Annotated in this window: 57 protein-coding genes and 1 pseudogene; 25 read left to right on the top strand and 33 right to left on the bottom strand. The window is 69.3% G+C overall.

The genetic code is table 11. The features are described 5' to 3' along the window. Window positions 1–343 precede the first annotated feature (343 nt). The 24 genes from QC385_RS16245 to QC385_RS16130 all read left to right on the top strand — a co-directional run bounded on the left by QC385_RS16245 (window position 344) and on the right by QC385_RS16130 (window position 26,010). Entirely contained in the window at window positions 344–1,276 is a 933-nt protein-coding gene (locus tag QC385_RS16245; RefSeq protein WP_279542015.1) for a conjugal transfer protein, read from the top strand. Continuing rightward, window positions 1,273–1,605 (top strand): hypothetical protein, encoded by a 333-nt coding sequence (locus QC385_RS16240; protein ID WP_279542014.1) that lies wholly within the window; start codon window positions 1,273–1,275, stop codon window positions 1,603–1,605. The genes QC385_RS16245 and QC385_RS16240 overlap by 4 nt, the downstream gene beginning before the upstream one ends. Before the next feature lie 32 nt (window positions 1,606–1,637). After that, the gene (locus QC385_RS16235) at window positions 1,638–2,174 is read left to right on the top strand and encodes a hypothetical protein (RefSeq protein ID WP_279542079.1); all 537 of its coding nucleotides are present in this window, start codon (window positions 1,638–1,640) and stop codon (window positions 2,172–2,174) included. Beyond that, on the top strand, window positions 2,171–4,849 hold the full coding sequence (locus QC385_RS16230) for an ATP-binding protein (protein WP_279542013.1): 2,679 nt from the start codon (window positions 2,171–2,173) through the stop codon (window positions 4,847–4,849). Before QC385_RS16235 ends, QC385_RS16230 begins: the two co-directional genes overlap by 4 nt. Then, complete coding sequence (locus QC385_RS16225) at window positions 4,846–5,229, top strand: hypothetical protein (protein ID WP_279542012.1); 384 nt, start codon at window positions 4,846–4,848, stop codon at window positions 5,227–5,229. The genes QC385_RS16230 and QC385_RS16225 overlap by 4 nt, the downstream gene beginning before the upstream one ends. Next, window positions 5,230–8,043, top strand: a complete 2,814-nt coding sequence (locus tag QC385_RS16220) for a hypothetical protein (RefSeq protein WP_279542011.1) — start codon at window positions 5,230–5,232, stop codon at window positions 8,041–8,043. Window positions 8,044–8,126: 83 nt separating this feature from the next. Next, window positions 8,127–9,194, top strand: a complete 1,068-nt coding sequence (locus tag QC385_RS16215) for a C40 family peptidase (RefSeq protein ID WP_279542010.1) — start codon at window positions 8,127–8,129, stop codon at window positions 9,192–9,194. Next, complete coding sequence (locus tag QC385_RS16210; RefSeq protein ID WP_279542009.1) at window positions 9,191–9,808, top strand: hypothetical protein; 618 nt, start codon at window positions 9,191–9,193, stop codon at window positions 9,806–9,808. Before QC385_RS16215 ends, QC385_RS16210 begins: the two co-directional genes overlap by 4 nt. Next, window positions 9,784–12,414, top strand: coding sequence for an ATP/GTP-binding protein (locus QC385_RS16205; RefSeq protein ID WP_279542008.1), 2,631 nt, complete (start codon window positions 9,784–9,786; stop codon window positions 12,412–12,414). The genes QC385_RS16210 and QC385_RS16205 overlap by 25 nt, the downstream gene beginning before the upstream one ends. 350 nt (window positions 12,415–12,764) lie before the next feature. Next, entirely contained in the window at window positions 12,765–12,995 is a 231-nt protein-coding gene (locus QC385_RS16200; RefSeq protein WP_279542007.1) for a hypothetical protein, read from the top strand. Window positions 12,996–13,269: 274 nt separating this feature from the next. Further along, window positions 13,270–13,662, top strand: a complete 393-nt coding sequence (locus tag QC385_RS16195; protein WP_279542006.1) for a hypothetical protein — start codon at window positions 13,270–13,272, stop codon at window positions 13,660–13,662. An 11-nt stretch (window positions 13,663–13,673) separates the two neighbouring features. Beyond that, window positions 13,674–14,279, top strand: a complete 606-nt coding sequence (locus tag QC385_RS16190) for an OmpA family protein (RefSeq protein WP_279542005.1) — start codon at window positions 13,674–13,676, stop codon at window positions 14,277–14,279. 499 nt (window positions 14,280–14,778) lie between these two features. Further along, the gene (locus QC385_RS16185; RefSeq protein ID WP_279542004.1) at window positions 14,779–15,144 is read left to right on the top strand and encodes a secreted protein/lipoprotein; all 366 of its coding nucleotides are present in this window, start codon (window positions 14,779–14,781) and stop codon (window positions 15,142–15,144) included. Further along, window positions 15,138–16,016, top strand: a complete 879-nt coding sequence (locus tag QC385_RS16180) for an ATP/GTP-binding protein (RefSeq protein ID WP_279542003.1) — start codon at window positions 15,138–15,140, stop codon at window positions 16,014–16,016. The genes QC385_RS16185 and QC385_RS16180 overlap by 7 nt, the downstream gene beginning before the upstream one ends. 21 nt (window positions 16,017–16,037) lie before the next feature. Beyond that, window positions 16,038–16,745 carry an SAF domain-containing protein gene (locus QC385_RS16175; protein ID WP_279542002.1) on the top strand — a complete coding sequence of 236 codons (708 nt, stop codon included), beginning with the start codon at window positions 16,038–16,040 and terminating at the stop codon, window positions 16,743–16,745. Beyond that, window positions 16,745–17,572 carry a hypothetical protein gene (locus tag QC385_RS16170; protein ID WP_279542001.1) on the top strand — a complete coding sequence of 276 codons (828 nt, stop codon included), beginning with the start codon at window positions 16,745–16,747 and terminating at the stop codon, window positions 17,570–17,572. The genes QC385_RS16175 and QC385_RS16170 overlap by 1 nt, the downstream gene beginning before the upstream one ends. Continuing rightward, a complete protein-coding gene (locus tag QC385_RS16165; RefSeq protein WP_279542000.1) occupies window positions 17,562–19,049 on the top strand; it encodes a CpaF family protein in 1,488 nt (495 codons plus the stop codon). Before QC385_RS16170 ends, QC385_RS16165 begins: the two co-directional genes overlap by 11 nt. After that, window positions 19,046–19,993, top strand: coding sequence for a type II secretion system F family protein (locus tag QC385_RS16160; protein ID WP_279541999.1), 948 nt, complete (start codon window positions 19,046–19,048; stop codon window positions 19,991–19,993). The genes QC385_RS16165 and QC385_RS16160 overlap by 4 nt, the downstream gene beginning before the upstream one ends. After that, complete coding sequence (locus tag QC385_RS16155; RefSeq protein WP_279541998.1) at window positions 19,993–20,877, top strand: type II secretion system F family protein; 885 nt, start codon at window positions 19,993–19,995, stop codon at window positions 20,875–20,877. Before QC385_RS16160 ends, QC385_RS16155 begins: the two co-directional genes overlap by 1 nt. Before the next feature lie 39 nt (window positions 20,878–20,916). Continuing rightward, window positions 20,917–21,237 carry a hypothetical protein gene (locus QC385_RS16150; RefSeq protein ID WP_279542084.1) on the top strand — a complete coding sequence of 107 codons (321 nt, stop codon included), beginning with the start codon at window positions 20,917–20,919 and terminating at the stop codon, window positions 21,235–21,237. Next, window positions 21,237–21,662: a TadE/TadG family type IV pilus assembly protein gene (locus tag QC385_RS16145; RefSeq protein WP_336621297.1), complete on the top strand. Its 426-nt coding sequence runs from the start codon at window positions 21,237–21,239 to the stop codon at window positions 21,660–21,662. The genes QC385_RS16150 and QC385_RS16145 overlap by 1 nt, the downstream gene beginning before the upstream one ends. Beyond that, the gene (locus QC385_RS16140) at window positions 21,659–22,117 is read left to right on the top strand and encodes a TadE family protein (RefSeq protein ID WP_279541996.1); all 459 of its coding nucleotides are present in this window, start codon (window positions 21,659–21,661) and stop codon (window positions 22,115–22,117) included. The genes QC385_RS16145 and QC385_RS16140 overlap by 4 nt, the downstream gene beginning before the upstream one ends. A 3-nt stretch (window positions 22,118–22,120) precedes the next feature. Next, complete coding sequence (locus QC385_RS16135) at window positions 22,121–22,573, top strand: TadE/TadG family type IV pilus assembly protein (protein WP_279541995.1); 453 nt, start codon at window positions 22,121–22,123, stop codon at window positions 22,571–22,573. Beyond that, window positions 22,573–26,010: a LysM peptidoglycan-binding domain-containing protein gene (locus QC385_RS16130; RefSeq protein WP_279541994.1), complete on the top strand. Its 3,438-nt coding sequence runs from the start codon at window positions 22,573–22,575 to the stop codon at window positions 26,008–26,010. The genes QC385_RS16135 and QC385_RS16130 overlap by 1 nt, the downstream gene beginning before the upstream one ends. 27 nt (window positions 26,011–26,037) lie before the next feature. Here QC385_RS16130 and QC385_RS16125 read toward each other — a convergent pair whose 3' ends face one another. The 7 genes and pseudogenes from QC385_RS16125 to QC385_RS16095 all read right to left on the bottom strand — a co-directional run bounded on the left by QC385_RS16125 (window position 26,038) and on the right by QC385_RS16095 (window position 33,454). Further along, window positions 26,038–26,262: a hypothetical protein gene (locus QC385_RS16125; RefSeq protein ID WP_279541993.1), complete on the bottom strand. Its 225-nt coding sequence runs from the start codon at window positions 26,260–26,262 to the stop codon at window positions 26,038–26,040. Further along, window positions 26,259–26,477, bottom strand: coding sequence for a hypothetical protein (locus tag QC385_RS16120; RefSeq protein ID WP_279541992.1), 219 nt, complete (start codon window positions 26,475–26,477; stop codon window positions 26,259–26,261). Before QC385_RS16120 ends, QC385_RS16125 begins: the two co-directional genes overlap by 4 nt. A gap of 1,362 nt (window positions 26,478–27,839) precedes the next feature. Then, window positions 27,840–28,523, bottom strand: a pseudogene (locus QC385_RS44040) (DUF2637 domain-containing protein); the annotation flags it as partial. Window positions 28,524–28,788: 265 nt separating this feature from the next. Beyond that, window positions 28,789–29,694 (bottom strand): ParA family protein, encoded by a 906-nt coding sequence (locus QC385_RS16110; protein WP_279541990.1) that lies wholly within the window; start codon window positions 29,692–29,694, stop codon window positions 28,789–28,791. A 95-nt stretch (window positions 29,695–29,789) separates the two neighbouring features. Next, the gene (locus QC385_RS16105; protein WP_279541989.1) at window positions 29,790–31,178 is read right to left on the bottom strand and encodes a ParB/RepB/Spo0J family partition protein; all 1,389 of its coding nucleotides are present in this window, start codon (window positions 31,176–31,178) and stop codon (window positions 29,790–29,792) included. Window positions 31,179–31,962: 784 nt separating this feature from the next. Beyond that, window positions 31,963–32,907: a DUF1643 domain-containing protein gene (locus QC385_RS16100; protein WP_279541988.1), complete on the bottom strand. Its 945-nt coding sequence runs from the start codon at window positions 32,905–32,907 to the stop codon at window positions 31,963–31,965. 352 nt (window positions 32,908–33,259) lie between these two features. Further along, a complete protein-coding gene (locus QC385_RS16095) occupies window positions 33,260–33,454 on the bottom strand; it encodes a hypothetical protein (RefSeq protein WP_279541987.1) in 195 nt (64 codons plus the stop codon). 616 nt (window positions 33,455–34,070) lie between these two features. Between QC385_RS16095 and QC385_RS16090 the strand changes: the two genes are divergently transcribed. Next, the gene (locus tag QC385_RS16090) at window positions 34,071–35,816 is read left to right on the top strand and encodes a hypothetical protein (RefSeq protein WP_279541986.1); all 1,746 of its coding nucleotides are present in this window, start codon (window positions 34,071–34,073) and stop codon (window positions 35,814–35,816) included. Here QC385_RS16090 and QC385_RS16085 read toward each other — a convergent pair. The 26 genes from QC385_RS16085 to QC385_RS15960 all read right to left on the bottom strand — a co-directional run bounded on the left by QC385_RS16085 (window position 35,760) and on the right by QC385_RS15960 (window position 55,811). Beyond that, window positions 35,760–35,921 (bottom strand): hypothetical protein, encoded by a 162-nt coding sequence (locus tag QC385_RS16085; protein ID WP_279541985.1) that lies wholly within the window; start codon window positions 35,919–35,921, stop codon window positions 35,760–35,762. The genes QC385_RS16090 and QC385_RS16085 overlap by 57 nt on opposite strands. 116 nt (window positions 35,922–36,037) lie before the next feature. After that, on the bottom strand, window positions 36,038–36,385 hold the full coding sequence (locus tag QC385_RS16080) for a hypothetical protein (RefSeq protein WP_279541984.1): 348 nt from the start codon (window positions 36,383–36,385) through the stop codon (window positions 36,038–36,040). Between the two features lie 73 nt (window positions 36,386–36,458). After that, window positions 36,459–36,854, bottom strand: coding sequence for a hypothetical protein (locus QC385_RS16075; RefSeq protein WP_279541983.1), 396 nt, complete (start codon window positions 36,852–36,854; stop codon window positions 36,459–36,461). After that, on the bottom strand, window positions 36,851–37,003 hold the full coding sequence (locus tag QC385_RS16070; RefSeq protein ID WP_279541982.1) for a hypothetical protein: 153 nt from the start codon (window positions 37,001–37,003) through the stop codon (window positions 36,851–36,853). Before QC385_RS16070 ends, QC385_RS16075 begins: the two co-directional genes overlap by 4 nt. After that, entirely contained in the window at window positions 37,000–37,500 is a 501-nt protein-coding gene (locus tag QC385_RS16065; RefSeq protein WP_279541981.1) for a hypothetical protein, read from the bottom strand. Before QC385_RS16065 ends, QC385_RS16070 begins: the two co-directional genes overlap by 4 nt. Beyond that, window positions 37,497–38,135 carry a GGDEF domain-containing protein gene (locus QC385_RS16060; protein WP_279541980.1) on the bottom strand — a complete coding sequence of 213 codons (639 nt, stop codon included), beginning with the start codon at window positions 38,133–38,135 and terminating at the stop codon, window positions 37,497–37,499. The genes QC385_RS16065 and QC385_RS16060 overlap by 4 nt, the downstream gene beginning before the upstream one ends. 651 nt (window positions 38,136–38,786) lie before the next feature. Next, complete coding sequence (locus QC385_RS16055) at window positions 38,787–39,299, bottom strand: hypothetical protein (RefSeq protein WP_279541979.1); 513 nt, start codon at window positions 39,297–39,299, stop codon at window positions 38,787–38,789. After that, window positions 39,194–39,631, bottom strand: coding sequence for an AAA family ATPase (locus QC385_RS44240; RefSeq protein WP_443032922.1), 438 nt, complete (start codon window positions 39,629–39,631; stop codon window positions 39,194–39,196). Before QC385_RS44240 ends, QC385_RS16055 begins: the two co-directional genes overlap by 106 nt. Window positions 39,632–39,846: 215 nt before the next feature. After that, window positions 39,847–40,449, bottom strand: coding sequence for a hypothetical protein (locus tag QC385_RS16050; protein ID WP_279541978.1), 603 nt, complete (start codon window positions 40,447–40,449; stop codon window positions 39,847–39,849). Beyond that, window positions 40,449–41,042 (bottom strand): hypothetical protein, encoded by a 594-nt coding sequence (locus QC385_RS16045; RefSeq protein WP_279541977.1) that lies wholly within the window; start codon window positions 41,040–41,042, stop codon window positions 40,449–40,451. The genes QC385_RS16050 and QC385_RS16045 overlap by 1 nt, the downstream gene beginning before the upstream one ends. A 339-nt stretch (window positions 41,043–41,381) precedes the next feature. After that, window positions 41,382–42,020, bottom strand: coding sequence for a hypothetical protein (locus QC385_RS16040; protein WP_279541976.1), 639 nt, complete (start codon window positions 42,018–42,020; stop codon window positions 41,382–41,384). Between the two features lie 405 nt (window positions 42,021–42,425). Next, complete coding sequence (locus QC385_RS16035) at window positions 42,426–45,023, bottom strand: DNA translocase FtsK 4TM domain-containing protein (RefSeq protein ID WP_443032921.1); 2,598 nt, start codon at window positions 45,021–45,023, stop codon at window positions 42,426–42,428. A gap of 75 nt (window positions 45,024–45,098) precedes the next feature. Beyond that, on the bottom strand, window positions 45,099–45,593 hold the full coding sequence (locus QC385_RS16025; RefSeq protein ID WP_279541973.1) for a Pycsar system effector family protein: 495 nt from the start codon (window positions 45,591–45,593) through the stop codon (window positions 45,099–45,101). Continuing rightward, the gene (locus tag QC385_RS16020; protein ID WP_279541972.1) at window positions 45,590–45,820 is read right to left on the bottom strand and encodes a hypothetical protein; all 231 of its coding nucleotides are present in this window, start codon (window positions 45,818–45,820) and stop codon (window positions 45,590–45,592) included. The genes QC385_RS16025 and QC385_RS16020 overlap by 4 nt, the downstream gene beginning before the upstream one ends. A gap of 162 nt (window positions 45,821–45,982) precedes the next feature. Then, window positions 45,983–47,053: a DUF5131 family protein gene (locus QC385_RS16015; RefSeq protein ID WP_279541971.1), complete on the bottom strand. Its 1,071-nt coding sequence runs from the start codon at window positions 47,051–47,053 to the stop codon at window positions 45,983–45,985. 164 nt (window positions 47,054–47,217) lie between these two features. Further along, complete coding sequence (locus tag QC385_RS16010) at window positions 47,218–47,832, bottom strand: hypothetical protein (protein ID WP_279541970.1); 615 nt, start codon at window positions 47,830–47,832, stop codon at window positions 47,218–47,220. Window positions 47,833–47,876: 44 nt separating this feature from the next. Beyond that, a complete protein-coding gene (locus QC385_RS16005; RefSeq protein WP_279541969.1) occupies window positions 47,877–48,230 on the bottom strand; it encodes a hypothetical protein in 354 nt (117 codons plus the stop codon). Then, entirely contained in the window at window positions 48,227–48,577 is a 351-nt protein-coding gene (locus QC385_RS16000; protein WP_279541968.1) for a hypothetical protein, read from the bottom strand. Before QC385_RS16000 ends, QC385_RS16005 begins: the two co-directional genes overlap by 4 nt. A gap of 46 nt (window positions 48,578–48,623) precedes the next feature. Beyond that, window positions 48,624–48,872, bottom strand: coding sequence for a hypothetical protein (locus QC385_RS15995; protein ID WP_279541967.1), 249 nt, complete (start codon window positions 48,870–48,872; stop codon window positions 48,624–48,626). A 149-nt stretch (window positions 48,873–49,021) separates the two neighbouring features. Beyond that, the gene (locus QC385_RS15990; protein ID WP_279541966.1) at window positions 49,022–49,702 is read right to left on the bottom strand and encodes a hypothetical protein; all 681 of its coding nucleotides are present in this window, start codon (window positions 49,700–49,702) and stop codon (window positions 49,022–49,024) included. 210 nt (window positions 49,703–49,912) lie between these two features. Continuing rightward, a complete protein-coding gene (locus QC385_RS15985; RefSeq protein WP_279541965.1) occupies window positions 49,913–50,434 on the bottom strand; it encodes a hypothetical protein in 522 nt (173 codons plus the stop codon). 93 nt (window positions 50,435–50,527) lie between these two features. Then, window positions 50,528–50,761, bottom strand: a complete 234-nt coding sequence (locus tag QC385_RS15980; protein WP_279541964.1) for a hypothetical protein — start codon at window positions 50,759–50,761, stop codon at window positions 50,528–50,530. Between the two features lie 41 nt (window positions 50,762–50,802). Continuing rightward, complete coding sequence (locus QC385_RS15975; RefSeq protein WP_279541963.1) at window positions 50,803–53,361, bottom strand: hypothetical protein; 2,559 nt, start codon at window positions 53,359–53,361, stop codon at window positions 50,803–50,805. A gap of 82 nt (window positions 53,362–53,443) precedes the next feature. Then, the gene (locus tag QC385_RS15970; protein WP_279541962.1) at window positions 53,444–53,836 is read right to left on the bottom strand and encodes a hypothetical protein; all 393 of its coding nucleotides are present in this window, start codon (window positions 53,834–53,836) and stop codon (window positions 53,444–53,446) included. A 2-nt stretch (window positions 53,837–53,838) separates the two neighbouring features. Then, the gene (locus tag QC385_RS15965) at window positions 53,839–55,329 is read right to left on the bottom strand and encodes a hypothetical protein (protein ID WP_279541961.1); all 1,491 of its coding nucleotides are present in this window, start codon (window positions 55,327–55,329) and stop codon (window positions 53,839–53,841) included. Window positions 55,330–55,484: 155 nt separating this feature from the next. After that, on the bottom strand, window positions 55,485–55,811 hold the full coding sequence (locus QC385_RS15960) for a hypothetical protein (RefSeq protein WP_279541960.1): 327 nt from the start codon (window positions 55,809–55,811) through the stop codon (window positions 55,485–55,487). Between the last annotated feature and the right edge of the window lie 148 nt (window positions 55,812–55,959).

Raw genomic sequence — 55,959 nt, 5'->3', positions numbered from 1 at the left:
TGAGTGCGCAGCCCCGCCCGAGGTCCTCGGGATCCGGCTGCGCATCCGCCTGCCGCTGCGCCCCCCTGTGCGGAAGTCCGGTGGTGCGCGCCCGCAGGCTTCATTCGGCGTGCGCACTAGGCGCCGGCCGCCCCGATCGGCGTGCGATCCGCCGTGTCGGAGCGGGGCTCCGTGGGGCGCGAAATGTCGTGGTCGGGTCTGTGGTCGGGGCGACCATGGGCCCGACCACGGGTTTGTGTCCCCTTCGTGATCGTGGTCGGGCCTTCGTGGTCGGTGGTCGGGTCGGGGTCGACGGGTTGTCTCGGGTCAGAAGCAAGAGCTCGCTCTGACCTGGGAGTTTGGAATGTCTCCTGCCAAGCAGGCAGCGGAGAAGCAGGCTGCTCCTCCGACCGCTGCGGGGGCTCGGCTGCAGCAGATGCGGCGCCGGGTCCGCCTGGGCCATCTGGGTGTGTGGGCCGCGGTGGCGGCTGGCCCCATCGCGCTGGCCGTCACCGTGGCCACCCCCGCGACCGTGGTCCGTGCTGCCCCCGCGACGAAGCCGACCACAGTGAAGACGGCCGTGCCGGCCAACCCGGCCGGGTACGCCACGGTGTTCCTCGATGCGTGGCTGCGCAGCCGCTCGGGCGCCGAGACCACTGCGCAGGCCCGGCTTGCGCAGTCGATGGGCCCGGACGTTGATCTTCCCGAGGCTTCGGATGCGCAGCCCGAGCCGGAGTCAGTCGTGGCGGTGCGCAGTGCGCAGCAGACCGGCAAGGCGTGGTCGGTGACGCTGGCTGCGCAGTACGCCGACGGCTCGGTGCGCTACTTCGCGGTGCCGGTCGTCGCCGACTCAGGCGGCGCCTCGTTCACCGTGTCCGGGGCCCCCGGGGTGGTGGCCGGCCCGTCCCGCGCCGAGGGGGCTCGGTCGCCGTACACGGTGACTGTCCCGACGGACGGTGATGTGTCGTCCGCGGCTGGGGAGTTCCTCGCCGCGTATCTGGCGGGTGCCGGTGAGGTCGACCGCTACCTCGCGCCCGGCGTGAGTGTGTCGCCCGTCTCCCCCGCCCCGTACCAGACGGTCACGGTCCAGCAGGTGCTTGCCGCCGATCAGGAGGCGGCCGCCGAGTCCGTCCCTCAGGACGGGACCCGGGTGCGGGTGATGGCCGAGGTGGAGGCCCGCAACAGTGCGGGGCGGTGGCCGCTGGCGTACGAGCTGACGCTCAAGGCCCGCTCGGGCCGCTGGGAAGTGGCAGGGCTGGAGTCCGGCACTGCCCAGGCGGGAGGTGCCCGGTCATGACCGATGTTTTGCTCGCCGGGAAGCTCGACGACCTTGGCGACTCGTGGATCACGATGTTCGAGAACTGGGCGACCAAGGGCCTGCAGGCCGGGCTGCTCGTCCTCGTCGTCGTCATCATGATCCAAAAGTTCTCGCTGAAGGCCGGGATCGGCGCGCTGATCCTCATGGTGATCGCGCTCGGCCTGTACAACTCGCGCAACGACCTCGCTGACATGTTCGAGGACGAGGTCAAGAACCCGTCGAAGTCGGCGCCCGCCGTTCCCGGCATCGTGCAGGGCGATCCTCCGGCTGCCCGTGATCACTCCGCAGGCGTCGGAGGTTGGCTGTGAGCGCCGCCGCCGCGACCACCGCATCCGTGCGAATGGGCCGCTTCTACACCTCGGCCCGCCGCCACCCGTGGGTGCTGGGCAAGGTCGCCGACTGGCGTATCCCCCTCGGCCCGTTCACGCCCGCGCAGATCCTCCTCGCCGTCGCCGGCGGCTTCCTTCTGGTCAAGACGATTCCGTGGTGGTCGTGGATGGGGCCCGTTCCCATCGCTGCTTGGCTGCTGGGCATATGGGCGGTGCGCCGTCCGAAGATCAAAGGACGTGCCCCGATCCAGGCGGCCCTGGGCTGGCTGCTGCTGTGCTGGCAGCCGCGCGGGGGCCGGATCGGCGGCCGCGCAGCCCGCGACCACGCCGCCCGCACCCTGACCGGTGGCTTCGTCATCGAGGGCAATGCCCCGGCTCCGGCGATCAGTGCGGCTCCGCGGCCGCGAGCCGCCGGGCGTACGGCGCACCGGGAGGCGGCACGGTCGCGGTCGGGCGATCGCCCGGCGGCCGTCGGCGCTCAGCCGGTTCGGCCGGTGTCGGGTGTGCAGCAGTTGCTCGCGCGCGCCGAACAGGGGGGTGCGCGGTGAGGGTGCCGATCCGTCATATCGCCGGGCATCTGGTGTGGTCGACGCACGGCAGCGTGTGGGCCGTGTACCGGCTGCACCCGGGGCCGGACGAGCACGGCCGCCACGAGGAAAGCGTGCAGGGCACCTATGTGCCGGCCGCCGTACGGGAAGAACAGCTCGCCAAGATCACTCATCTGGTGCGGTCCCTATCCGGGGCACCTCGGCTGTTCGGTCTGTGCGCCCGGGTCGATCCGGGGGAAGTCGCGCTGCGCATGATCGAGGGGATCGAACCCTCCGACACCCCGCCGGGCCAGACGCACCCGTGGGTGGAGAACGTCGAGGCCACGCTGGATCTGCTGGACGGGCAGGAGATGCACCGCCGCACCCTGTGGCTGGCGGTCCCGCTCCAGACCGAGGGCGCCGGCCTGCAGATGGCCGCTCAGTTCGGCGCGATGTGGGCGGAGATCGCCCCGACGCTGGGCATGCGGCCGACGCCGGTAGCGCGGCGGGAAGTGACCGCGTACCAGGAGCAGGCCTCGCGGGTGGAGGCCGCGCTCGCCGGCGGCGTCGCGTTCCGCCCCGCCCGTCCGGCGGAGGTCGTATGGATGGTCCAGCACGCTCTGCACCGCGGACTGGACGAGCCGCTGCTGGCCGAAGCCGAAAGCAGCGAGCTGTACGGCGGGCAGGTACGCGAGGGAGTGCTGCACTCCCCCAGCTACGCCGATCTCGGGCAGGCCCGCCTCCAGGAGGGCGGCATCGACCCGGACCTCGACGACGTCGACGAGCTCAAGAGCGCCGACCAGCTCACCCGGTCCGGACGCAAGGCCTGGTGGCGGGTCAAGACGGCTTCCCCGCTGCGCAGGCGGTGGCTGCAGATCGAATCCGACGCCGGCACCGGCTACCAGGCGCAGCTGGCGCTCGCCGAGTGCCCGCCCGCAGTCAGCGCCGATGCCGCCGATCTGTTCGCCCAGCTGGAGACACTCGATTTTCCCGTCGACTACACCGTCGACCTCACGCTCGTGCCTGCGGAGAAGGCCCGCGATCAGGTGCGGCGCAAGCGCAACGAACTGGTCGATCAGGCCGACCAGTACGACGCCCGGCCGACCGGCATGCCCGCCTCGCTCACCGACGCCGCCCGCGACCTGGGCGAGCTCGACGCCCGTCTGTCGCGCACCTCGGTCGAGGTCGAGGTGCAGTCCGTGACCGTGCTGACCGTGTGGGGGCCGACCGCCGCGATCTGCGACGCCCGCGCGCGGGCCCTGGCCTCGCTGCTCGGCGGCGCCGACTACCGAGCCGTGCGCCCGGCCGGGCTGCAGGAGGCGCTGTTCCTGCTCGGGCTGCCGGGCACCGCACGGCCGGGAGTGGTGCGCGAGTTCACGCAGCACCAGGTCTCCGAGGACTGGGCGTTGGGCGGCGCTTTCACCGTCGGTGAGGTCGGTGACCCCAACGGCATGTTCCTCGGCATCGACCTGGACTGCGGCACGACCCGCCCCGTCATGATCAACGTCGCGGACGCTCCGAAGCACGACGCGTCCGCGTCCCTGGGCATCGTCGGTGATCTGGGGGCCGGGAAGAGCGTCCTGCAGAAGCTGATCGCGGAGGCAGTGTGGGCGCGCGGCGGCTGCGCGATCTGCATCGACCGCACCCCCGTACGTGAGTGGGCAACCTTCGCCCGCACCGCCGCCAAGGGCCGCGTCCAGATCATCGACGCCGCCCAGGCCGAGGTGTCCATCGACCCGCTTCGCATGTTCGACGGACCCGAAGGCCGCCACTACGCCCTGTCCTACCTGACCCTGCAGCTCGGCATCGGCCCGATGAGCACCAACGGCGAGGTCCTGCACCACGCCGTCGAGAAGGCAGCGGCCAGCGACGCCCCCTCCATGAGCCGCGTGCTTGAGGTCCTGGAGGAGATGGCCACGACCGAGGTGGGCAGGCGGCAGGACGCGGCGTCCGCGCTCGCCGGCCTCGTCCGCGTGGTGGCCACCAACTCGCTGGCCCGCATGGTGTTCGACCCCACCCTGCCCCCGGTGCGGCTGGACGCCTCCAGTACCTCCGACATGATCGTGATCACGACCGCTGGTCTGAAGCTGCCGCCCAAGGCCGCGTTCGACAATCCGGAGGTGCTGCACCAGCAGCCGCTGGAGGCCCTGATCGGGCGCGCCGTGCTCTACCTGATCGCGGCGCTCGCCAGGCAGACCGCTTTCGAGGACCCCGAGCGGTTCACCGCGGTCGTCGCGGACGAGCTGTACTGGCTCACCTCGTCGGCCGAGGGCACCGCGCTGGTGCACGAAATCCTCCATGACGGGCGCAAGCATGGCGCCGGCCTGCTCGCCGCATCTCACGACGCCGAGGAACTCGGCCCCGACCGCGGGCTGATGGCCTATCGGGCGCTCGCCCGCACCACCGACCGTGGACGCGCCCGGCGCGGCCTGGAGTTCGTCGGGCTCGACCCGAACGACGGCGAGCTGCTGCGGCTGGTGACCACTGGCCTGTCCCCCGTCGGGCAGCGCGGCCGCGAAGGGGAGTTCCTGCTGGCCTGCCCGCGGCAGAACACGGGCCGGGTCAAGGCCGTCATCCCCCGCATCGAGCGGATCACCACCTCCATCGCCACCACACCGGGCCGTCGTACGAGCGCGAGCACCGCACAGGCCTCCAGTGAGGCCGAGACGGCCCGACCGAAGGAACACGTCTCATGAGCACGTCGTCTTTCTCCTCATCCCGCTCCCGGCGCATCGCCACCGCGGCGAGCACCCTGACCGTGATCGCCCTCCCGGCCCTCCTGCTCGCCCTGGTCATGGGGGCCGGCGTGCCGGAGTCATGGTGGCCGCACACCGGCGAGGCCTTCGCCATCGATTCCCCTTCTGACTCCGCGCGCCAGGACGCGTGCGAGTCGAACTCGGGCCCGGCGAAGGAGCACTGCGAACGCGGCCACCGCTCCCCCACGTCCACGGCCTCCACGGACGAAGCCCACCCGGACGGCGCCAGGGCAGCATGGATGCTGGTTCCGCCCGCCGCTGTGCTGACAGCCGTCGTCGTGTGGCGGCGCCGGGGCGCTGCCGGGCACGGGCGGCGCTGAATGTGGCGCCCAGACCGCGGCACGCTCCGATCGGCCGGCTTCGTCCTGGTGCTCACCAGTGTGTTCGTCTTGGTGAACAGCCAGGTGGTGTATGCCGCCGGCAGCAACAGCGAGACCGGTGACCTGCTCGCACCGTTGAACATCGCCTCCTCCGAGGGCGTGGCGATCAACGGATATGAGCTGAACGCCGAGGGCGGGTCCATCGTCAGCTTCAAGACGCAGTTCCTCTCCTTCGCCCTGGGCGGCCTGTTCACCCTGATCCGACTGCTGGTCGGCCTGGCGGGATGGGCGATCGAGGTGGGCTTCCGGTTCCCGCTGCTGAAGATCCTCACCCGCCCGGCGCAGGAGGTGGCCGACGCCTACAACAGCGTGGTCGTCGACTCGCTCGGGCTGAAGGGTCTGCTGCTGGCCTGGGCGTTCGTGTTCGCCGGTTTCATGATCGTGCGCGGTCGCATGGGACGCGGTCTGGGCGAAGTGTTCCTCACTCTGCTGATCGCGGCGTTCGCCGCTTCCACGTTCGTCCGTCCCGACTACCTGCTCGCCCAGGACGGCCCGCTGGGGCAGGGGCAAGCGGTGGCCGCCGAGGTGGCCCAGCAGAGCGTTGCCTCCTACGACTGGGGCGGCAAGATCGCCAGCCGGGAGCCATGCGACGGGCTGGCCGGCAACGCCGAGATCAAGTGCCTGGAACGAGAAGGTGAGCGTCCGGTCTCCGCAGAGGACGTAGCCCGGCCGATCCAGGACTCGGTCACCAATGCGCTCGTCGTCAAGCCGTACATGCTGCTCCAATACGGGCGCACCCTAGACCCGGCGAAGGACTCCGACCGCAAGGCCTACGCCGTCCACCTCAAGTGGATCACCGGAGGCTACAAGGCCTCCGAGGGCACAGACGGTGAGGACAACGGGTGTGACCAGCTCGCGCCACCGGCCCGGTCCCACTGCGAAGAACAGAACGAAAAGGAGGACAACTGCCGCCTCCTCAGGGGTCCGGCCAGGGAGTACTGCGAGCGGGACACCGGCGGCGGCCGCGCCGGCAACAGCTTGCCGGAGCTGACGCCAGGCGGCGAATTGCTTGACGCCTCGAACGCGATCGTCACGGACGAGGATCGCGAGTTCCACGCCTTCCTGCAGGACATGCGCAAGGCCGGCGACGTCGGCAAGGCGTGTGCCGCCTACGCCGAGGAACCCACTTGGTGGCGGGTCGGCGGAGCCGTGCTGCTGTTGATCGCCGCGCTGTTCATCTGCGGCATGCTGCTGAGCAGCGCGATCGTCCTGCTCGGCACTCAGGGCATCTGCGCTGCAGCGGCGGCCGCTGGAGGCGTCACATTCATCGCGGGCATGCTGCCCGGCCCGGCGCGCCAGTCGGTGTGGAAGTGGCTGTCGCTGTGGGGCATTGCGGTTCTCGCTGTGGTGGGGATCTGCGCGTTCGTGCCGTTTTTCGGTATCGCCGTCGACGCGGTCGTCACCGACGGGCCCGACCTGATGGTGGAGCGGATCCTGCTGATCGACGTGCTGGCCATCGCCGGCGCTGCCGGGCACCGCAGGCTGCTGACCGGCATCGCCTCCTTCGGCCGTCGCATGGCCATGCGGATGCGTTACGCCAAGGTAGGCGGCACCCACCTGCCTGGTGATACCTCCGAGCTCGGCGCCGCACTCGCTATGAACTCCCCTGCCGCGATAGGCGGCTACGGCGGCGGGCTGCGCTCCTTCACCGGTGGTGGAGGCGGCCGGTTCGGGTTGCTCGGCACCCGCCAACGGCTGATGAACGCCCTGACTTCCCTGGTCGACGGCGCGGGCATGCCGACTGACACCGGCCGCATGCTCGCCGACGCCACCGCCGAGGCCGGGCGTGGTCTCGCCCCGCTTTCCGCGGCGGCAGCCGTGGGCGGACTGGGAGCACGGGTCGGTGCAAAGAGCGGGCACTGGCTTCTGATCGGCCGTCGACCAGGTCACGAGCAACTGGCCAAGTGGCTCAAGCCCACCGGTGAGGGCGAGGAGGGCCCCGGCGGCCCGTCGGGCGCAGGAGAAGGCGGGGCGGGCAGCCCCGGCCCGCGGCGCCCCGCTGGGCCGCCCGACCGGTACCGCAACGAGGAGGGGCAGATTGTTGACCCCAACTCAGGTCAGGTGCTGCACGACCAGAACACCGACCGCACCCTGCTCGCGACCCGGGCCCATAACCGGCTGGCGCGATTCCGCGGGTACCGCATCCTCCACCGCGGCGGCCGAGTCGCCTACGGGGCGACATACGGGCTTCCCGCCAGCGTGCGCCGGGCACGGGGCGGCGGATCGCGTTACGCCCAGGACGCCCGGCAGCAGGTGAGGGTGTGGGGCAATACCTGGCGTGAGGACGGCCGCGCCTGGGCCGACACAGGACGTCATGTTTCGCATGTCCTGCGGGAGAACCCCGGAGACGGCGGCGGGCATGGCCCGACCGGCGGCGGCCGCCGCCTGCCGGCCGTTGCACCATCCGCCGCCGCCCGCCCGGCTGCTGCCCCGCGTCCGACCACGACCTCCGGCGGCGCGACAGCCCGCATGACTCCGTCCGCGCCGCGGTCCAGTGCACCGGCACCCAGGGCCGGGACCACCGCGCCAGCCCGGCTGAGCCCGACCCCGCGTCGGCGGCTCTCCGGAGGCGCAGCCTCTCCCCCCGCACAAGGTGCGGGAGACCAGTCGGCTCCCTCCGCGGGCGCCGACACGGGGAGCGGCGGCCGCAACGTGGGGCGGGCCCGCATGAACGAGCTGATGCGGCAGGCCGCGGCGATCCGAGAGATGCGCGAGCAATGGCGGCGCGACGACAGGTCCGGTGAGGACGCATGACAGCGGTACGGCGCCGTCGTATGGCGCGGTGGGGATGTGCAGGGGTGCTACTACTGTTCGCTGCCGTGTGCTGCGCGGCCCCAGTGGGCAACGCGATTAGCGCATACGTCGCGCTGAAGACGGCGGCCCAGGACAACGGCGGAATCGCCGAGGGGGGGAGCGCCGCGGACATCCCACCGCGGATGCTGACCGCGTACAAGAAGGCCGCCCAGCACGTCAGCAAGCATGTTCCGAAGTGCCAGGGCATGCGCTGGCCGATCCTCGCCGGTATCGCCAAGGTCGAGTCCAACCACGCTGCGGGCCGCAACATCGCCGCCAGCGGAGACATCCGGCCGAAGATCTACGGGGTGCTCCTCAACGGTTCCGGCGCAGGTGGAAACACCACGGTCTTCCCGGACACCGACGGCGGGAGGTGGGACGGCACCGCTCAAGGAGAGCGCGCCGTCGGCCCCTTCCAGTTCCTGCCCGCCACCTGGAGCAGCGTCGGCCAGGACGCTGGCGGCGACAAGGTTGCCGACCCGCACAACGCCGACGATGCCGCGCTCGGCGCCGCGATCTACCTTTGCGGGGACGGCCGCGATCTGACCAAGCGGGCACAGCTGAGGTCTGCGATCTTCCAGTACAACCACTCAGGCGAGTACGTCGCGAACGTGCTGGGCTGGGTCGACCAGTACACGGCGGCCGCCAAGGACCCGGACCTGAAGAACGTCTCAGGGAAGGTTCGCACCGTCATCAATGCGGCGCTGGCCCAGCGCGGTGTCCCGTACTCCTGGGGCGGCGGCAACGCGAGCGGCACGTCGTACGGGATCTGCTGCTCCCCCAGCGGGAAGTCCGGAACGAACATCAAGGGCTTCGACTGCTCGGGCCTGACCACGTTCGCCTACGCCAAGGCCGGCATCCGCCTGCCGCGCACTGCGGCAGCCCAGGCCGGTGTGGGACAGCGGATCCCCGCCAGCCTCGGAACCAGGGCTCTCAAGCCCGGTGATCTGGTGTTCTACGCCTACGCCCCGGGGCACGACTCAACGATCTATCACGTCGGCATCTACGTCGGAAACGGTCAAATGATCAACGCTCCCCGCCCGGGCACGGTCGTACGGCTGGACGCGGTCAGCGCGATGTCGGGCTTCGCCGGAGGAGCCAGGCTGCTATGACGACACGCGCATCGCGCTCGCCGTTGCTGCTGCTAGTCACGACGTTGGCCCTGGCGGTGGCCGGTGTTGTCCTGCTGGCGCAGTCGCCCAGGCCCGGCAGCGCCTCTGCGACTCCGCCACCGACGGCCGTCCGGCCTTCGTCCACCAGCCAGGAGACAGCGGTTCGAAGCCTCCGCCCGTCGAAAACGACCCCCGCTACGCCGTCCGAGTCGGCGCTACCACCGCATGGTGAAGGAGCGTCCGGTGATCAGGCCATCCAGCAAGCACTGGAGGCGGCATGGCCTGCGGACCTGGCCGCTGAAGACGAGCGGCAGCTCCGCGCGGCCGGCCGTGACCTGCTGCGCGCTGATGCCACCGGCTTCGGCCGCGCCAGGTGGCCCGCGTTCTTCGGCCGCCCGGATCAGGCAATCGCGCCGGCGTTCGCCGCTGCCCGCTTCCGTATCCAGGCCGTCGTCGCGCGCCGCGACGGTGCCGAGGACCGGGCTGTGGTGCACCTGGTGTGGGCGGGCACCGACCGCGGCGGCACCTACACCGACGGCCGCATCACCGACCTGTCCTTCACCCGCACTATCAAGAAGGGAGAGCCGACATGGATTCCGCAGCCTCGTACCTGACGGGCCAGGCCTCTGCGAGCACCTCCGGAGAGGTGCTCGGCCTGATCAACGGACTCGTCGACGCCGTCGACTGGCTCTTCGACCACTGGTACCTGCTCGCACTCACCATCTCCGTTTCCTGGGGCGTGGGAGAAGTGGTGGTGCGCCACCTTGCGCAGCGGGCCTACGCCCAGCGAATGGCCCTGGAACTCACCCCGAACCGGCACTTCGACCCGGGCCTGGAGGAGATCTTCCGCCGGGGAGTGCAGCTGTCGCGGGCATCGACGAGCATGCCGTGGTGGGCGCCCCGCCGGTCAAAAACGGTGCAGATTCGACTGCGCGCCGACGGCTCCGCCCCCCTGCGCTACCGCATCGAAGGCCCAGCGGGCGGTGAACGGCTGCTGTCCATCACCCCGTTCGGGCCGAACGTCACCGTCGACCGGTCCCGCCCGATTAGGGACAAACCACGCGACCATGTAGTCCGGGCGGAGTTCATCCTGCGCGGCAAGCTCACCGCCCCCTTGCGGGACGTTCCGCTGGAGCCCGACCCACTGCAGCCCCTGGTCGATGCCGTGTCCGACCTGCGTGCCGAACTGGGCGACCTCGCCGAGGTCCGCCTCGATATCCAGCGCGCCCCCAAGTGGGCACTGCGAGCTCGACGTCTGCAGATCTTGAGTGCCGCACGCCGTCAGGAGCGCGGGGAGACCCAGCGCGCGGCACGCTGGGTGCGCCAGGACGCCACAGGAATGGAGGACTCGCTCGTCTGGAATCTGCAGGCACTGGTCACCGGCAAGGAGGGAACAGCCGGGCGGCGGCTGGTGATGCCCCCGGTGCCGCGCCGGGTGGATCCGTCCGAGGCGCTGGGCAAGCTCGCCGACGACGATCACCTCGTGCGAGTGCAGTTGCTCGTGATGTGCGCGTCCAACATCGAAGGCCGCGCCGAGGCCCGCCTCGCGCAACTCCAGGCCGCGTTTGATGTTTTCGGCGGCCGGTCGCGGTGGGCCATGCGCGGCTGGCGGCTGGGACCGTGGCGGTTCGGCGCCGATCACTGGCCCACCCGGCGCAGCTGGGACCGCCGCTGGCGGTTGGGGCAATGCCAGCCGCCCCGGGCGAACTGGGTACGTCTGGAGGAACTGACGGGGCTGCTCAAACCGCCGACCGTTCACTGCCGGCTTCCGCTGCTCGCCGGTGACTTGCCGTCCTTCGAGTTCGCGAACCCTGAGCTACTGCTGCAGGGCATCTACCGGGGGCCCGACGGGCGGAAGCGTCTGGTCGCCACCTACACGGCCGAGACACTGTTCGAATGCGGCGTGGGCAAGGCCGGTGGAGGAAAAACAGAACGCGCTCTGGCACAGGCGATCGGGTGGGCGCACGCCGGCGGCGGGCTGATGTTCGTCGACCCGCACCGCGATTCCTGGCCCCGCGCCGCGCCCTTCCTCGCTCACGACCACCTCATGGGCAAGATCGCACTGATCGACCTGAATACAGCGGGCCCCTCATCGCTATTGAGCTCCTGGAATCCGATCGCCATGCACCACGGGCAGGAGCCGCACGACGTCGTCGAGGCGGTCACCGACGCCTTCGCCTCCATACTCGGCTGGGACGATGCCGCCGCTCCCCGAGCCCTGACCATCCTCACGTCGTGCCTGGCGGTGCTCGTCGCCGTCAACCGGGCCGCCTGCCAGGCCGGGCGCCGCGATCACCAGGCCACGATCTTCCACGTGCGGTCCCTGCTCTCCGACCCCGGCTTCCGGGGAGCGGCACTGGCCGCCGTGGCAGACCAGTTGGACGAAGAGACGCGCGCGTGGTGGCGGACGGTGTTTCCGACCTTCCCCCCGGACGCCTTTGGCGTGGTCCTCAACCCGCTCGCCCGGCTAGCCGCCAACCCGGTCACCCGCGCCTTCCTCGGCCAGCCGGTCGGCGTCTACAACAGCCGGGCCGCCATGGACAACGGGCTGATTGTGTGGGTGTGCCCGGCCGGGAACGGGCCCACCGACCGGCTGCTGACCGCGCTCATCGCGCGGGACCTGTTGCGGGCAGTGCGCTCCCGCCGTGACACACCCGAAGACCAACGACGGCCGTTCCGGTTGTACTTCGACGAGCTGATCACCCTAACCGGTGCGGCCCCGGAGACCATCGCGTCGATGTTCGAAGACTTCCGCAAGTACAGGGTCACGGTGCACGGGATGACCCAGCTGCTGGGCCGTCTGCCGGCCCCGGTGCGGATGTCGTTGACGCAAAACGCCTCCACGTTGGCGTCCACGTCGGGATCCAAGACCGCGATCGCTCCGATCACCGCGGAGTGGGGAGACGAGCCGAGCGCCGACGAAGTGGCCTCGCTTGATCGGTTCGAGCACTACATGTCGCTCACCGTCGGCGGCCGCCGAGTCGGTCCCGTCCGGATCACCGGCCCGCACCTGGACGAGGTGTTCGCGGACTACGCCCGTCCCGGCAACGTCGCTGCCCTGGAACGCGCCGCCCGCGTCACCGCCGGCGCGGCGCCCCTTGATGAGCTCACTGCCACCGCTGCAGCTCAGCAGCGCCGTGTCGGCGATCTCCTCACCCAGAGCGCTCCCGCTGCTACAGCGCAGGTACGCCTGAGCAAGCACTCGGAGGGATACCAGTGACCGCGCCTCGTCCTGAGTTTGAGGAGGCCTCCTCACTGGGCCGGGCAAACAGCGGGGCAAGGCTGGCTGCGCTGGTACCCGCTGTTCCCTCGCGTCCTTCTCGCACTCGAAGCCGATCCGGCCCGCGAAGTACCGCTGGGAGCGGTCGTCCTGGCCGGCAGCAAGCTCCGCCCGTGGACCGAGCTGTGACCTGGCCGCCCCACGGCATATGGCCCATGAGTGAACGTCTCAGCCTTGCAACTTCACCCCAAACAGCTTGATATTTGCTTACGCGAACACGTACCTTACTTTCGCGCAGCGAGGATGGGGACTCGCACCCGCCTGCACTGACCAGTTATGGGGGATTCCGGATGACACAGCTCGTCCGTCATATTCGCAGTAACGAAGACACGTCCGGCAGGGTGTGGCCTCTCCGGACTCAAGAGGTCTCGTACATCGGAAGCGCCTGCGTGGTCGAAAGCGCAGGTGACTTTGACACGCAGGATCTCGCCCTGGTCCGCCACCAGTTCCCCGATCGGCACGTGACCCTCGACGGTGACGTGATCACCGTCTGGCCGGCGGCGTCTCATGGCCGCCTGTGAGCGCCTCTCCCCGGCCGGGGGAGGGGCGACGCGGCCGCACGCCGCATCGAATCAGCATGTTCACCTGAAAGGACTCGAGCTCATGAGTAACTGGGTTGCTTCAGCGGCCAGCAGGCGTCTGGTCGCGGTGACGGTCGCGGCAGGGCTGGCCCTGGGGATCACCGGCTGTTCCGACCGCAGCTCCAATCAGGACCGCGCCGAGGCGGCTGCGGCAGTAGCAGGCGGCTCCGCAGCCGCAGGCACCGTAACTGGGCAGCGAAAGGCAGGCGCGCTATTGGCTGACCTCTCGGGCCCGAACGGACTGGAACTGAGGATCACCTCGGCACGGCGGGACCCGGCCGGATACGTCACTGTGCGCGGCGACCTGAAGAACAGCTCGGGGACAACGTCCGTCGTCCCAGCGGAGCTGCGGGGCCACGAACTTGAGGTCCTCAGAACCGGGCAGTCGCTGGCAGGGGCGACCCTCGTCGACTTCACCGGCGGCAAGCGGTACTACGTACTGCGCGATACGAACGGCAACCCACTCACCACGACCGGCCTGTCCACGCTGAAGCCCAGGGAGACGGTAGGGGTCTTCATGCAGTTCCCCGCGCCACCCGCGAGCGCGCGCTCGGTCGGCTTCCACATGCCGCTGTTCGACACGGCGACCATCGAGATCTCCGGGTGAGGTGAGGCGGCATGTTCCCTAGCGGATCACGCCTGACGGTCTCGCTGCTGGCGCTGGCCACCCTGGCAACCGCGCTGTGTGGGGGAAGCGGCCTCACCGGGCAGGCCATGGCTCGAGACAGCACCGGCACTGGTCTTGCACTTCGTCACGGCGCGACGCTCGCTCCTGCAAGGGTCCTCGATATCGGCTCGACCCCGGCAGCTGTCACTCGGGTAGTCGGCAGTCACGACGGCACCGAACGCCGCCGAGACACGACCGGTGAGGTGAGGTTCGAGCTCCAGGCCGAGGTGCTCTTCGCCAAGGACAGCGCACGGTTGAGCGTCTCCGCGCGGTCCCGTATCGCCTCGGTCGCCCGGGCGATCGTGCAGCAGCAGGCCATGAGCATCCGAATTGCGGGCTTCACTGACAGCCTGGGTTCCTCTGAACACGGCGAGGCCCTGTCCAAGCGTCGCGCTGACGCTGTGAAGAGCGTTCTTTCCGCCGAACTACACGCCACCGCGGTCGCCTTCGAGACTCACGGTTTCGGTGAACGGTATCCGGTCGCGTCCAACGCCACCGAGCAAGGCCGGCAGAAGAACCGACGGGTCGAGGTTTCGTTCCCGCGCACAGGCAGCTGAAAAGAGGCCGCACGCCCCGGTTAGGCGAGCGCGTGAGGACTACAAGTCGACATGCGACTCCCGCAGGTGACCGGGTACGTCCCGAGATGTACGAGTGCACTCCAATATCGAGGTGGAAATTGAGTGGCATATGCGTAATCTTGCGGTCACGCATGCCCATTACCGCAGCTGGACGAGGCCGCCAGAGCCAGGCCGCCGCATGCCGGAGGCCAGGTCAGCGGTCGTATCGCACCGCGTCGTACGGGGAGACCACGTGACACCGAAACAGCGACGTTCCTCGGAGCGCGAATTCGCCGTGCGCGCCCGAGGTATAACTGCCGCCTGCCTCGCACTTTGTGCAGGGCTCACCCTGACGGCGTGCAGTTCCTCCGACGGCGAGAGCCGGAGTGCAGACAAGTCCCCATCGGCCTCACCTTCGCCGACGGCGTCTACCGCAACAGATCCAAAGGAAGCAGCGAGTAAGGAAGCGATCGCTACATATGGGGCTTATTGGCGGGAAATGGAAAAGCTCTACGCCGACCCCACCGGCAAGAACGCGCATCTTGATCAGTACGCCGCAGCCGCCGCATTGAAGAACGCCGAGGCGGACGCCAAGCGCGCTCATGACCGCGGCCGCATCTACACCGGAAGCATCGCCCTGACCGACCAGACGGTTACCAAGGTCAACGTCTCGGGCAAGATCCCAAACGCGACCGTCTCCAGTTGCCTGGACATCTCCAAGTGGCAGACCGTCGATGCCGAGACCAAGAAGCCGGTGGCCCTCCCAGAAAACCGGCTGACGAAGTACTTGATCGTCAGCACCGTCGAGAAGTACCCGGAGGGGTGGCGCGTCACCAGCGATGAGCCCCAGGGGAAGTCGTGCTGACGCGTCGCCTTGCCGTCACCGCAGCAACCGCTCTGGCTACGCTCTCCTTCCCTGTCACCAGCCACGCGGAGGATGACCCTAAGGGCGGCGGCGGTATTGAGTGCGGCCTGTACACGTGCCAGGTCGAGGCCGGTGTCCCCGGACAGGCCGGCGGCCAAGCCGGGGGCAGCGACACCACGGGCGGAACAGGTGGAAGCGGTTCATCTGACGGTGACGACACCAATAAGAAGGTCTGCAAGTACAAACTCGCAGACCCGCAGCCACCCGCCGGCAGCTTGGACTGGGAAGGCCACGAACCCGGCGACGGGGCAGTGTACGAACAGACCTGCGGTTGGGAGGACTTCACGAACACCATCACACAGATGGTGTGGCTGGCTGAACCGCCCGAACAAGAAACGGTGGACCCGGCTGTCTTGGCGCAGCGAGCAGTCGACTCGATGACCCTGCTCGGCCCGGACATCGCCAGCCCGCGCCCGGCCGGGAAGTACACGGTCGGTGTTCCGATGTGGATGTGGGTCAACCAGAGCGCCACGACCTACGGACCCAACACCGCTTCGGCATCGGCGGGCGGGATCACCGTGACCGCCACCGCGAAGGTGTCGAAGATCGAGTGGAAGATGGGTGACGGAGCCAACGTGACGTGCAACGGCCCCGGTACCCCCTACCAGGCCTCCGCGGGCATGGCCCAGTCGCCGACCTGCGGTCACGTGTACTCCAAGGCCTCAGCCGGCGCCAAGAACGGCAAGTTCCCGATCACCGCGACGTCGACCTGGACGATCGACTGGCAGGGCGGCGGAGAGGCCGGCCAGCTCACCGAGATCCGGCAATCCAACGTGCAGGTGGCGATCGGCGAGCTGCAGGTCGTCAGGTAACGCCGCCGGAAGGACAGAACGTTGAGCAAGACCCAAGAACGTATAGGCACAGCCAGCCCGAACGGCGTCCCCCAGCAGGGACAGGCGGCCGGGCCCGTCGCTCCCCCACGAGTGTCGGCCCGTCGTCGCCGACCAGGTGTCATCGCCCTGTCCCTGGCGCTGATCGCCGCCGGAGGGGCCGGGGTCGCCGTCCTGCTGATGCAGGTCGGCAACCGCACCGAAGTGGTGACCGTCGTCCGCGACGTGCAGGTCGGCCAGGTCGTAACGGAAGAGGACCTGGGCAAGGCGTCCATCGCCCTAGACCCGTCCGTCAAGGCGGTGCGCGGCAGTGACCTGGACTCGGTAGTGGGCAAGCGGGCCGCTGTCGAGCTCAAGCCGGGTTCCCTGCTCGCCCCGTCTCAAGTGACGAAGGACTCCCTGGTGAAGGCCGGCGAGCAACTGGTGCCGATCGGGCTCAAGCCGGAGCAGGTGCCGGCCACGGCGCTGGTTCCCGGCCAGAAGGTACAGCTGGTCCACGTCCCGGCCCAGGGCCAGGCGGAGACCGACAAGACGGCCGACACCCCGCCGGAGACCATCGACGGGCGGGTCGTGAAGGCCTCCAGTGCCGCTCCAGGCACTGGGACCGTGGTCGTCGACGTCGCCACCACCGCGGAGGAGGGCCCGACCGCCGCCGCGTGGGTGTCGGCCGGCACCCTGCGCCTGGTTCTCGCTGCTCAGGGCGGCAACTGATGGCTGTGATCGCGCTCGCAGGATGCAGCGGCGCGCCCGGCGTGACCACGAGCGCTCTCGCTCTGCTGCTGTCGTGGCCGCTGGAGGCGGGCCGGCGGATGATCCTTGCCGAATGCGACCCGGACGGCGGAGCCGTGCTGCACGGTCTGCTGCAGGGCTCACTCGGCGACCGGTACGGGCTGCGCAACCTCTCGGTCGCCGCCCGCAAAGGCGAGTTCAGCGACGCCTTCTGGCGTCAGCTGATCGACCTGAGCAGCGAGGACGGCAAGGAGGAGTCGCCGCGAGACCGGCTGCTGCTGCCCGGGATCACCGACCCCGCGCAGGCGGCGAGCCTGGGCTCGGTCTGGAAGGTCCTGGCGCAGATGTTCCGCGGCATCGAGGCCGAGAGCGCTCACGACGTCCTGATCGACCTCGGCCGGCGCGGGGCGTACGGGCCCTCCGGGGTCTTGGCCGAGCAGGCCGACGCTGTCTTCGTGGTGGTCCGCAACACCCTGCGCTGTCTGCAGGCAGCCGAGGGCCGGGTGCGCGCGCTGGAGGAGCGAGTCGGTGACGTCAGCCTTCTGATGATCAACGAGGGGCCGTATCCCGCGGGCGAAGTGCAGCGTGTCCTGCAAGCGCCAGTGGTGGCCACTCTGCCGTATGCCCCGGACGACGCCCGGGTGCTGTCCGACGGCGCCGAACAGCCGCGCCGCTTCACCAAGTCGGCGCTGATGAAAGCCGCACGCACGGGCAGCACCCTGCTCAGTCAGCGGGCCGCCATGCGCCGGGCCCGCCTCGATCCACGCGCCGTGCACGCCGCAGGCGGGGAGGTGATCCGTGCACGCTAAGCCCCTGCACCCCGACCCCACGGTGGCCCCACTGCCCCAAGAGCGGCTGCACCAGACGAACGGCACGCCTCCGCCTGCTGGTGCTGCCTCGATCGCACACGCGCTCGGCACCGCAGTTCCTCAGGTCACCGTCGACTACAAGGTCGCCCGGGACATCGCGTCCCAGGTCGCCAAGCAGCGCGAAGAACTGCTGAAGACCAAGCCCGATATGGACATGGCCAGCGAAGAACAGCGCTGCCTGAACTGGATCGCCGAAGCCGTCGCGCTGTGGTCGGACGCTCAGGCTATGACGCCGCAGGAAGACGAGGCTCTGCGGCGGGCCGTGTACGACCTTCTCTTCCGGGCCGGGAGGCTGCAGCCGTATCTGGACGATGAGCGGGTCGAGGACATCATCATCCAGGGCCCGCACGAGGTGTGGCTCGACTACGGCGACGGCGAACGCCGACGAGTCGGTCCGATCGCCGAGTCGGAAGAGGAACTGCTGGAACTCCTGCGCGAGTTGGCCCGAGGTTCCGGGCACAACGAGCGCACTATCTCCACCGCGAACCCCACCCTCGCCCTGTCTCTGCAGGACGGCTCCCGCCTCCAGGCCATCACAGGTCTTGGCCCGATGACCTATGCCGTCATCCGCCGGCACCGGGTCTCCCACGCCGATCTCGACGACCTCGTACGGTTGGGCACGATTGACCCGATCCTGCGCGAGTTCCTCGGCGCGTGCGTGCGCGCCGAGAAGAACATCATGATCGCGGGGAAGCAGAAGGCCGGGAAGACGACCTTGATGCGGGCAATGCTCAAGGAGTTCGACCCGGAGTGCCGGTTCGCCACCATCCAGACCGAGGACGAGTTGTTCGCCCACGCCAACGGCTACCACCGACAGGTCGTCTCTCTGGTGGGCCGCGAGTCCAACGGTGAGAAGGACGTCACCGGGCGCGGCGCCGGCGAGGTCACGCTCCTGGACCTGATGCATCCGGCACTGCGGATGTCGCTGGAGCGGATCGTGGTCGGCGAGGTCCGCGGTCCTGAAGTCGTCGCCATGATGCAGGCCTTGACGAACGGGTCGGGTGGCAATCTGTGCACGATCCACGCCCGCCGCCCGGACATCATCTTCGACCGCATCGCCGAGCTGTACGCGCTCGCCCAGGAGAACCTGTCCGAGCAGCTCGCCTACCGGCAGACCGCCAACGGCCTGGACTTCATCGTTTACGTCGACATGACGGACGAGACGCAGATCGGCGGCCGCCGCCACCGCTACGTCTCCCACGTCCTGGAGCTGACCGGCATCGGCGAGAACGGCCGCCCCGCCACGAACGAAATCTTCTCACCCGGCACCGAGTTCGGTGAGCTGCGGGCCGTACCCCGGATGGACCCGGGCTGCATCGACGACCTGCGCCGCGTCGGCTTCGATTCCGCGCTGCTGCAGCAGCCCTACGGGGGCTGGTCTGCGCCGCTGCCTCTGAAGGTGGAGGTGCGCCGATGACGCTGTTGTGGGGGCTGCTGAGCGGCATGGCCGTCGTCGGCGGGCTGATCGGCTTCGTGGCCGGTGTGGTGGGCACCACCGCGCCGCGCCGGGCTCCGCTGCGACAGCGCTGGCAGGCCCTGCGCGCCGGGAAGGAGCAGAGCAAGGACGTCCGGATGCGGCGGCGGACCCTCGCGGTCCTGGCTGTCGTGGTCTTTGTGTCCGTGTGGCTGGTCTCGGGGAACTTCGTGGGCGGCGCGCTGCTCGGCGCCGCCGTCATCGGCGTGCCCTGGCTGATCACCCCCGCGCAGATGGCGCAGGAGCGCATCGGCCAGCTGGAGGCGCTCAGTGAGTGGACCCAGCGTCTGGCGGGCCTGCTCCGGCTGGGCATGGGCCTGGAACAGGCGATGATCACCAGCCGTCAGGGCGCGCCGGAAGAACTCGCCCCGCAGATCGTCAACCTGTCCGACCGGCTGCGTCTGGGCTGGCGCCCAGAGGGAGCGCTACGCGCGTTCGCCGACGAACTGGACGACGTCACTTCGGACAAGGTGGTCGCCGCGCTCATCCTGTCCGTCAACGACCGCGGCCCAGGCCTGGCCCAGGCGCTGGAAGACTTGGCCAGCACAGTTCGCGACGAGGTCGCCCGCAAACGGTCGATCGAGGCAGACCGGGCCAAGCCGCGGACCACCGTGCGGTGGATGACCATCATCACCGTCGGCGTCGTCGTGGCCGGGTTCTTCGTGCCCTCGTACACCAAGCCCTACTCCACGCTGCTCGGACAGTTGGTGCTGGCCTTCCTGACCGCCGGGTTCATCGGGGTCCTGGCCCTGATGCGGCAGCTGGGTTCCTTCCGCCGCATCCCGCGCTTCCTGATCACCGACCCCTCCAGCACGGTCCGGCTGCCCGCACCTGCGGCGGAGCCGGACGTGCGGGTCGCTGGCCCTGAGCCGCAAGGAGTCACCTAATGAACCTGCTTCCCGTCGTTCTGACCGGTGGCACGGTCGGTGCCGGTTTCGCGCTGCTGGTACGGGAACTCCTGCGCCCCCAGCCCGCCTTGGCGCCGGCCCTCGCCCGCAGTGCCCCGGCCGCCCTGACCATGCCCGAGCCGGAACTGGACCGCGAGGAGAAGTGGGGCCGGTGGCTGCTGGCCCGCCTCGAGCGCCTGCCCGGCGTCCGGATCCCCACCACCAATCTGGCCCTGCTCGGGCAGGGCCCGGGCCAGTTCATGTTGAAGAAGACCGCGCTCGCTGGTCTCGGCCTGCTCTGCCCGGTGATCGCGACGATCCCGTGGATCATTGCGGGCGTCTCCCTGCCGTTCTACGTGCCCGCCGGCGTCGGACTCCTCATCGCGGGGCTGCTGTTCATCACCCCCGATCTTGCGGTGCGGGACCAGGCCAAGCGGGCACGGGAGGAATTCGCGCATGCCCTGTCCGCCTACCTCGACCTGGTCGCGCTCAAGCGGGCCGCCGACGCCGGCCCAGCCGAGGCCCTGGAGAAGGCCGCCGAAGTCGGCGAGGGCTGGCCCTTCCTGTATCTGCAGGGCGCGCTGCGACGGGCCCGGCTGGAGAAGATCCCGCCCTATGAGGCGTTGATGCAGCTCGCCCATGAGTATGACCTGCCCGTCCTGGACGACGTTGCCGACATCATGCGCGGCAGCGCTACCGACGGCGCAGCCGTCTATAAGGCGCTGCGGGCCCGCACCGCGGCGCTCAACGCTGAACTGCTGGCCGATCAGGCCGCCGAGGCGAACGCGGCCAGCGAGAAGATGACCGCGCCGGGAGCCCTCTTGGCCGTCTTGGTGATGCTGCTGATGGCTTTCCCCGCGGTGATCCGGATGTTGACCGTCTGAGACCAGTAACTCGTTCAACGCTTAAGAGAGGTAAGGAACATGAAGCACACTGCAGCCCGCACCCGCCGTGCTGTGCTCCGGGCGACCACGCACCCGCGCACCGGCTCCTACACTGCGTCCCGCGGACCGGGCCGTGGCCGCCGGGGCGCGCGCACCTGGGGGCGCGCGAATCGTGCGGTCCTCCGGCTGACCACCCGAGTGCAGGAAGGTCTACAGGAGGCCGCCCGTCGACCGGACCGCGGCGACATCAGCACCACCACCGTCATCATCTGGGTGGCCGCCGTCACCGGTGCCGTCCTGATCGCCGGGACCATCGCGGTCGTGATCGCCAAGTACAACGGCCGCCTCAGCGGTCTGTGATGTCGGCTCCTAATCGGCTGAAGTGCTGGTGGCAGGGACGAAGATGGCGCGACGACCGTGGTGACACTGCCATTCAGATGGCGATTGTCTTTCCGTTCGTGCTGCTCGCCACCGTGGCCGTGATCCAGGCCTCGATGTGGTACTACGCACGGCAGATCGCCCTGACCGCTGCCCGCGAGGGCCTCACCGCTGCGCGCGCCTACGAGTCGAGCACGGCCGACGGTGCGGCCCAGGGCCGGGACGTGCTGGGTCGCACCGCTGGTGACAGCCTGCGCGGCTACAGCGTCTCCGTCAGCAGCGACGGGGAGCGGGTGCGGGTTGAGGTCTCCGGCACGGCCCTGTCGATGATCCCGGGCCTGTCGGGCTTGCAGGTCAGCCAGTCGGCGTCCGGCCCGGTGGAGCGCTGGACCGTCCCGGGAGAGTGAACCAAGTGCGATACACGGACAGATGTGCTTGCAGGCTCCGCAGCGATGAGGGCAGCGCCGCGATCGAGGCTGCCATCGTCCTCCCTGCGCTGATCATGTTCATCTGTATGGCTATCGCTGGTGGACGCATCGTCACCTCCGGGGCGAGGATCGACGCGGCAGCTGAGGACGCGGCGCGGGAGGCCTCCATTCACCGCACCGCGGGGGCCGCGCAGAGCGCCGCGCAAGCCGCAGCCGCCGAGTCCCTGAACGACCAGGGCATCAAGTGCGCGTCCACCAGCGTCAACATCAACACGGGCGGTCTGAACGTACAGGTGGGACAGGTCGGGACGGTCACCGCGACCGTGACCTGCACGGTCAATCTCTCCGATCTGCTGCTTCCCGGGATTCCCGGAGCGAAGACGCTCACGTCGACCGCCACCTCGGTTGTGGACCAGTACAGGCAGCGGGGGTGACTGATGGTCTTCCGTTATGCAGGCCTACGGCGAACGCGGCTGGACGACGCCGGAGGCATCACCGTGTTCGTTGCCGTGTGCGTCATCGCGCTGATCGGGATCATCGGCGTCGCCGTCGACGGCGGCAGCAAGATGCGTGCTACGGAACGCGCCGACTACATCGCCGGCGAAGCAGCCCGGGCGGGCGGGCAGGCCATCGATCCCGCCGAGGCCATCAGCGGCACCGCGATCGTCGTGAACCCGCAGGACGCGGCTGCCGCCGCCCAGGCCTACTTGCGCTCCGCCGGCGCCACCGGCACGGTCAGCGTGTCCGGCGACGGCAAGACCCTCACCGTCAACGTCACCGGCTCGTACGACACGAAGTTTCTGTCGGTAGTTGGGATCGGCTCGTTGTCGGTGACCGGTCATGGCAAGGCCACCCTCCTGCATGGCGTCACCGCTCCTGAAGGAAACTGATGCGCACCACCCCCTCCCCCGCCGCGACGGCCGGCCGCACCCTGGCCCGGGTCCTCAAGGCTGTGCTGAGTTTGATCGTCCTGGCCGCCGCGGTCGCCGGGCTGCCGCTGCTGCTGGCGTGGGCCACCCCGGCCATCTGGGGTGCCACCCACGACGACCTCATGCACTTGCTGGACCGGCAGGACACCGGGGCGGTGTTTCTGCTGCTACTCGTCGCCGTGGGCTGGATCGCGTGGGCGCAGTTCGCGTTCTGCGCTGTCCGCGAGCTGATCGCGCAGCTGCGTGGCCGCACCTGGCACGTCCCACGCGGTCTGGGCTCCTCACAGCGGGCCGCAGCTCTTCTGATCGGCAGCATTCTGGTCCTGCTGCCCACGAACTCGGCTCTGGCGTCCGACGCGCAGGCCGCACCAGCCACGACCGCAGCCCTCATCCCCGGCCAGGCACCGCACGCCCCGCAAACCACCGAAGCCGATCAGCCCCCCGCGTCCGCCGCGAGCACCTCGACATCCCCCACGTCGTACACGGTGCGCGAGATGCGGCCCGCCGAGAGCCTGTGGGGCATCGCCGAACGGGAGTTGGGGGACGGCGAACGGTGGCGGGAGATCGCCGCCTTGAACGAGGGCCGGACCATGGTCGATGGCCAAGTCTTCCGCGCGCACAGCTTTCTGCGGCCCGGCTGGCAGCTGGAGATGCCCGATACCGCAGGCGGCGTCCGTACGCAGCTAGGGGATGGCGCCCCGGCTGCCGACGAGAAGGGCGAGCACGTCGTCACGGTCCACTCCGGCGACTCCCTGTCGAAGATCGCGGAGGACGAGCTTGGTGACGGTGACGAGTGGCCTCGCCTGTTCGAGGCCAGCCAGCACAAACCGCAACCGAACGGGCTGCCCGCCATCTCCGACCCGGACGTCATCTACGCGGGACAGCAGGTCACTGTGCCCGGCGCCCAGCCCGACCAGCCGCCCCAAGACCATGACCAAGGTGATGAGTCGGAGAGCCGAGAGACCACTCCCCCGGCCCCGCAGAAGCCCGACGGTGAGCAGACGCCGGGCGGGAGCACAGGGGATGAACAGGCACCCGTGCCCAGCCACACCACTGCTCCCGCACCAGAAGCGTCGGCCCCCAGCAATCAGGAGAGCCGCCCCGCCGAGGACGGGAGGCAGGATCAGGCCTCGCCGTCCGCATCGGCCTCCGCGACGCCCGGTCCGAGCACCAGCGTCTCGCCCTCTGCCGTCTCGCCATCGGCTGAGTCGTCCGGCTCCGCTACCTCGTCACCCGCCGCCACGGCGTCCGAATCCCCGGTGCCGGCCCCGGCCAGCAGCCCGCTGAACCTGCGCACCGTTCTCGGCGCCGGCGCACTCTTGGCCGCCGCGATCACTGGAGCTCTCGCCCTGCGCAGGACGCTGCAGCGCCGGCGCCGCAAGCCCGGCGAGAAGATCGCCATCGCGTCGGAGACGTCCACCGCAGAGGCCAAGTTGGCGGCGGCCGCGGAGCCGGGCGGCGCTGCCCGCCTGGACGTGGCGCTGCGGACCCTGGCCCACCGGGCGGCTGAGAAGGAGGACCCTGCCCTCCTGCCGCCGCTGCGGGCCGCACGGATCGGCGCCCGCGCGGTGGAGGTGCTGCCCGAGGATCTCTCCCAGGAGGCGCAGGCGCCCTTCGTCTCCGGACAGGCCGGTTGGTGGGTCGTGCCCTCTGACGCCGTCCTCTTGGACGAGGAGGCCGCCCGCGAGGTGCCGGCACCGTATCCAGGGCTGGTCACGGTCGGCAGCACGGAGGCGGGTGAGCTTCTGCTGCTCAATCTCGCGCAGTTGCCTGCGCTGCTGCTGGACGGCAACCCTGTCCACATCTCCGAGGTATGCACTTCACTCGCCCTGGAGCTCGGGATGAGCCCGTGGGCGAGTGAAGTCGAGGTCGTGACGATCGGGTTCGGTGAGGACCTGCCGCAGTTGCTGCCAACCGCGCGGATCGCCCACATGCGGCAGGCCGCCCACGCACTGCGCGATCTGTCCGAGCGGCTGCTGGAAGCGCACCAGATGCCCGAGACCCAGCACCAGCCGTATCTGCTGCTGTGCGCGTCGTCTCTGGACGCGGACACGGCCTGGCAGTTCGCCGATGTCATCGACAAGTCCGGCACGGTGCCCGTCACCCTGGTCGCTCCGGCCAGTTCGGCAGCAGCACACTTCCCAGAGGCGGAAATCCTCAACGCCTCACTCAGCGAGCCGCAGAACCTCGACTACGCCGGCATCGACATCACGGTGCAGCGTCTGGAGCACGCCGCCTACGTACAGATCACCACCGCGCTGAAGGTGTCCGGGCAACCGTCCCACCCGGCCGAGGGTCCCTGGCAGGACGTCCCGGACGAGCCCGACACGGTGCATCAGCCGGATCCTCCCGTATCGGAGGAACCCATCGCGCCCACGTCCGCTACCCCGAGCCCTTCGTTGGCAGCGGACGTGGGCGGCGAAGTGTTCCCTGCTCTGCTCGCCGCCAGCTCCGATCCCGCTGGACTTCGTCTCCTGCCCACGACGTCGGCTCAGGCTGACACCCGGCCAGGCCCAGACACCAAATCAGCGCCCCCGGACCCCGAGCCCGTGGCGGCCGCGGACACCACGGGAGAAGAGGCCGCGGAGGGTGACGACCGCGAGGACTCCGCCGAGGAACGCAAGGAGGAGTGCGAGGCGCAGGACCTGCACGCGCCGGAAATCCGGGTCCTGGGCCCGGTCGAGGTGACCGGCGTGGACAGCACTGGCCACGGCCCGCGGATGGCGCAACTCGCCGCCTTGTTGTTCTTCCGGCCCGGGCGGAGCGCCGACGCCCTGTGTTCAGACATGGATCCGGTCAGCCCTTGGTCGCTAAGCACCCTCAACGCCCGAATGCAGGGCCTGCGTCGCTCTTTGGGGAACGACCCGGCCGGCGACCCCTACGTGCCGCGCCGCAAGACCGGCGAGAGTCCCTACCGGCTCTCCCCCGGCGTGCGCTGCGACTGGACACGCTTCCTTCAACTCGTCGAGCGTGCCCTGCCGCTGGGGCCGGCTGGCCTGACCGATCTGGAGAGGGCGCTCACTTTGGTTCGGGGCCGGCCGTTCGGCGGCAAGCCCCTGCCCTGGGCCGAGCCGTACCAGCAGGAAATGATCACGCGCATCATCGACGTCGCGCATACCGTGGCCACTTACCGCACGCCGGCGGGTCCGCACCACGACCTCAGCGCGGCCCGGCAGGCCGTCGCGACCGGCCTCGACGTCGACGATACTGCGGAACTGCTGTATCGCGACTGGTGCAGAATTGAGGCTGCGGCAGGCAACCGTCAGGGACTGCACACCGCCATCACCCGCGTCCAACAGGTCAATCGGGCGCTCGACTGCTCGCTGGAGACGGAGACCGAGCAGCTCATCAGCGAGCTCCTCAACGGCCCGGGTCCGGCGGCACGCAAGGCCCTCTAGCTGATGTGAGCGCAGATGCTCGGCGCGTCACTTCTGGCGGGGGGCGACGTCGCGGGCTGCGTACGCGAGGAGTTCCTTGGCGGCGGCCTCGTTGGAGGCGGGAGGGCGTGCACGCCACTCGGACAGGGTGTCGCGGACGGTGTGCGCAACAGCCTCCGCGTGCTGCACCAGGTCGTCGTCGAGGGTCGTCACGTCGCCGCTCTCTGTGCGGCCCGTGACGACGATGGGGCCGGCCAGTGGGTACAGGGTCATGCCGCGCCACGCACTCGCAGGGCCCATGCGGCCAGGTTCTGGGGAAGACCGAGATACTGGCCGTTGCCGTGGATGTGCAGAACGGCCCGCCGGTGGTAGACCCCGTGGTCGACGGCATCGGATCCGAGGTGCTCCTGGATCGCGGACTGCGCATCGGCGGCGGGCAAGTTGAGGTCTGTGACGGTGGCGTCCGGGTCGATGCGCAGGGCGTGCATCTGGTCCTCCTTGTCGGTTCAGGGGCGGGGCTGCGCAATACGCAGGGATGCGATACGCCAGGCTGCGCAATGATCACAATGCCTGCGCAATGCCGCTGATCAGGGATTTCTTCTCATTGCGCAGGCTGGCGAGTGTGGCCTGAGCTAATGCGCAACCGGTGCGTGGTGGCGGACTTACTGCTGCGCGTCGGCGTGGTGGCGGCCGAGGGCCTGCCAGCGCCGCTCGAAGTCGACGGCCTGCTCGGCGAGGTAGTCGGCCTTGAGGGGCTTGTTGTACTGCGCAGTGATTCCTTGGGCTGCGCACTCCTGCGCAACGGCGTCGAGTGACGGCACATCGCTGCGCACCCGCTGCTCGGCCCAGATGTTGTACACGCGAAACGGCAGGAGGTAGCGGCGCAGGGTGGCTGGGCTGACCGGCTTGTCACCACGGCCGCGCATTCCCTTGCTGGCCAAGTAGGCGGACAGTTCCTCGGCCTCCCGCGTTGAGGACTGCGGTTCGCCTCCGTTCTGTGTCTGGTACTCCATCCACGCTAGGTAGTAGCGGTCGACGGTGGTCAAGCCGACAGGCCCGTCCGGTGTGCCGCCTTCTTCCGGTAGCTCGTCATCGATGGCGGCGTTCACCCGCGGGGTGCGCTGCTCCTTGGCGGCTTGTGCGCCCGCGCCGGCGGGCGCCGTCTCGGGCTCCCCCTCCGGGAGAACCTCTGCAGCGACATGCTCACCAGGGTCCGCGGCAGTCTCATCCGGGGGTGGTTCGCTGCTGCCGAGTTCGTGCGCCTGGAAGCTCGTGACGAAGGCTGCCAAGTCGTCACCCGTGATGGGACGGCCGCCGTCTCCGGTGATGGAGTCTCGCTCGTACACGTACGCGGCGAGGGCGGCGGCGTCCGGGTACGCGCCGTGCTCCTGCGCGTAGGTACGCCAGGCGCTGTGGAAGTAGTCGTACCACTGGTCGACTGGCTCGGCTTCGTCGGTGGCGGCGGACTCTTGGGTATCGAGCGCGTAGCGCGCCTGGAGGACTTGGAGCAGCGGCTGCACCTGGTCCTCGGAGAGCGGGTCACCGGATCCCGTGGAGATGCCATAGGTGTCGCGGAGCCAGTAGGCCCACTGCGTGGGGGTCGGCTCAGCCTGGAACTGGGTGAGGAATGCCTGGTATGCCCCGGCGAACCGCTCGGCGGCTTCCGCGGTCGATTCCTGCGGATCCTCCGGCAGCTCAGTCCCCGGAGTTGAGACCGGAGCCTGGACTGGTTCCGCCTCTGCGCTCTCCAGCTCGGCCGCTGGCTGCTCGTGCTCGGCCGCGGCGTCGAGTACGGAGTCTTCCGGCCGCGTGGGGGCGGAGACCCGCTCGAGGGTGAACTGGATCGGCGGCTCCTCGATTCCGGCTGCGGCGAGACCGGCAGGCGCGGTCTCGGCGAGCGGGACGCCGTAGCGGGCCAGTCGCAGCGGCATCAACGCCTCGACGGGCGCCCTGCGCCGCCACCCGCGGCCGAAGCGGGAGCGGAGAGCTGCCTGGTAGACGAGACGTTCCTGCTCCAGCTTGATGACCTGCTCGTAGGAGCGGAGCTCCCAGAGCTTCATACGTCGCCAGAGCAGGAACGTGGGCAGAGGCGAGAGGATCCAGCGGGTGAGGCGCACACCCTCCATATGCTTGTCGGCCGTGACGTCCGCGATGCGGCCGATCGCATGCCGGGCCGCCTCAACGGAAACCACGAACAGAACCGGAATGACGGCGTGCATGCCCACGCCCAGCGGATCCGGCCAGGCCGCCGCGCCGTTGAAGGCGATCGTCGCCGCCGTCAGCAGCCACGCCGTCTGGCGAAGAAGGGGGAACGGGATGCGGATCCAGGTCAACAGGAGATCGAGGGCGAGCAGGACACAGATCCCTGCGTCGATGCCGATCGGGAAGACGTAGGAGAAGTTCCCGAAGCCCTTCTGGACAGCCAGCTCACGGACGGCCGCGTACGAGCCCGCGAAACCGATACCGGCGATGATGACGGCCCCAAACACGACCACGCCGATGAGGACCCGATGCGCTCGGGTCAGCTGGGGTATCTCGCCCTTCCCCGCAGCCACGTCCCACTCCCCTATCCAAGCCTCACAACTGAGCTGTTCTCACACTCCCACGATGTGCTGCAGGTTGTGGCCCTTCGGGATCGGCTTGGGGCGGATCGTCTGCGAAAAGTGATCATTGAGGACCATCTACGGCGGGATGCATGGGGTAGCCCTGGGCCATGCCGTCTTGCATGTGGACAGCAGTGCGGCGCCTGTCCGAGGAGGAGCCAGGCGCCGCGTGCACGGTATTCCGTCGGAATACGCTTCATCGCTTCCGAGTCGAGTTGAGCCGTTGGATGCCAAGAGCGTCCGCGACAGCAGCGATGTCCTGGAGTGCCTCGTTGCGGGGATCGAGGAATCGCAGCGGGCGCTGGGTGACGATGGTGTCCTTGAAGCGTTGCTTGCGTCGGATGATGGGCAGCAGCTTGTGGTTCCAGTCCGGGTTGCTGCGGATGGCCTTGATGGCGTCGTCTGCGACGGCTCCGCCGCTGCGCCGGATGTTGCCCTGGGCGTCCAGGGGGATGTTGGTGGCAAGGATGTGCTGAACCTCGGTTTTGAATCCGAAGCGGCGGAACTTGCGAGCTCCCTTGTCCAGGGTGTCTTCGAGGTCTTGCAGGCCGATGATGTACTTGAACTCATCGGCGACGCATCCGATGACCTCCGGGCCGACCATGGCGATCGACAGCAGAAGGATTCCAAGTGTCGGGCCGCAGTCGAAGAACAAGATGCTCCAGCGTCCTTCGGGCAGCTGCTCGTCCAGGACGTTCTGCAGCCACAGCACACCGGCCGGGTCGAGGCCGAGGTTGACTTCCGCATCCGCCATCTCTGGTGTTCCAAGGATGAGGTCGAGGTTGGGGATACGGCGGAACGCGCTGTCGTCTTCACCTTCACCGATGCGGTAGCGAGCCGGGACGACTGCTTCCTCGAGACGGTGCTTTCCCTGCAGAACATCGAAGATGGTCGGCTGACCCTCGGGTGGGTCCTGGTAGCCGAGGATGTGCGATGCGGTGCGCTGGGGGTCGAAGTCTGCGACGGCTACAGAGTGCCCTCGTCCGGCTGCTTCAACGGCGAGGTTGATGACGTCTTGCGTCTTGCCGGCGCCACCGGCGATGACGGAGCAGGCAAAGATGCGCGGCCCTTCGGGCGCGCTCGTGGTCTTGGAAGTTGGCAAGGGTTCTCCTGAGGATCGTGCTGGGGCGCCCTCGTATTCCGTCGGAATATTGCGATCGCTGGGTCAGCAATATTCCGACGGAATACGGGCCTGCCTCACTTGCCGCCGAGGCGGTCCAGCTCCCAGTCGGTGGGCTGATAGTTGACGGCGGACTTGAGGTGGGCGAGGTAGTCACGGTCCCGGGCGTCCCAGGGGCGGCTGATGTCGGAGGCACGCTGCTCGGCGACGGCCAGGGCGACGGCCAGGGCGACGTGAGCGGTCAGCTTCGCGTCGCCGGATGCGGACACCTCGGCGAAGTACTTGTCCGCGCTCTCTGCATCGGGCCCGATGGGCTTGGCGGTTGACCGCAGCCACTCGTGAGCCACCTCGCGAGCGGACTTGCTCGGGGCCTCGAGAAGGGCAGGGGCCAGGAGGCGCAGAGTCTCTCGGGGGTTCGAGGGGACTCCCAGCTCCAGGACGGTGCGGCACGCCTGCACCCGCAGTCGTGCCGCTTCGGCGCTGTGATCGGGTTCCGGCTCGTTCCGCGTCTCGGGGTTGGTCTGCTCAGTCGGCTGTTTGGAGGCGTCGTGATCAGAGCCGGTTGGCTTGGCCTCTTCTTTGGAGTCTGCTGGCGGAGCTCCCTCGAGTGCTTGGTCGTCCGGGGAGTTCGTCTTCTGCGGCGGGACGGCGCGAGTCTGCTTCCCCCTGGGCGCGGGTTTGGCCTTCTGCTTGGGTGTCGTTGGGGTCGGGGGTGTCAGCACCCTCGCGGCGGCGAAGACGGCTTTGATGCCCTCCGCCTCCATGATCTTCCAGGCTTCGAGGCGTTGCTCTGTGGTCTCAAGCCGGTCGAGCAGCACCTCAGCCTCGCTTACTACGAGACCGTTCATCACCGCTGTCTGGACTTCCTGAGGAAGCTTCAGCAGCTTGAGACGCCGGGAGATGTGCGGCTGCTTCGTGCCAGTCTGCGCAGCGACCTCCGCCTGCGTCATACCGTCGCTGAGCGCACCCTGGAACGCGATCGCTTGCTCGATCGCGTTGAGGGGGACTCGGCGCATGTTCTCGGGAAGCCCCAGAATGCGTGCCCGCGGGATCTTCGAGTTGGTGATCTTGCAGGGCGCTACGTCCTTGCCAGCACGCGCGAGCCCGAGCTTGCGGTTGTGCCCGATGAGGATGACGAAGTCACCCTCAGGAACGGAGCCGAGTGCCTCCTCCAGAGCGGGGAGGAACTCCGGCTGCTTGTCGGCGAGCCGCTCGCGCCAGTACTCCAGGAACGGCCCTACCTCTGCGACCGACAGATCCTGCAGGAGTCCGTCTTCCGCATCGATGGACTCCCGCAGCTCCTCGATGTCCTCGTCTCGGAAGACAAGGCGAGGGTTGAAGGGGTTGGAGTGGAGTTGCTCAAGCGGGATCTCGACGATCTCTGTAGCGTCGGGGTCATCCCAGATGCTGCGCTTCTTCTTCCGGCTTCCGAAGGTCATCGTGGGCCCGGAGGCTCCAGCGGCCATGAAGGGTGCTCCTGAGGGAATCGTTGCGGACTGACGGGAGCCTAGCGGGCCTCAGTCCGCTCTCCGCCGGACGGGGCTGTATTCCGTCGGAATATCCGAGGCAGGATCCTGCCCATTCACCGCTTTTGCGGTGTTCGTCCAGCGGTCAGCCATACTGACCGCTGGGCTGTTGGGTGCTCGGGTATTCCGTCGGAATACCCGAGCACCCAACGGTGAGGACACCGCATCGGCCGACGACTCTGGACCTCCGGCCTCGGCTACGCCGGACAGCACGGTATGCGCTGGATCTCAGCTCCAAGCAGGTCGATCGGGCTCAGCGTCTGGCAGTTCACACGAACGAGGTCCCCGCTAGGGGGCGTCAGCCGCCTGTCACGTTCCGCGAGCCTTGTTCGAGACGGTGGAGGTCGGTGGTCTTGGGGCCCGGCGAGGAGCTGGGGGAGTCGGCGAGGAGGCCAGTGGTGCCGACAGGCGGGTGAGTGGGCAGGCGTGGCCCGGGTCTACATCCAGGTGTTGGGGAGGGCGCCGGGTGTGTCGTGTGGCCCGCTGCGGAAGGGGTTTCACCCGCAAGGGACTCTCCGTGCGCTGATGTTGCCGAAGCCACGGTGGGGGTTCCTCTCGCGGCCGGGGCGAGCGGGCCCTTTCCGTCGTAAAGATCAGCCGTGAAATACGAAGCGCCCGCACCCTGGAGGCTGGTCCAGGGTGCGGGGCTCTTCGTGGCGCGGATCGACCGGAGGACTGCGGGGTGCAGGGGCAGGGCGAGGCACGCGGGGCGTGTGGTCGTTGCTCATTCGGAGATGGCCTCGCTGTGCATTGCGTCGTACATGGTGCCGGCCGCCCGCCAGATGGAACTCGCCCGTTCATGCCCCTCTTGTGCGTGGAGACGTGCCCACAGATCGGGGAAGTCGTGCCCCATCAGCGTGCTCGGTTCTTCCTCGTCCATCCGGCTGGCGAGCTGGAAGGGATCTGTCGGGACGTAGGGATTCTGGTAGGTGAGGTCCGGCCGGTACGGCTGAACGGTCACGGTGGTGCCGGCCACGTGCTGGGTGCTGTGCATCTGGAGGAGCAGGCTGCTCGCGGCCGAGGTCGCCTGGTGCGGATAGGCGTAGGGGCCCAGCCGGATGTCCGGGAGGCCAGGGCGCATGATGACCACGGCCAGCGCCGTGCGGGGCTCGCTCTGCCACGGTGAGGTGGGCGGGACGTGGTTGCTCGGCGGTGTCCATCGGGCAGGTTTCCGGGCCTTGCTCAGCCTGAGCGGGTGGTGGGGCTGTCCCAGTCTGGTGACCGCGAGGGCGCTGAGTCGGTGCATGTGAGGCAGCGCGAGGGCTGCGGAGATGCGGTTCGGTCGGGCGTGGGTGCCCCATCCGCCGACGAGGGGCCCGCCTGAGTCCTCGGCGGTGGCGGCCGCGGCGTATAGGAAGGCGTCGTTCTCGGGGCCCACCGGGTCATCGACCGTCCGTAACTCGATCGGCTTGGTCGCGCGCCAGGCGTACAGGTTGACGATGAGCAGGGCGCCGCAGCCCCAGCTCCGGGCGTAGCGGATGCAGTGCCGGCTGGTGGGATCTTCGCTGGCGCCGTCGGCGGTGCTGGGGTTCAGTAGTACGAACACGGCGGTGGGGCCGGTGTTCTCCCATTGCCGCACCAGGAGGTATCGGTACTGGCCGCAGTCGGAGATGACTGTGGCGCGCCGTATCTCAGGGGCCGCGACGGGGGTCTGTTCAAGGGATTCCATGGCTGTCCGTTCGTACGGCGGGTGTTCGCGGAGGGGCCGCGGTTTGGGTGCGCCGGTGTGCCGAAGTCTGTTGACAGGAGTCAAGGGCGGCCGGGCGCGAGGGGTTGGGGCGGGATAGGGCCGGGGTGGTTCCCGTGGTGCGCTCGTTTGCATCACGGGGCCGGCTCTTCGGTGACCGGCCCGTGTTCGGCGACGAGGACGCGCCACCGGATCCAGTGCGAGCCCGTGCATGTCCAGCGGGTCGGGCCGCGGGTCCACAGGCGTCCATCACGGTCTCGTACGGCGCGCACACCGACGGGTGCCTGGAAAGAGCCGGGCCCGTCCGGGCGCCAGGTGCGGGTGGCTGTGGTGGTCACTGGATGTGTGCGGTGGCCTCTTGCTGCGCCGCTCCCCCAGCGGCCAGCAACCGTTCGACTGTGGGCTCGTCGACGCACAGGGCGTAGGCGATGTCGTCTCGGGTCCAGTTTCTCGCGGCGTACTCGCGGGCCAGGGCCGCCCAGGCGGCGGGGCGGTCGCCGGGTTCGATGTAGTCGGTGCTGTCGAGCATTGCTGCCTCCCTGAAGGCAGGTCGTCGATGGGTACGGCAGTGTCCTTGTTCGGTCGGTGGGCCGTCTGCATGGGTGTGCTGCCCGTCCCTCGCTCCCGGCGAGACGGCTGGGCAGTCTTTACGCTGTAAAGGCGGAGGGGAGATCGTCCCTGGTCCGCGAGCGGCTGTGCAGGAGATGAGCCGAGGGCGGGTCTCAACGTAGAGGAGCCCCGCAGCCGCTCCAGGGTTACGTGGGCGGCCGCGGGGCTTTGCTGCTCGTGCCGCTTACACGCCTGGATTGGATGCGGCGAGCAGGTCGTGTCCGTACGCCTGCATCCACGCCGTGCAGAGGTCGTGGTCAGGGTTGGCCGGGCCGGTGGGCCAGATGCGGCGCCAGGTCGGACGTCGGCCTTCCATGGCGACCTGGTCGATGCGGTCGTGGTCGTCGCAGTTGCCCGCAGGCCAGTGCTCGAAGAGGATCAGCGGGCCGGGGAAGCAGGTGGTGAGTTCCGTCCAGATCTCGCCCGCACTGTTGGTCGTGGAGGCTCCTTCTCTGAACTAGGCCCCGCGAAATGCCCGCGCTGTGTGTCAGAGGGGAGGGCTAAGGTGACTTGGAGTAGCGCCTTAGGGAGGCCCGGTGGCAGACGACGTAGACGGCCAGAAGGACGGCGAAGCGAAGCCCTCTGCCCAGAAGGCGCTGCCGGTCGGCCCGAAACTTTCCCGAGTTGGCCAACCGGCGGCCGCTGCGGTTGCAAAGCTGATCGCTGAGCGCAATGAGATGTTGAGCGGCCTGCGGGCGGTGCAGGGCTTCTCCCTGAACTCGACGGTCACCAAGAGCCTGGCTTCCAGCAACGACATCCTGGGCCTGTCCAAGTACAACCTCGCGGCAGAGTCCCTGACGTCGTCCGTCGCGAAGAGCGTCGCCGCTCACCAACGCCAGCTCGACGACATCCGCAAGCAGATGGTGCAGGGCTTCTCCCTGAACTCGACGGTCACCAAAAGCCTGGCCTCCAGCAACGACATCCTGGGCCTGTCCAAGTACAACCTCGCGGCAGAGTCCCTGACGTCGTCCGTCGCGAAGAGCGTCGCCGCTCACCAACGCCAGCTCGACGACATCCGCAAGCAGATCACTGCCGCGCAGACCATGTCCCTGACTTCGACGGTCGCCAATGCCCTGGCCTCCCGATCCGAGTGGATCAACGGCATCGGCAAGCAGATGGAGGCCGCGCGAGTCAGCGTTCTTGAAGAGCTGACCATCCAAGCGTCGGAGTCTGCGAAGTTGTCCTCTTTCGCCAGCGCTGCGGCAGAGGCGTCTTGGCGATACGGCCGGTGGACATCCCTTGCCCAGATCGCCTTGGAGACCGTTGACTTGCAGCTCGGCAGGTCGAGTGCAGTTGCTCGATCCTTGGCGGAGTCAGTGGCGGTCACGAACCTGCGTGGTTTGGATCGGTATACCCCTGCGTCTGCCCGGCTGGCGCAGTTCACGGCGACGTCGCGCCTGGCAGAACACGCCCTCGGTGCCGGTGCCCTGACGAGTTGGCGAGCTTCGTTGGAGGCAAATCGGCGTATCGCCCTGTCTCGCAGGGCGGGTCCGTCCGTGGAGATGGAACGCCTTGCCCAGGTCGTGAAGCGTCAGGCGGACCTCACGTCCTGGGTTGTGCGTCAGGATTCGGGGCACGCGCTTCTGAGCGACCTCAGCGGTCGACCAGTGCTCAAGTGGCGTGACCGACTTGCCGAGACGCTGCCTGCTGAAGACGCGCCCATTTCCGATGCTGTTGTAGTCGCTGGACAGGCAACTCTCGGTCTGGTCGGTGGTGACCTTCTCACCTCCGTAGCGCCGGATGACGAGCTGTCCGAGGAAGTAGCGACTCGTGTCGAAGAGCAGATCCTTGATCCGTGGGAGATGGCTCGCGTCGATGTGTTCCGGGACCTGTATGTAGCCCTCGGCTCCTTCGATTCAACGGTGCCCGAACTTCTGCAGGGTGCCTGGGACGATGTCCGCCGAGCAGGTCCCGCCGCCGCGGTGAAGGCCGCCAATTGCGTCATTGAGGTTGTCGACCGGACGTTCCGCTCGGCGGCCCCGGACGAGAAGGTTCGGGCATGGCACCAGGCGGAGAATCGCCCGAAGGCTGAGTGGGAGGGGCAGGACCGGCCGCCGCATGCTCTGCGCGCGAAGTATCTAGCGCGGAACCTCGGTGAAGACCGGGCTCTTGTGGAAGCTCAAGCCGACGCCTTCGCCGCCATGTCGCGGCGGATCCGCGGGCCGGTGCAGAAGATCAAGCATGCCTCGCGGGGCGACCTTGCGAGAGTGAAGACGCTACTGCTCTCAGCCGAGTACCTGCTCGTTGCCCTCCTCCTGGGAGACGACGCCCAGAGTCAGTGAGGTGAACAGGCTGGCTTGGTGGGGCTGGACGGCCTGCTGCCCCTGCTGGTGGCCGATGGCCTGAGCCCGTACGGGGCGTGGGATCACGGTACGAGGGCTGGGCATTGCGCTCCTTGCTTCAGGTCGGCCGCCGCTCCGGAGGTGGAGGCGGCGGCGATCGTGTGTGTGGCAGCCGGGGCGGCCGGGCTCGGAGGTCAACGGCCGCCCCGGGCCGATCCGGGTTATGCGCGGGTGAGAGAGCTGCGGCGGCCGCGGTGTTGCTGGCCGAGGGTGCGCTCGGCATCAGCGATGCGCTGCCTGGCTCGGGCCTGGGCCTCGAAGCGGGCTTCGAGGGGCGCGCACTGCTCGCAGGGCAGCTCGCGGCGCGCCCGGTGGCAGCCGAAGCCCTCGACGGTGCCGTGCGGGGCAGGCACGTTGTGCAGGGCGGCGAGGCGGTAGAGGTCGTCGGGCGCGATCTCGGTGCGCAGCCTGATGTCGTCGGCGGAGAACCCATCGGCCAGAAGGTCAAGGGCGAGGGCCTCGGCGGTGGTGAGGGCCGGCGGATGTGCAGGGGAGGCAGATATCGCCATCGGGAAGTCCTTCGGTTCACAGGGGTACGTGCGGGCAGGCCGCAGCGGGCCTGCCCGCGCGGGGTTCGGTTGTTCAGTGCTCGGTCGGTCCGCTGGCGCGGACGAGGCGAAGTGCCGGGCGCTGCGGGAGTGAAGGCGCCGGGTCGGCGAAGGCCTCGTGCTCCGGGTTATCGGGCTGAACCGTGAGCACGACCAGGCGCAGGGGCGTGGTCGGCTGGTCGGGCAGCGAGAGGTAGCCGGTGACCTTGAGCGGGGCTCCGGGCGGGAGCGCGGCGACATCCGCCGCGTAGAAGGGATCGGCCAGGGAGCAGGGGAGGACCGCTTCGCGGACGTCGTGTTCCTGCGGGGTGAGCTCCTGGCCGTCGTCGCCCTCGGGTGCGAGCAGCAGGCGGAATCGGGCCTGGCCGTCGTCGAGGACGGCTTGCTCGGCGAGCGCGCCAGTGAGCGTGATCTCAGGAGTGGTGTTCATCGGGGTCCCTCCTTCTCCTTGGCGAGGGGTTCGCGGATCTGGTCGCGCTTGTCGCCGACGGCCGCCGTGAGGGCGGCGCGCAGGGCAGCTGCGGTGAGCTGGTAGCCGGCGATGGGGTAGAGGGCGCAGGCGTACGCGATGTCGATCACGTGATGCCTCCTGTCTCACCGGAGGCGGTGGGGTGTTCGTAGGCGTGGATGAGGTCGCTGATCTCCGACGGGTCATCGGTCACGCCGACCTGCTCGCCGCTCTCGTGCCACACGTGGATGAGGCCGTCGGGCTCGTAGAGGGTCACGTAAGAGCCGTAGCGCTCGATGAACGGTGTGACGTCCTCGTCTGTGGGGTCGGTGAGCAGCGTGGGGTGGAGGACGTCGATCGTGTGGACCTCCAGCCACATGGCGCCGTCCGGTGTCTGGGGGAGCCGGAGGTGGCCCGTGACCCGGAGCAGGTCTCCCCGCTTGCGTTCGGGCAGGACGGAGGCGGCCAGGACCGGGTTGTCCACGACGCAGGGCAGCACGGCATCGTCGACGCGGTCCTCGTCCGCCGCCAGATGGATGCGGAAGCGGGCGATGTCATCCCGTGTGCCGGGCAAGGTCTCCTCGTCGAGGAAGCCCTCCAGGATCACGTTGTTGTCCTGTGAGTTCATCGGCTTGCCCCTTCTGCCGGCTGGACGCTCGCTTCGGTGCCGTGGGCCGCGGTGGTGCGGCGCGGGGCGCGGTGGCCCTGTCCGCCTCGGGCCTTCTTGACTGCGTACATGGCCTCGTCCACGCGCTTGAGCACGGTGGATGCGGACGGCTGCTCCAGGTCCGCGATCGCGACGATGCCGATGGAGGCGGTGACAATGAGGGGGCCGCCGGGCCACGGCACGGGCTGGGCGAGCTCGTGGGCCAGGCCGTCGGTGAAGGTCGCCACGTCGTTGTCGTTGAGGGTGAGGGTGGCGACGAACTCGTCTCCGCCGAGGCGCGCGCACTCGGTGTGCCGTCCGCCGTGTTGGGCGGTGAAGTCGGCCAGGCGCGCGCCGGTTGCCCGCAGGACGGCGTCGCCGGCCGGGTGGCCGAAGGTGTCGTTGACCGGCTTGAAGCCGTCCAGGTCGAGCATGAGCGCGTGGGTGGCCTGGTGCCGGCGTATCAGCCGGTCCGTGCGCCGCATCCAGGGCATGCGGGTCCACAGGCGGCTGAGCGGGTCGCGGCGTGCGGCGTGCAGTTTGTGGCCCAGCAGTCCGGCGGTCAGGGCCCAGCCTGCGGTGGGGAGGGCGGCGGCGGTGATGACCTCGGTGATCACGTGGTCACCTCGTCCGGGTCGACGGCGCGGACGACGGCGAAGCAGTCGTCGGTGAGAGAGAAGTGGACGTGGGCGCCGTCCCCGAGGCGAATGGCGGCCATCCTTGCGGCGGCGTCGGCGCGCGGCTGGCCTCCGCCGTAGGAGTCGAGACACGGCGGCCGCCGCAGGTCTTGCACCCGGGCGCGCTGGAGGTAGCAGCGACCTGTCCGGGATGAGTGGTTGCGGTGCTGGTGCTGGCTGTGGTCATCTCGTGAGACCTCATTCGTTGGGGGAGCGGGGCGCGTCCGGTGCTTGCAGGCCAGGGGCGCGCCCCGTGCATGTGGCGTTGAGGGGCAGCCGGATCGCGTCCGGTGCGTGAGCGCGGCGGGTACGTCTTGCCGCGCAGGGCGCGGTGAGCTTCTTTACGGCGTAAAGGTGAGCTTCTTTACGGCGTAAAGGCGAGAGGGAAGATGGCGGCGGCCGCCGTGAGGAAGGCGCGGTCCGCGGCGATTCCCCGCTCGCGTCGCGCGTCCATCTCGGCGGGGCTGACCGTCGCCAGGTCCTCGCCGTGCGGCTTCGCGGCGTGGGCCTCGTCGACGGCGCCTCGGCCAGCCGGAGCAGGCTCGCGTCACGGGTCAGGACACGAGTGCGGCGTCCATCGGACGTCTCCGGTCAACCGACGGCCAGGCGGTGACTCTCGCAGCCGTCGCACCAGGGTTCATCGGGTGCGCCGCCGAGGTAGACGCACTGCAGGTCTGCCGCGTCACTGACTTTCACCCACTGCGGGCCCGGGCAGCCGCCGCTGCAGGCCTCGTTGAGGCGGGCCTGCCAGTGGTGGTCGAATGGGTCGCCGTCGTCCATCCAGCGCACCGTGATCTCACGGCCGGCTACGGCGAAGGTCCCGGTGGCGAAGCCGTGCTCGCGCTCGTGGTGCCAGGCGAAGACGGCGGCCAGGTCCTCGCCGAAGGTACGCCGTACGTCGGCGAGCGGGTCGGGATCGGCGGTGGCCGAGCGGGACAGCAGCAGGCCGAGCAGATCGAGTTCGTCGGCGTAGTACGCGTGGTCGAAGCCCTCGTCGATCAACTGGTCGGGGGTGGGCACGCCGGCCGCCTGGCGGGTGACGGCGTCGGGCGGCACCTGCTTGGCCTTCGTGCGTGCCTCCTGCCGGGCCAGGCATTCCTCCACCGGGACCGGAAGACGATCGCCACGGTGGTCATCCGCCAGTGCCGGGCACGCTGGAGCAGGTAGGCGCGCACAACGCGCTCACTGTTCGTTGAGTCCGCCAGGACGGGCAGGTTTCGGGTGAGGCGGGCGTCCAGCAGTTCACGGAACACCACGCTCGCGATCGGGTTCGCGGTCTGGTCTCCGGGCGACCCCGTGGCCTGCCAGCGGTAGTTGTCCAATTCGAGCCGCCAGTCGGGCGGGAACGCCCGGGCGACGCGGCTCTTGCCGCTGCCGGCGGCACCGATCAAGGCGAGCAGGAACGGGCCGTCGGGCAGGGAGAGCGGGGCGGGCACGGGCTCGCTCTGGGAACGCACGCAGTCCTCCAAAGGGCGTCGGAGGCGCACGGAGGACTGGCGGCCGGAGCCGCCCTGCCCATCGTGCGCAGGATCAGGGGGCGGCAGTCGCCGAGGTGGACGCGGAAGTGCTCCGCCGTCCGTAGGGCCGTCCGATCTGGCCGGTCCTCCGCACCGTCCCGATCTGGGATGGATCGGGACAGCACGGGGAGCCGTCAGCAGCGGGGGACGCTGTTGTGGTTGGGAATGTGCCCGCGCAGCAGGTCGACGCGGGTCGCGGTGCGCGCGGTCTGCCCAGCCAGGCGGAGCAGCCCCTTCGCGCCGGCTGCGACGGGTTTGCGGTAGACGAGCCGGGCGGTGAACTGGCTCGCCTGCCGGGCCAGTTCACCCGCCTGTACGGCGAGGTTGCCGAGCTGCTGCTCGGCGGCGTCCAGGTCCACGGCCTCCCCGCCGTCCATGAGGAGCGGAACCGACTCGAGTTGGTCGAGCAGGCCCCTCATCAGCTTCTTCATGGCATGACCGGCGTCGGTGAGGTCTGCGCACGACAGCCAGTGATCGAGGTGGCGGTGGCCCGCCAGGTCGACCGTGAAGACGGTGGTCGGGGTCACCCAGTCCCAGTCGACCCAGGCCTGCAGGATGATGCGGTTCGCGACCGGGTCGGGGGTGGCACACATGGCGCGGCCGGTCCGGGTGCGTAGCAGTGCGCCGCAGCCGTCGGCGTCCGGCTCCGGTATCCAGGCTTCCCCGAAGCGCAGGCGCAGCAGGGAGGCGAGGCGTTCGACGGGATCGGGCGCGAGGCTGAGATCGAGGTCCTTCATCAGCGGCCGCCCTTGCGGGTGGCGAGCCAGGTGGTGACCGCGGCGGCGCAGACGCCGATCACCCGGTGAAGCGCGGCGTCGAGTTCGATCCACGCGGTGCCGGGCCCGTTGATCTCCTTCTTCGGGGTGTCGTCGTCCTTGTCCAGGCGGACCGCCTGGCAGTGCTCGATGTAGCCGGTCTGGCGCGCTTTCTTCGCGAGCCACAGGAAGAAGGCGCCGCGGTCGATCGCGGCGTGGGTCACGCCGTTGATGGCGGCCCCGGCCAGAAGGGCAGAGGCCGGAACTCGGTAGCCGAACGCGCGGGTGAGGGCGGTCGCCGCGCCGGTCTGGATCGCGGTGTACGTCGCGACGTGGAGCGCGACGGCTCGGCGGCCCCGTTCGCTGGCGGTCATGGTCGGCTCGCCACTGCGGTCGTCCTTCTCCGTTCCGACTTTCACGCCGTCTCGGTAGACGAGGTGCCGGCCGTAGAGACGCTTGCAGCGGGCCGTTTCGCTTCCCTGCGCCCAGTGGTCACAGAAGGGGTGGATCTCGCCGAAGGCGGCGAGGAGACAACCGAAGAGCGCCAGTCGCTCGATGGTGACGGATCGGGTCATGGAGGGGTGTGCTCCTCAGATCAGAGAGTCGGTACAGGGGTTGTCGGGCGGGGTCGGGGCCGTACATCAGGCGTGTGCTGGCCGCTCAGGGACCGCTGATCAGCTCACGCCTGGCGGGGCATGGCAGGAGAAGACGAGTCACGTACGCGGCCGGCGCATTGGTGACCTCGTAGCCGGCCGCACGAGAGGCTCGTGGATCAACTCCGGGGCGGCATCGGTTCTTTACGCCGTAAAGAACCGCCGATCCTCAGCTGTGCGCGCTGGGCACGATCCCCCTTGCCGGGCCTCCGCACCGTCCCGGCCTGCGAGGGACCGGGGCGGCACAGAGGGCCGGCAGGGTCAGGCCGCGACCGGCTCGTCCTTCAGCTCGCGGGTGATGTGCTGTTCCAGGAGGTCACGCACCTGCTCCAGGGACGTGACGGGGACCGGCTCGTTCCCGGTCTCGGGGACGATGAAGGAGTACAGATGGGCCGGGTGGGTCCCGCTCTCGTCCTTCTCGTAGTACACGTACGCGCCTTCAGCGAGACGGAACATGGCGCTGGTGCCGTCGACGCCCACCCACAGCTCCGTCTTGCTCAGCAGGGCGTGCGCGGGGTCGACCTTCCCCGCGTACATCGCGGCCTGGTGGGCGGCGCCGGCCGCCGCCGCCTCGGTCAGGAGCTCCAGGACGTCATCGGTGTTGCTGGGAAGCGTCGCCTCCTCCGCGCTCTGCTCGGACCCCGGTGCGGCCGGGGACGTCGAGGTGCGGGTGCGGGCGCGCAGCGACGCCATGAACGAGTCGAGGAGGTCGTTGACCCCGGCGGCGAGGCCGAGCCCGAAGACTCCGGCGGCCACTCCGGCCCAAGCGGGCGGGAGACCAGGCGCGTTGAAGGCCACCCAGCCGCCGACTCCGGCGACCGCCGCCAGGAGGATGAACTCGAGGCCTTCCACTGCGATGGCGCCACCACGAGCGGCGCCGGTTCGCGTGATCTTACGCATGAGGTTGTGCTCCTTCTGGAGTCAGGAGGGGTTGGAAACGCAGGTGGGCCGCCTGATCTGGGATCGGGCGGCCGCTGAGAGGTGTTGCGATCTGCAACCCGGACGTCGGTCCGTCCGGTGCCGGAATGCGAAGGCGAGTGGAGGTCCATGGAGTTACCGAACTTTGGGCCCCCGACCACGCGGGCGACCATCAGCCCCGACCACCGGTCACAGTGAGGCAACGTGTTACCTGGGCTGAGGTGGTCGGGGTGATGGTCGGGCCGACCATGACGGACCTGGGCGTGGTCACGCCTTGTACCGCCGCGAAGGACCGGCGGGCGGCTGGATCCCAGGCAGGTCGACGGGTCAGGTCCGGTGGTGCCCGGCTCACGGCGTCCGCGCAGCAGCGGGAGCAGCTCATCGCAGCTACTCTCCGCCAGCTCCGGTTTGGACCCGCTCTTGGAGGCTGTCGGTGTCCGCGTCTTCTCCTTGCACGCGCTCTGGTTCGGGACGGAGCAACGCCAGCACCCCGTCCAGTTCGTCCGGCTTCACGAGGACGTTGCGCGCCTTGGAGCCCTCGCTGGGCCCGACGATGTCTCGGGACTCCATGAGGTCCATCAGCCGTCCGGCCTTGGCGAAGCCGACCCGGAGCTTGCGCTGAAGCATGGACGTCGAACCGAACTGGGTGGAGACGACCAGTTCGGCCGCCTCGCACAGCAGGTCCAGGTCGTCGCCGATGTCCTCGTCGCTCTCCTTCTTCTGCTTGGTGTCCACGAGGACGTCGTCCCTGAAGTCGGGTGCCCTCTTGTCCTTGCAGTGCTGGACGACGGCCGCGATGGCGTCCTCGGTCACGAAGGCGCCTTGCATTCGGGCAGGGGTGTTCGCGCCCATCGGCAGGTACAGACCGTCGCCCTTGCCGATGAGCTTCTCGGCGCCGGGCTGGTCGAGGATGACGCGCGAGTCGGTGAGCGAGGCGGTGGCGAAGGCGAGCCTGGAGGGGACGTTCGCCTTGATCAGGCCGGTGACGACGTCGACCGACGGCCGCTGCGTGGCGAGCACCAGGTGGATGCCGGCCGCGCGCGCGAGCTGCGTGATGCGCACGATCGCGTCCTCGACGTCGCGCGGCGCGACCATCATCAGGTCGGCGAGCTCGTCGACGATGATCAGCAGGTACGGGTACGGCTGGAGTTCCCGTTCGCTGCCCGTCGGCGCCTTCACTTTGCCGCTTCGTACGGCTGCGTTGAAGTCGTCGATGTGCCGGAAGCCATAGGCCGCGAGGTCGTCGTAGCGCAGGTCCATCTCACGTACGACCCACTGGAGGGCCTCGGCGGCCCGCTTCGGGTTGGTGATGATCGGCGTGATCAGGTGCGGGATGCCCGCGTAGGCGGTCAGTTCGACCCGCTTGGGGTCGATCAGGACCATGCGCACTTCCTCGGGGGTCGCGCGCACCATGATGGAAGTGATCAAGCAGTTGATGCACGACGACTTACCGGACCCGGTGGCTCCGGCGACCAGGATGTGCGGCATCTTCGCGAGGTTGGCCATGACGTAGCCGCCCTCGACGTCCTTGCCGAGCGCGACCAGCAGCGGGTGGTCGTCCTCGGCGGACGCGGCCAGCCGCAGCACGTCACCGAGGTTGACCATCTCGCGGTCGGTGTTGGGGATTTCGATACCGATCGCGGACTTGCCGGGGATCGGGTTGATGATCCGTACGTCCGGGCTGGCGACGGCGTAGGCGATGTTCTTCGTCAGCGCGGTGATCCGCTCGACCTTCACGGCGGGGCCGAGTTCGACCTCGTAGCGCGTGACCGTCGGCCCGCGGGTGAAGCCGGTGACGGCGACATCCACCTTGAACTCGGTGAAGAGGTTCGTCAGCGAGGCGACGACCGCGTCGTTGGCGGCGCTGCGCGCCTTGCCGGGGCCCCCGCGCGTGAGGAGGTCGAGCGCTGGCAGGGAGTAGGTGCTGTCGTTGGACAGCTGGAGCTGCTCCGCGCGCGCGGGAAGGTCGCGTTCCTCGCCAGCGGGCGGCACCTTGGTGAGGTCGGGGACGGCCCGAGGGGACGGCATGATCCTGTGCGGCTGGGCGGCGGCGGGCGCTGGCGTTGCTGCGGCCTTGAGTTTCCCGCGCGGTGGGAGGGCCTCCTGCTGAACACCCCTGGAGTCGTTCGCCTCCCCGGCGGACCCGCCGCGGCTGGAGCGTGCGGGCATCGCCTCGCGCTTCTGCTCCTCGTGTCGCTCGTCGTCGCCGGGCACGTCGGCCGCTTGCTCCTGGACGACGCCGAGGTGCGCGCCGAGCGCCCGCAGCCGCTGCGGGATGGCGTTGACCGGGGTGGCCGTGAGGACCAGCAGCCCGAAGACGGTGAGCAGTACCAGCAGCGGTACGGCCAGCACGTCGCCCATGCTGTAGGTCAGCGGGGTTGCGACGCCCCAGCCGATCAGGCCGCCGGCGTCCTGTATGGCCTGCATGCTGTCGCTGCGGGCAGGCGAGCCGCAGGCGATGTGGATCAGCCCGAGCACGCCGATGACCACGAGGGACAGGCCGATGAGGACACGGCCGTCGCCCTCGGACTTCTCTGTGTGCCGGATGAAGCGCACGGCGATGCCGCCGAGCAGTACCGGCACCAGCAGGTCCAGGCGGCCGAAGGACCCCGTCACCAGGATCTCGACGAGATCGCCGACCGGCCCCTGCAGGTCGGCCCAGGTGCCCACGGCGACGATCAGTGCGCTGGCGAGCAGGAGCAGCGCGGCGCCGTCCTTGCGGTGCGCCGGATCGAGGTTCCTGGCGCTCCGCCCCATGCTGCGGAAGAGCCAGTACACGATCCTGGTACTGGGCGAGGTCTTCGCCGCAGCCCTCTTGGCGGGGGTCCTCTTGGCCGGTGACCGTTTCGCCGTGGCCCTTTTCGCAGGGGCCCTTTTCACGGCGGCCGTCTTGGCCGGTGACCTCTTCGCGGGGGGCGTTTTCGCGGCCGGCTTCTTGGCGGGGGTGTTCTTCACAGCGGGCTCCAGGGAGGTTGGGCAAGACAGGCGGTGCAGGGTCGGGTGACGGGCCGGGCGGAGCGGTCGTCTTCCGGCGTCGCCACGGGGCCGGGTCTTCTGCTGTCAGGCGAGCGCGGTCACGATGAGCACGAGGACGGCGATAACGATGAGCACGACGGCGGCCAGCGAGAGGCGGATGGCACGCCTCAGCCCCTGGAACTTGGGCAGCGCGATCTGAGAGAGGACACGAAGCCGGTCAGCCCGGCGGTCGTCGCTCATCTCGGCGAGGATCTGCTGGGTGTCGCACGTAGCCCAGTAGGGGAAGCTCGCGCGGTCCGCGCCGTGCAGTCGGGGCAGGACGACGAGCAGCAGCAAGATGGTGGAGGCGGCCAGGGCGAGGACCGCGAGTCCGCCCGCGACGAGGCACAGCACGGGGAGATCCTTGTCGGCCGACCCCACCAGGCCCGCCATGACTGCGCCATTGAAGGCGAGGAGGAACGAGGTCTTGCCGTCGGTGCGGCCGATCTCCGATGCCACGGTGGCGAGCGCGTCTTTGAGGTTCTGGTCGACGAGCGAGGGCTGAGTGCCGGGCTCGGTGGTGGTCGGGGACGGGTTCACCGGGTGGCCTCCTTCGTCTGCCGCGCGGCCGGCGCCGGAGTCGGCACGGGCAGGCCCAGGCGCAGGGCGAGCGCGTGGCGGGCCGCGAAATCATGGGCCGGGTCGTGGATGAACTCGGCGACCGTACGGAGACGGCCGCGCAGCTTCTGCAGGTCGTTCTCGACGGAGCGCAGGTCGATGGACTGGGGTAACGGAGTGGTGTCCGTGTCCTCGGAGCAGCTGGTCATCAGGATTCCTGTAGGGGATCAGAGTGTGAGCGGGCGGCAGGCGCGATGTACTCGCGCCAGCCGCCCGTGGGGTGTTCTCGTCGCCCGTCCCAGTCGTGGACGGGTGTGGGTGGAGTCGGATGCCGGTGCAGCCGTGGGCACTTCACCGTCGGTCCGGCGCGCTCAGTGCGTGGCCGCCGCCTCGGCTGACGGCCTCGTGGCCATCGAGGAGTTGGGCACGCCGTCGTGAAGTCGGCCGTCGAGTTCGCGGACGGCTGACTTCCTGCCGACGCGGACGGCGATGGTGTCCTTGTCGAGCATCCAGGTGTGTCGGGTGCGGTCGCCCGGCTCCATCGCGCGCCACGGGCCCGACCGGAAGGTGCCGCTGGGGCCTCGCTCGCGGAGCGAGGCCGAGCTGCGGCCTCCGTGCAGCGGGTCGTCGTAGGCGCGGCCGCCGCCGAATGCCGGGTCGTCGACGACGGGAGCCGTGATGTAGTCGCCGTGCTGGGTGAAGTAGAAGGGCACGTCGTGCCGATCGCACGCGTCGCGGATGTCGCGGGCCCACTGCGGATGTAGGGGGCGGGCGTTGGGCCCGGTCCCGCCTCCCGCGATGACCCAGTGCAGGCGTTCGGTGCGGTGCCACTGGTCGCCGTGGCGCACCATGCCGTCGACGACGGCGTCCTGCGGTGCGTCGGCATCCGGGTGGGTGACGTCGCGGCGCTCGGTCAGGAATCGGTCCAGGTCGACGGGACCGGTCAGCGGCTCGCAGAGGACGACCCTTGTTTCGGCCGGAGTCTCCAGCAGGGCGGGGACGCGCGTCTTGGCTGTCCACTGGTCGTTGACCGTCACCCCGAGCCAGATGTTCGTCGGGGGCTTCGCGGCGCGGGCCCGCGCGGACTTGGCGGCCGGGCTGGCGTGTAGGCCGTTGTCCGGCGGGCCATCGAACTGGGCGGCGTGCTGCCGCATCCTGGCCTCGCGCTTCTGGACGAAGTCGCGCATCCTGACCGCGTGTTCCGTCGGGACGACGAAGGTGATGTGCGGGCTGGCCTCCATCACGTCCAGGACGCGGGTGATGAAGAACTCCGGCACCAGGTGGTGGAAGAGGTGGGGCACGAGGACGCGTCCGGCCTTCTTCCAGCGGGAGGGCTGGTCGACCCGGTCGTCGTGCCAGATGACGCTGTTGCGGCCGGGTGCGGTGCCGAGTGTGACCGGCTGCCAGGTGCGATCGGTCGGTGTGGCGGGAGTGTCAGCCATGGAGGTCTCCTGTCCAGTTGTGGCGTTGACGCGCGGGGTTGATCTCGAGACGTCGGGAGCACAAGGGCGCCCTCCCCGGCCGGGGAGGGCGTTGGCTGGGTGTCGGGCGGACCGTGCGTGGCCCGTGGAGCTGCCAGCAGCGAGCGCGGCCGTACGGGAGCCGGTCAGCTCTCGGGCGGGGGCACGACGTAGTAGTAGAAGGTCGTGTGGTCGTAGTTGCTGCGCTGTATGACGAAGACGTCGGGCCGGTCCACTGCCAGTTGCTGGAGCTCGGCCTCGATCCACTCGTTGCTGCGCTGGAGGGTGAGGCGGTGGACGTCGAAGTCGCTGAGCATGATCTGGACCTTGTCGGACTTGCGCTGCCAGCTGAGCGTCAACTTGCGTAACCGTTCGCGGGCGGTGTCGTCGTCCGGCCGGTCCGGGATGGCGCGGGTCAGGGCCCGGCACCTGGTGGCGTGCTCGGTGGCGATCCGGCTCGCATCCGTCAGCTTCAGGCTGGAACCGTGTCGGGAGTCCGGGTTCTTCGCGGCGCTGAAGTGGCAGCCGAGGCAGGCCACAACGTGGTCGTAGAAGCTGACGTCGGCGGAGTACACGAGGACGATCGCGCTCATCGCCTGGTTCCAGTGCCGCTCGACGACAGTGACGCCTTCGGGTGTCCAGGTCTCGCCGAGTTCCGGCCACGGCTCGGTGGCCGGGGGCTCGACGGACGCGTGACGGGTGCGGTTGAACAGCGCGAGGACCATGGGCTGGGGCTCCTTGTCGAGGTGGGGTAACAGCACGCGCCGAACCGGTGAGGCCTGAGGCGGCTGCCCGGTGGGGTCGTTCAGCGGGTGCGGCGGGCAGCCGTGCAGCGGCTGCAGAGGAAGCGGCACTCCTCGCTGGAGGGATCGGTGGTGCACGTCCCGAGTTCGGTGAGCGCGCCGCACTCGGAGCAGGTCGGGCCGAGCAGTTTGCGGAGTTCCTCAAGGTGGGCGGCCAGGTCGGCGCGCTCGTCAGGGAGCATCTCGGCGATGACTCGCTGGGCGACTTCGCGTTTCCCGGTGCGCACGGCGGCCAGCGCCGCGTTCCCTGCTGCCTCCGGGGCGGTGATCGCGGCGTCGGCGTCGTGGTGTGGGTCGTCCTGAGGCGGGTCCACGGCCGGGGCTGTGGAGAGCGTGGTGCCGGTGGCGAGCGTCATGTGTCGTCTCCGGCTGCGTCCGCATGCTCCAGCACGAGCGTGGCGTAGATGGAGTCGTCGCCCGCGACGAGCCGGATCACCTTGGCGAGGTCGATCCAGCCCTCGGCCCGTCCGGCGTGGTACGGACACTGCGGCGCCAACGCGTCGCAGGCCGGACACAGTTCGGGGTCAGCGTGGTACTTGGGGAGCCCGCTTTTGAGCTGCTGGACGCTTTTACGCAGCGCCAGGTGCTCGCGGATGAGTGTGTCGACAGCGCTGGCGGCTTCGTCGTTGATTCCGGCGAGGATGCGCTGAGCATCGCGTGCGGAGTCAAGCACTCGAGTCTCGGCGCTGGTCTCGATTGTCATTAGGAGCTCGGGCTCCTTCCTCGGATCGGTGTAGTGCGGCAGAGGGTCAGCGGTGCTTGGTGCCGCCGTAACGGGTCGGGACCTTGGCGGCGGCCTCGTTGGCGGCACGGCTCAGGCGCCGGTACTCGGAGGTCTCGTAGTTGATGCCGGCCGCGCGCTCGCGGCCCACGTTGGCGTTGAATGCGGCGTCGGCTTCCTTCATCGCGGCGATGTCCATTTGGGTCTTGCGGACGCGGCCGGTCAGGACGAAAAGGGTGCCGACGATGACGATTGCGATGGAGAGGGTCAGCAGCATCAGGGCAGGTTCTTTCTCTGTGGTGGTTGCTGGCCGCGCTCAGGACCGGCCGGCCAAGGGGTGGTGGGGACAGCGGCGCGTTGGCTGTTCCGGCTCCCTGCCCGCCCCCGGCCCCCGTGGCTGGGGGTCGAAGGGCGGACAGGCAGGCGTCAGTTCGGCGACGGCGGCAGGTACGGGAGGGGGTAGGGCAGGAACTGGGGCGGCTCGGTCCTCGGCATACGGATCTCCGTGTGGACCTGAACGTCGGGAGGGGACGGCGCTTCGTTGTGCACGTTGACGTCGACGAACGCGAGCGGCGGGAGACGCAGTCCGCGGAGCGCCAAGCTGGACAGCGCGGCCCACGCCAGGAGGCTGACCGCAGTGGCGACCGGGCGACCAGGCCCCGGAGTTCCGATCAACACCATGATCACGGTGGCGGCGCCCCACACCGTCCAGGTGAACCGGGCGGGGCCGTTGTGGAGGGCGCTGAGGACGAACGCGACGAGTCCGAGGGCCTTCCAGATGCTGTAGGTGGCGCCGGCAGTGATGGGTAGCTCCTGCGTGTGGGCGACGAGGTAGCGGCGTACGGGGTCGTCGATGGTGGCGCCCACCGCGTCCACCGTGGCGGCCACGCTGGGCATGCCGGGCAGAAGCTGGCCCAGCAGCCAGGCGCCGAGGAGGGTGACGGCGGCGCTGAAGGCCAAGTGGCGGACGGCTTCGTACCGCCACAGCTGAGCCAGCTTCGTCCGGGCCTGGCCGGTCCGGTGGCTGATCCAGCCGCGTGCCCGGGGTAAGGAGGGCCACCGGAGCGCGTGCTTGTGGCCGTTTCCAGCAGCGGAGTTGGTGGTCATGGCAGGTTCGCCTCTCTTGACGAAGGCAGGACGGTGGGCAGCACCGCGCCACGTCGGCGAGGAGACGGCCGACGGGGCGGGAAGAGGTGGACCGGGTGCAGCGGTGCGGCTGTTCCGGCTCCCTGCCCGCCCCCGGCCCCCGTGGCGGGGTTCGGGAGTGGACAGGCAGACGTCAGCACGTCGTGAGCGGATGGCTTCAGGCGGGCTGGGCTACTGGTTGCCGTCGGTGATCTGGTTGTTGGTCCTGCCGAATCCCCGGGTCTCGGTGTGCAGTTCGGTGTGCTGGACGTAGACGGTGCCGGTGTACTGGTTGACCGTGTGGTCCGGCAGGGCGGAGGCGCCGTCGCGGAAGGCTCGCCCGATCATCCGGGCGGCGGCGCCGATCGCGATGAACACTCCGGCGGCGCTCAGGCCAGCGATGGTCAGTTGTGTCGGGGTGATGCTGGACAGCCGCCACAGCACCAGGGAGATCGCGCCGCCGACCGGCAGCGAGCCCCAGGTGTAGACGATCACGAGGATCGCGTGGTCGGTGGCCTTCTCGGACATGGGGGGCCGGCCGGGCTGGGCGAAGGGCGCAGCGTCCCCCACGGTCCGTTTGGTCGGCGCGGGAACGCCGTCGCTCCACCGGGTGGCAGTGGGGGTGGTTTCGCTGAGCCCTTCAGCGATCAGGCGGACCGACTCGAAATGTTCCGTAGCCGTCAGCTCCCGCCCGTGTTCGGGGTGGTCGGACATGGGGTGTAACTCCTCGCTGTGAGGCCGAAGGCGTGGAAACGGCAGGGGGCGGCCCGCCTCGTATGGCTGGCCGCCCCCTGCCGGAGCGTCTTCCTACTTGGAGGAGACGTTGTTGACGGTCTCGCTGAAGCCTCGGGCTCCGTTGCCGAACAGCTCCTGGACCTTCTCGACGCCGTCCGCGCCGTAGGGCGTCATCATCACGAGGATCCAGAACACCGAGACCACGGCGAACTCCCGCTTGCGGAAGCTGCTGTCCTTCTTCATCCAGATGCCGATGCCGATAGCGACGAGCAGGGCGAGACCGGATGTGGTGAGGGTGAAACCCATGGTTGATCTCCAACTTTCGTGAAGGGGGAAGGGGCGGTGGGTCAGGCGTCGATGGGCTCGACGGTGTGCCAGTCGCGGTCGATCTGGGTGAGCTTGCCGAGCCGCTGCAGCCGCTTCGTGGCGTTGGCGACGTTGGTCGGCTTCAGGGAGGTGGCCTCGGAGATCTGCTTGTTGCGGCGGGCGCCGCGGTCGACGGCGCGCCAGACGAGCTCGGAGCGGCTGGGTGGCACCAGCTCGTCCAGGTCCTCGTCTTCGACGTCCATGTCCGCTCCGCCCGGGATGGTCGGCGCGGGGGCGAGGTCGACGACGGTCGTGTTCTTGCCGCGCCTTTCCTCTTCCTGCTTGACCAGGTCGCGCAGGAACTCCTCTTCCTCGCCGGCGTCCATGTGCCGGTACTCGTCCCGCCGCAGGTAGGCGATGCCGGCGGGGCTCATGTCGGCTATTGCGTCGGCTTCGGAGGTGGTGAGGGTCGGCCGGGGCAGTTCGCGGGCGATGCGCACCGGGTTGGGGTGGAACATCATGCGGGACTGGGTGTACTGGTCGGAGCCGTCGGCGATGTAGCCCAGGCCGCCGGTGCCGGAGCCGTTGGGGAACGTCTCCGGGATGGGCTCGAGGCGGAACTTCGGGGTCCTGGATCCGAGGGACATCACGTCGATGTCCGCGCGTGCGGTGCGGAACAGGGCGATGTTGCCGGACTGGAGCATGTCGCGGATGGCGTTGGCGTGCTTGTTGGTTCCGATGGAGTCGAGGTTGGGGATCTGGACGTAGACCCGGGCGCCCATGCCGGCGGACCGTGTCTGGCGACCCAGGTTGGACGCGTAGGCCAGGAGTGGGTTGACGTGGTCCTTGGCCGGGTCCATCACCATCTCGTTGAACTCGTCCCAGGTGACCTGCATCGGAGCGAACGGCTCGCCGGGGACGAAGAAGCTGCGGCCGTCCATGACGTAGCCGTCGGCGTCCTGCCACTGCATCTTCATCTGGGTCGAGAAGCGGAACTTGCCGACGTCGACGGCGGCCTGGCCCATGAGCATCGCGCCGTAGTGGCTCTTGACCATCCAGTCGAGCACGTGGGTCCAGGAGGCGAAGCCGGCCCCGTACTTGCCGTCGGCCAGCCACCCGACGATCCCGTTGATCATCTGGGCGATCAGGAGTGTCTCCTCCAGCGAGCTCTTGCCCGAGCCGGTGGTGCCGGAGGAGAAGGAGTGCACGGCGGACATGCCCTGCTGGCCGGTGAGCCCGAACTTCCCCTCGTTGGGGATCATCAGGCGCCATCGGGCGGGATCGCCGTAGATGTCCTTGCCGACCGTGACGTAGCCCTGGTCGTCCATGACCAGCGCCTGCGGGTCCAGGGGGACGCCGTCCTGGAGCGGGTTGATGGACATCTCGTTGACCTCGATGCGCCGGGCGTCGATCACTCGCAGGTGCAGGTGGGAGACGGCGTCCGCTCCGTCCATGTCCAGGGCCTGGGCGATGGCGAGGGGCTGCACGTCGGCGACCGAGGCACCTCGGCGCGGCATCAGCAGTTTGAAGCGCCGGCCGAACTCGGTCTCCTCCGCGTCGTACAGCTCGCTGCCGTGGTATGGGCTGTATTCCTCCCACACGGCCGCCAGGTCGTCCATGTCCAGCTCGGAGATCCTGGACCGCAGCTTGACGGTGAGCTTGGCGCGGGATGCGGCCATGTCGTCAGGCCGGTAGATGTTGACCGAGCGCGGCGGTACCTCGAACGCGATCGAGACCGCGTCCTGGCCGACGCCGAGGGCGGGCCTGGCCGTGGTGGAGACGATGATCGCGGTCAGCTTGTCCTCGTCCAGATGGACGTCGGCGAGCTTGGACCCGGGCAGCGGACCCTGCTCGCAGGCGATCCACTCATCCCAGCGGCCCAGGTACCAGTCGATGCCGTCCGGGTGCTCGTCTGCGGCGGGGGTCGCCGAATCCGGCAGGGCCCACACCTGCGCCCCCCAGGTCGCCGCTGTGGAGGCGACGAGGAGGCGGGCCCACCAGGGCACGTCGATGTAGCTGCTGGCGGGGATCACCGCGAGGGGACCGGCCCGCAGAGCCATCTCCGTCGGGCTGTAGCGGCGCCACCAGCCGCGTTCCCAGTCGGGCAGCGCCTTGGCCCAGATAGCGCGGAGCGTCGCGGCCCGAGTGCGGTAGGAGTCGGTTTTCGCTGCGCGGACCAGGGCGGCACGGTCCTCCCGGTGGCGCCAGCCGTCGACGACACCGATAACGAACAGGCCGTCGGAGCCGACGGCCTGTTCGTATCCGTGGTCCCGTTCCAGGCGGCGGCGCATCCGGCGGACCCGGCGCCGGTAGCCGCGCCGGCTACTGCGGCACGCCCACTCCCACGGCTCGCCCTGCCCGGGCAGCCAGCGCCACGGGCCGGGGTTCATGCCGAGCGCGGCCCAGGCGGCAGCGGCGCCGGTGGTGCCGAGGGTGGTGTACAGCAGCGGGTCACCGGACAGCCAGCCGGAGGCGATGCCGAGTCCGGAGCCTACGTACAGGCCCGGGTTGTGCATCTGGGCCATCCGCGCACGCAGTCCGGTCAGCTCCTGGGGAGCGTTGTCTTCCGTCTCTTCCTTGGTCGGTGTGGTCGTGGCCATCCGGTTCTTCTCCGTTTTCAGCGAAGACGAAGGGCGGGACCGCAGGTAGCGGTCCCGCCCTTGGAGGTGGGCGTGGTGTGGCCTAGCGCTTGATGAACTCGCGGTCCGCCATCTGCACGTGGTGCGTGCGGTTCAGGTCCGCCATCCGGCCGTGCTCGGCCTCGGTCTCCTGCGCCAGGCCCTGCGCGTTGGAGGACAGGGAGTCGGCACCGGCGACGATGCCGTCAACGTTGGCCGCCATCGTTTCCGACAGCTTGAAGACCTCCATGTAGGCGGTCGTGGTCGGCTCGTCGACCCTCAGCTTGCCCATCGCCTCGGACAGGTACTTGGCGGAGGCGCCGCGGTCCAGGAAGCGGGCCTTGAGCCGCTCGACGGCCCGCTTGGTGGTGCCGGCGCGGATGCCGTAGGCCGCCGCCTTGACCAGGAGTGCCGCGTACGACACCGCGCCTCCGATGGCCTGTGTTGCTGCGCCCATGGTCAGGCTCCCCTCGTCTCGTACACCTCGGTGTGTGCGGAGGCGTCCTCGGAGTCGACCGCGTCGGAGATGTAGAACTCGCGGTCCATGACCGACTCCATGTCCTTGGCCTGGTCCGCGTAGACGCCCTGGCCGGCCTCCAGCAGGGCCTTGGCCTGGACGACCTTCTCGCCCTGCGCCTTCGTGTTCTGCTTCAGCTGATCGAGCTGGCTGTTGATCGTGCCGTAGTCCTCCTTGCAGCGCGTGATCCACGCGAGGAGGCCCTGCCCGGCTCCGCGTGCGGTGAGTTCCGCGATCAGCGAGTCGCCCTTGCCGATCTCCCGCTCGCAGCGCTTGCCGATCCGCTCGTAGGTCGCGAAGTCCTCGTCGCACATGAGGTTGAGCTCATCGCTCTCGTCCATAACGGACTCGTACGTCACCTCTGCTGCCATACGCCCAACTCCTCCACCGGCGGCAGCCGGTTCACTGTCCTTGTTCGGTTCCGGCACGGCCCCTTCGGGCTCCGCCACCGGACTTTCAGGTTCACGAACGGCGCCTTCGGCCCCGGCCGCCGCGCCTTCGGGCTCCGCCACGGCGGGAGCGCGTTCCGTTTCGGCCCGGCCGGTGGGCACTTCGGAACTTTTCGGCTCCGCGGCGCCCTCGGGTTCGGCCTTGGGGTCCGGCTCGGTGCCGGCGCTTTCCGGCTTGGCCTCGGTGTCCGTCCCGGCGTTGTCGTCTGCCGTGGCAGGTTCCGGGGCTGCGGGCGTGGGCGGTTCCAGGGTTTCCGCAGGATCGGACGAGTCCTTGTCGTCCGAGGGGGCCCACTTGTACCACTCCGCCCAGTCCGCCACCCCTCCCCTGGGGGGAGGGGGTGGCTCAGGCCCATCTGCGGCCTCTCCAGGGCCTGTTGAGGCCTCCGGGGTGCTCGGGGAGCCATCGCCACCTGCAGAAGGCTCTGTGGCCCCCTCTGGCGGCTTCTCGGCGCCTTCCGGCTCCTTGGCCTCGGCCGCTTCCTCGGGCCTCTCCAGTGAGACGCCCTTGCGCCCGCCGCCATCGGTGCCCGCCGTCGGAGGCGTCGCCGGCACCGGCGGTACGTCCGGCGGGCGGGTGGGCGGCAGCGGTACGAGCACCGGGGCCGGATCGTCATGGCCGGCGGACTTGCGGCGCTTGCGGTACTCGCGCAGCGCGCCCCGGCCGGTGTCCTCGGCCCAGGCCACGCCTCGTGCGGCCCACCCCCCGGCGCGGCGGCCCACTGGGGTCGCCACACGCTCGATGCGGGTGTGTCCGCGGTAGCCCGAGCGGAACGCCTCAGGGAGCGTGAGCACCGGATCGCGTTCCGAGGCCGGCGGCTCCTTCCACGGCGAGACGCCCGCCTTGCGATCGGCCGGCGCAGCGGCGCCGTGCTTGTCGGCGATCTTCTGCACGGCCTTCTCGTGCCGCGTCCGCTCCTTCAGGATGTCCCGCTGCGCCGGGGACAGTCCGACCTTCGCCTGCTCGCTCTGCGCGCCTGCCATGTACACAAGCCACGCGCACGCGAGAAGCAGGATTTCCATCGCTTCCCCTCACGGTCTGCGACCGGGGAACGTGAACGCGGCCCTCGTGCGCGTACGTACGCGCGTAGGGCCGGGTCTCGTTCATCTTTCCCCGGGGTGAATGAATGGGTGAACGATCACCGTGTGTAACGGTCGGTGATCTTCTGGAGGACGTCGGCGACCTCGCGCCAGGCGCGGTTGGCGACTACCGGATCGACCCTCTGCAGCACGCCGCGAAGGCGATCCATGCGCTTGGTCGCGCCGTCCTTAGAGGACCGCTTGTCCGCCTGTTTGATCTCGTTGGTCCAGTGCGCGGATGCGCGCACCGAGTGGCGGTCGGCGACGCGCTGGAGGGCGTCGGCGACCTCGCGCCAGGCGCGGTTGGCGACCTCCCGATCGACGGTCCGCAGTACGCCGCGGAGCCGATCCAGACGCCTTGTGGCGCCGTCCTTGGGGGATCGCACAGCCGCCCGTTTTACCTCCTTTGTCCAGTAAGCGGATCCACCCATGTTTCCGTGATCCTCCGTTCATTCGCTGGGTCGGGCGGGATGGGCAACGGCCGGGACTGCCACGCAGGCCCGGCCGTTGTTTGTGCTGGTCACCTCCCTGGTC

The sequence above is a fragment of the Streptomyces sp. DH10 genome (assembly GCF_029813805.1).
Classification (GTDB): domain Bacteria; phylum Actinomycetota; class Actinomycetes; order Streptomycetales; family Streptomycetaceae; genus Streptomyces; species Streptomyces coeruleofuscus.
The sequence above is the reverse complement of the archived record's forward strand: the minus strand, read 5'-3'. Positions and strand labels throughout refer to the sequence as shown.

Bases quoted from the DNA above. Each gene is read 5' to 3' on its own strand.
- QC385_RS16245 (WP_279542015.1), top strand. From the start codon at position 344: ATGTCTCCTGCCAAGCAGGCAGCGGAGAAGCAGGCTGCTCCTCCGACC.
- QC385_RS16240 (WP_279542014.1), top strand. From the start codon at position 1,273: ATGACCGATGTTTTGCTCGCCGGGAAGCTCGACGACCTTGGCGACTCG.
- QC385_RS16235 (WP_279542079.1), top strand. From the start codon at position 1,638: ATGGGCCGCTTCTACACCTCGGCCCGCCGCCACCCGTGGGTGCTGGGC.
- QC385_RS16225 (WP_279542012.1), top strand. From the start codon at position 4,846: ATGAGCACGTCGTCTTTCTCCTCATCCCGCTCCCGGCGCATCGCCACC.
- QC385_RS16220 (WP_279542011.1), top strand. From the start codon at position 5,230: ATGTGGCGCCCAGACCGCGGCACGCTCCGATCGGCCGGCTTCGTCCTG.
- QC385_RS16210 (WP_279542009.1), top strand. From the start codon at position 9,191: ATGACGACACGCGCATCGCGCTCGCCGTTGCTGCTGCTAGTCACGACG.
- QC385_RS16205 (WP_279542008.1), top strand. From the start codon at position 9,784: ATGGATTCCGCAGCCTCGTACCTGACGGGCCAGGCCTCTGCGAGCACC.
- QC385_RS16200 (WP_279542007.1), top strand. From the start codon at position 12,765: ATGACACAGCTCGTCCGTCATATTCGCAGTAACGAAGACACGTCCGGC.
- QC385_RS16190 (WP_279542005.1), top strand. From the start codon at position 13,674: ATGTTCCCTAGCGGATCACGCCTGACGGTCTCGCTGCTGGCGCTGGCC.
- QC385_RS16185 (WP_279542004.1), top strand. From the start codon at position 14,779: ATGGAAAAGCTCTACGCCGACCCCACCGGCAAGAACGCGCATCTTGAT.
- QC385_RS16170 (WP_279542001.1), top strand. From the start codon at position 16,745: ATGGCTGTGATCGCGCTCGCAGGATGCAGCGGCGCGCCCGGCGTGACC.
- QC385_RS16160 (WP_279541999.1), top strand. From the start codon at position 19,046: ATGACGCTGTTGTGGGGGCTGCTGAGCGGCATGGCCGTCGTCGGCGGG.
- QC385_RS16155 (WP_279541998.1), top strand. From the start codon at position 19,993: ATGAACCTGCTTCCCGTCGTTCTGACCGGTGGCACGGTCGGTGCCGGT.
- QC385_RS16150 (WP_279542084.1), top strand. From the start codon at position 20,917: ATGAAGCACACTGCAGCCCGCACCCGCCGTGCTGTGCTCCGGGCGACC.
- QC385_RS16145 (WP_336621297.1), top strand. From the start codon at position 21,237: ATGTCGGCTCCTAATCGGCTGAAGTGCTGGTGGCAGGGACGAAGATGG.
- QC385_RS16135 (WP_279541995.1), top strand. From the start codon at position 22,121: ATGGTCTTCCGTTATGCAGGCCTACGGCGAACGCGGCTGGACGACGCC.
- QC385_RS16130 (WP_279541994.1), top strand. From the start codon at position 22,573: ATGCGCACCACCCCCTCCCCCGCCGCGACGGCCGGCCGCACCCTGGCC.
- QC385_RS16125 (WP_279541993.1), bottom strand. From the start codon at position 26,262: ATGACCCTGTACCCACTGGCCGGCCCCATCGTCGTCACGGGCCGCACA.
- QC385_RS16120 (WP_279541992.1), bottom strand. From the start codon at position 26,477: ATGCACGCCCTGCGCATCGACCCGGACGCCACCGTCACAGACCTCAAC.
- QC385_RS16105 (WP_279541989.1), bottom strand. From the start codon at position 31,178: ATGGCCGCTGGAGCCTCCGGGCCCACGATGACCTTCGGAAGCCGGAAG.
- QC385_RS16100 (WP_279541988.1), bottom strand. From the start codon at position 32,907: ATGGAATCCCTTGAACAGACCCCCGTCGCGGCCCCTGAGATACGGCGC.
- QC385_RS16095 (WP_279541987.1), bottom strand. From the start codon at position 33,454: ATGCTCGACAGCACCGACTACATCGAACCCGGCGACCGCCCCGCCGCC.
- QC385_RS16085 (WP_279541985.1), bottom strand. From the start codon at position 35,921: ATGCCCAGCCCTCGTACCGTGATCCCACGCCCCGTACGGGCTCAGGCC.
- QC385_RS16080 (WP_279541984.1), bottom strand. From the start codon at position 36,385: ATGGCGATATCTGCCTCCCCTGCACATCCGCCGGCCCTCACCACCGCC.
- QC385_RS16075 (WP_279541983.1), bottom strand. From the start codon at position 36,854: ATGAACACCACTCCTGAGATCACGCTCACTGGCGCGCTCGCCGAGCAA.
- QC385_RS16065 (WP_279541981.1), bottom strand. From the start codon at position 37,500: ATGAACTCACAGGACAACAACGTGATCCTGGAGGGCTTCCTCGACGAG.
- QC385_RS16050 (WP_279541978.1), bottom strand. From the start codon at position 40,449: ATGAAGGACCTCGATCTCAGCCTCGCGCCCGATCCCGTCGAACGCCTC.
- QC385_RS16045 (WP_279541977.1), bottom strand. From the start codon at position 41,042: ATGACCCGATCCGTCACCATCGAGCGACTGGCGCTCTTCGGTTGTCTC.
- QC385_RS16040 (WP_279541976.1), bottom strand. From the start codon at position 42,020: ATGCGTAAGATCACGCGAACCGGCGCCGCTCGTGGTGGCGCCATCGCA.
- QC385_RS16020 (WP_279541972.1), bottom strand. From the start codon at position 45,820: ATGACCAGCTGCTCCGAGGACACGGACACCACTCCGTTACCCCAGTCC.
- QC385_RS16015 (WP_279541971.1), bottom strand. From the start codon at position 47,053: ATGGCTGACACTCCCGCCACACCGACCGATCGCACCTGGCAGCCGGTC.
- QC385_RS16005 (WP_279541969.1), bottom strand. From the start codon at position 48,230: ATGACGCTCGCCACCGGCACCACGCTCTCCACAGCCCCGGCCGTGGAC.
- QC385_RS16000 (WP_279541968.1), bottom strand. From the start codon at position 48,577: ATGACAATCGAGACCAGCGCCGAGACTCGAGTGCTTGACTCCGCACGC.
- QC385_RS15995 (WP_279541967.1), bottom strand. From the start codon at position 48,872: ATGCTGCTGACCCTCTCCATCGCAATCGTCATCGTCGGCACCCTTTTC.
- QC385_RS15990 (WP_279541966.1), bottom strand. From the start codon at position 49,702: ATGACCACCAACTCCGCTGCTGGAAACGGCCACAAGCACGCGCTCCGG.
- QC385_RS15985 (WP_279541965.1), bottom strand. From the start codon at position 50,434: ATGTCCGACCACCCCGAACACGGGCGGGAGCTGACGGCTACGGAACAT.
- QC385_RS15980 (WP_279541964.1), bottom strand. From the start codon at position 50,761: ATGGGTTTCACCCTCACCACATCCGGTCTCGCCCTGCTCGTCGCTATC.
- QC385_RS15975 (WP_279541963.1), bottom strand. From the start codon at position 53,361: ATGGCCACGACCACACCGACCAAGGAAGAGACGGAAGACAACGCTCCC.
- QC385_RS15970 (WP_279541962.1), bottom strand. From the start codon at position 53,836: ATGGGCGCAGCAACACAGGCCATCGGAGGCGCGGTGTCGTACGCGGCA.
- QC385_RS15965 (WP_279541961.1), bottom strand. From the start codon at position 55,329: ATGGCAGGCGCGCAGAGCGAGCAGGCGAAGGTCGGACTGTCCCCGGCG.